Origin of the sequence: Bradyrhizobium genosp. SA-3 (assembly GCF_004212635.1) — a bacterium.
In the GTDB taxonomy this organism is placed as follows: domain Bacteria; phylum Pseudomonadota; class Alphaproteobacteria; order Rhizobiales; family Xanthobacteraceae; genus Bradyrhizobium.
This window is the reverse complement of record NZ_PSRT01000020.1, coordinates 1-56,715: the sequence shown is the minus strand read 5'-3', so window position 1 is coordinate 56,715 and position 56,715 is coordinate 1. Positions and strand designations below refer to the sequence as shown.

Sequence of the window (56,715 nt, the reverse complement as noted above, 5' to 3'; positions counted from 1 at the left end):
CGGCCTGCGCATCGCTGGAGGTGACGAGCTGGAAGGTTTCGGGGCCGGTCTCGAGGTTGCACAGCCCGTTCGGCGGCGGCAGGCGGCGCGGCTCGGAGGTGATCTGATAAGTCGCGACGCGCTTGCCGTTCTTGGCATCGCGCACTTTCATCGCATTCAGTTCGCCGGAGAGCACGTCGCCGGTGTTGATCGGCTTGCCGGGCTTGGACGGCGGCGGCGTCTCGTCGCCCTGCTGCGCGGAGATGGCCGGGCTCACCAGCACCATCATCGTCGCGACCAAAGCCAATCGTGTGGCGAAAAGTTTCGTCATGTCGTCCGTTCCATAAAGTCTGGATGGCTAGAACAGGGTGCGCTGCCGCATCGCAGCCGATAGCGTACCTTCATCGAGATAATCAAGCTCGCCGCCGACAGGCACGCCATGGGCGAGCCGCGTCACCTTCACATTGGCGTCCTGAAGCAGGTCGGTGATGTAATGCGCGGTGGTCTGGCCGTCCACCGTCGCATTCAGCGCCAGGATGATCTCCTGCACCTGCGAATCATGCGCGCGCGCCACCAGCGCGTCGATGGTGAGGTCCTGCGGGCCGACGCCGTCGAGCGGCGACAATGTCGCGCCGAGCACGTGATAGCGCCCCTGGGTGGCATTGGCGCGCTCCAGCGCCCAGAGGTCGGCGACGTCGGCGACGACGACGATGATGGAGGGATCGCGCTTCGGATCGGTGCAGACGGTGCAGGGATTTTGCGTGTCGATGTTGCCGCAGGTCTTGCACACCTCGACCTTGTCGAGCGCGACCTGCAATGCCGAGGACAACGGCATCATCAGCGCCTCGCGCTTCTTGATCAGATGCAGCGCCGCGCGTCGCGCCGAGCGCGGGCCGAGGCCCGGCAGCCGCGCGAGCAGCTGGACCAGCCGCTCGATTTCAGGTCCTGCAACGGCGCCCATCTTACTGGCCGAACAACCCCGGCGGCAGGCCGAGCCCGCCGGTGAGGGCCTGCATCTTCTCCTGCATCGCAGTCTCCGCCTTGCGGCGGGCATCACCGAAGGCGGTGACGAGCAGGTCTTCCAGCACCTCGCGCTCTTCCGCCTTCATCAGCGAGGGATCGATCTTGATGCCCTTTACGTCCATCTTTGCGGTCATGCGCACGGTGACGAGGCCGCCGCCGGAGATGCCTTCGACCTCGACGTTGGCAAGCTGGTCCTGCATCTCCTGCATCTTGGATTGCAGCTGTGCCGCCTGCTTCATCATGCCGAGAAAATCAGCCATAGCTCGCGTGTCCTTGAAAGAGACTAAGGCGCTATGAATCATCATCGCGCCTTAGCATAGTGTTTGCGCATGATCTTATCGGAAAACCGCTTCGCACTTTTCGCTACGCGGCCCTTCGGGTCCGGATCATGCGCTAGAGATCGTCGCCATCGGAACCCTCTAGCGGATCGTCACTACCATAGTCCGAATTAATATTGGTTTCCGGCGTCTCGGGGGCAAGCCTGCGGACCTCGACGACCTTCGCACCGGGGAAACGCGACAGCACCTCCTGCACGCGCGGGTCGGCCTCGGCGGTGCGCGCATGCTCCTGCTTCGCGGCCTGGTTCACCGAGCGCAGCGTCGGCTGGCCCTGCTCGTTGGAGACGATCACGGTCCAGCGGCGCCCGGTCCACAGCTCGAATTTCTTCGCGAGCTCGGAGATCATGGTCTTGGAAGCGTTGGGCTCGAGCGCGACTTCCAGCCGGCCCTCCTCGAAACGGACGAGGCGCATGTCGCCTTCAAGCGCGCCCTTGGTCAGGAGGTCGCGCTTCTGCCCCGCCAGCGCGACGAGCTGGGTGAAGCTGGTGACGCGTAGCAGCGGCGCTGCGCCTTGCGGATCGGGCGCGGGCGCCGCCATCTGCGGCCGGGCAGCGCCACCGCCGAACGAGGACGGCGAGGATGTCGGCATGCGAACCGGGGCCACGGAAGCGACCGGCGCCGAAGGCGCGCTGCGCGCGGCACTGCCGCCGCTCACGACCGGCGAGCCGCCGCCGTTCTGCTCCAGCATCCGGATCGCTTCGTCGGGCGTCGGCAGGTCGGCGACATAGGCGATGCGCACCAGCACCATTTCGGCGGCCGCGGCGGGACGCGTCGCGGCCTGCACCTCGGTGATGCCCTTGAGCAGCATCTGCCACATCCGCGACAGCACGCGCATCGAGATCTTCGAGGCGAAGTCTCGCGCGCGGACCCGCTCGGTCTCGCCATAGGCGACGTTGTCGGCGGTCGCCGGAACGATCTTCACACGGGTGACGAAATTGACGAATTCGGCGAGGTCCGAGAGCACGACGATAGGATCGGCGCCGACGTCGTACTGGTCGCGGAACTCCTTGAAAGCGGCCGCGATGTCGCCGCGCGCCAGCGAATCGAAGAGATCGATGACGCGGGTGCGATCAGCGAGGCCCAGCATCTGCCTGACGGCATCGGCCTTCACCTGCCCCGCCGCATGCGCGATCGCCTGGTCGAGCAGCGACAGCGAATCGCGCACCGAGCCTTCGGCGGCACGCGCGATGATGCCGAGCGCCTCCGGCTCGATCTCGACGCTCTCCTTCGCCGCGATGTTGGCGAGGTGCTTCATCAGCACATCGGCCTCGACCCGGCGCAGGTCAAAGCGCTGGCAGCGCGACAGCACCGTGACTGGAACCTTACGAATCTCCGTCGTGGCGAACACGAACTTGGCGTGCTCCGGCGGCTCCTCCAGCGTCTTCAGGAAGGCGTTGAACGCCGCCGTCGACAGCATGTGGACTTCGTCGATGATGTAGACCTTGTAGCGGGCGCTGGCGGGGGCATAACGCACGCTGTCGTTGATCTGGCGGACGTCGTCGACGCCGGTATGCGACGCCGCGTCCATCTCCAGCACGTCCATGTGCCGGCTTTCCATGATCGCCTGGCAGTGCACCCCCAGCGCCGGCATATGGATGGTCGGGCCCTTCACCGAACCATCCGGCACCTCATAGTTGAGCGCACGTGCTAGGATACGCGCAGTGGTGGTCTTGCCGACCCCGCGGACGCCGGTGAGGATCCAGGCCTGCGGGATGCGCCCGGTCTCGAACGCGTTGGAGACGGTGCGGACCACGGCCTCCTGGCCGATCAGATCATCGAAAGAGGAAGGGCGGTATTTGCGCGCCAGCACCCGGTAGGGCGTGCCCGGCTCGGCGCCGAGTGCGAAGCCAGCCTGGCTGACGCTGTCGGGATTGGGAGGGGCGCCAGCGTCGGTCATCGGTCGATCCGCAATGAAATCTCTCTCGGCCGGCTTTTGCGGAAAGGAGCGCGCCAGCGGCAGGCCCGCCGGCGCAATTCGCTCGGAAAAACAGGTAGGAGACTGACGAGCGACCCGATCCAGACCTCGTTAGGGCTGCTTCCTTCCGGACCTGACCCGGTTGGCGAGTGGCTCGTCCACCGCCAATCTCCCGGTCCCTATTTGGGGCCAAAGGGAGCGGAAAGCAAGCGGGTATCGGCTTGAACCGGTTGAGTTTGCCCAGCATCCGGGCAATCCCCGATCTGCCCAGCCGATAGGCTGTGCTTTCGCTGCTGGGACCACCTTGCTAAGAACGCTTGGCGGAACTCCATCCAACCAGAAAAATCCAACCAGAAAAGCGATTTCCCAATGGTTACACGTCGTGATGTTGCATCGATTGTCGGACTTGGCGCCATTGGTGCAGCGGCCGCGGGGGCACTGGCCTCCCCGGCCGTGGCCCAGGCGGCAGATCCGAACGAATCGACCTTCGCCCGCATCCGCCGGACCAAGAAGATGCGGATCGGCGCGGTCGGCGGCGGCGCGCCCTACTACATGAAGGACCTCGCCTCCGGCCAGTGGAAGGGTTTTTACATCGACATCGCCAAGGGGCTGGCCGACGACATGGAGGCCGAGCTCGAGATCACCGAAACCACCTGGGGCAATTCGGTGCTCGATCTGCAGGCCAACAAGATCGATATCTTTTTCGGCCTCAATCCGACCCCGAAGCGCGCGCTGGTGGTGGACTTCTCGGTGCCGGTCTTCAACAACGCCTTCGCCATCCTCTGCAAGAAGGACTTCAAGCCGAAAAGCTGGGCCGAGCTGAACTCGCCCGACATCAAGATCGCGGTCGACCAGGGCTCCTCGCACGACCAGGTCGTCAGCCGCCTGACGCCGAAGGCGCAGATCACGCGGCTGAAGACCGCGGACGATGCCACCGCCGCACTCCAGACCGGCCGCGTCGACGCGCAGTGCCTGATCACCATGCTGTCGCTGACCGTACTGAAGAAGAACCCCTCGCTCGGCCAGCTCGTGCTGCCGACACCGATCTTCGCCACCACGTCCAATGCCGGCTTCCGCCGCGAGACCGACAAGACCTGGCGCGATTACGTCAACACCTGGATCGACTTCAACAAAGGCCTCGGCTTCATCCGCAACGCGATCATCACCAACATGGAGCTGGTGGGCGTGACCGAGGCGGACATTCCGCCGGGCGTGTCGCTGTAGGGTATGATTGGGCGCCGCTGCATCGGCGATCTCGCTGCCCCCCTCTCCCGCTTGCGGGAGAGGGCTGGGGAGAGGGTGTCTCGGCTGACAGGATTCCCCTAGAGGAAAGAACCCTCACCCGTGCCGCATCTTCGATGCGACACGACCTCTCCCGCAAGCGGGAGAGGTGAAGCAAGAAAGCACGCATGTATCAGTGGGACTTCGGCATCCTCTGGGGCTATCGCTGGCTCTTTCTCAACGGGCTCGGCGTCACCGTCGGCTTCACCGTGGTCATCGTCGTCTGCGGGCTGCTGTTCGGCCTGCTTGGTGCGTTCGGCAGCCTGTCGCGCTTCAGGGCGCTGCGTCTTGCCGCGCTCGCCTTCATCGAGGCGTTCCGCTGCACGCCGATCCTGGTCCAGCTGATCTGGTTCTATTACGCGCTGCCGATCCTCGCCGGCGTCGAGATGACGCCGATCACCGCCTCGGCGCTGGCGCTCTCGCTCTATGGCGGCTCGTTCTATTCGGAGATCATCCGCGGCGGCATCGTCTCGATCGACAGCGGCCAGTCCGAAGCCGGCGCCGCGCTCGGCATGACGCCGATCCAGAGCATGCGCCGCATCGTGCTGCCGCAGGCGATCAAGCGCATGATCCCGGCGCTGATGAACCAGTCGATCATCCAGTTCAAGAACACCTCGCTGGTCTCGGTGCTGGCCGTGCCCGACCTCGTCTATCAGAGCCAGGTCGCCGCCCATGACAGCTACCGGCCGCTGGAAACCTACACCGCCGTCGCGGTCGCCTATGCGGCGATCCTGATTCCCCTGACCATCCTCGTCCGGCGTGGCGAGAAGCGATTGGCGGTGAGTGAATGAGCGAGACGCCCAATAACACCTCAAAAATCGAAATCCGCGGCCTGCGCAAGAGCTTTGGCAGCAACGAGGTCCTGAAGAACATCAATCTCGATGTCGCCAAGGGCGGCGTGGTCGCGCTGATCGGCCCGTCCGGCTCCGGCAAATCGACGCTGCTCCGCTGCATCAATCTCCTGGTCGTGCCCGACGGCGGCAGCGTCCGCGTCGGGGACACTCGCTTTTCATTTGGCGACGGTTCGAAGCTGCCCGACGTGACGACGCTGGCAAGATTCCGCGCCACCACCGGCATGGTGTTCCAGCACTTTAATCTGTTCCCGCACATGACCACGCTCCAGAACGTGATGGAGGGGCCGGTTACGGTGCGGCGGATGGCCAAGGCGGACGCCGAGAAACTCGCGCGTGCGCAGCTCGCCAAGGTCGGGCTTGCAGAGAAGGCCGATCAATATCCGGCGACGCTCTCCGGCGGGCAGAAGCAGCGCGTCGCGATTGCACGTGCGCTCGCGATGGAGCCTGACGTCATGCTGTTCGACGAGGCCACCTCGGCACTCGATCCTGAACTCGTCGGCGAGGTCTTGAGCGTGATGCAGCGGCTGGCATCGGAAGGCATGACCATGGTGATCGTGACCCATGAAATCGCCTTTGCCCGCGAGGTCGCCGACCGCCTCATCTTCATGCGCGACGGCATCGTGGTCGAGGAGGGCCCGGCGCGGCAGGTGATCGACAATCCCAAGGAAAGCGCGACGCGCGCCTTCCTCAGCCATTTCCACCGCACCGGCGCACTGCCGCCGGCCAACGCGACACCATGATGCCTGATATCGAACGCGTCTATCTCGTCACCGGTGCCGCCAGCGGCATCGGCCGCGCCACCGCAAAGCTGCTCGCCGCGCCTGGTGTTGGGCTCGTTCTGCACACACGCGCGAATGCAGAAGGCCTCGACGCCACCGCGGCGGACGCCGAAGCGAAGGGCGCTGTCAACGCAAAGTGTCTCGGCGATCTTGCCGAGGAGGCCGCGGCCACCGATGCCGTCGCCGCCGCGCAAGCCGCCTTTGGCCGGCTCGATGGATTGATCCTGGTCGGTGGCCACGCCCGCCGCGGCAGCGCGATCGGCACGCCCGCGGATCAATTTCGACAGGCGATGGACGAATCCGCGCTGGCGTTCACGCGAATGGTCGAGGCCGCGCTGCCGTTGCTGCGTGCAGGACGAGGCGCACGGATCGTGGCAGTCTCCTCATTCGTCGCGCATGCGATCCGGCCCGAGTTCGCGCCGTTCGCCGCGACCGCCGCAAGCCGCTCGGCGCTGGAAGCGCTGGTGCGGCTGACTGCGATCGAGCTCGCGAAAGATGGCATCACCGTCAACGCGGTGGCGCCGGGCCTCATCGTCAAGGACAAGCCGAGCGAGAGCCGGCTGTCGCCCGAGCAGATCGCTGCGACCGAGGCGCTGATCCCGATGCGCCGCCGCGGGCGGCCGGAGGAAGTCGCCGAGATCATCGCCTTCCTGGCATCACCGAAGGCGTCCTACGTCACCGGCCAGGTCTGGCACGTCAATGGAGGCCTGACATGACCGAAGCGACCATCGAACGTCTCAGGCTGTTCCTGATCGAGAGCCCGATCAAGATGGCGCGCCTGCAGGGCGTCGGCAACGTCAAGGGCACGGTGAAGCGCGTGCTGATCGAGCTCACCTCCAGTGACGGCGTGATCGGCTGGGGCGAGGCAGCGCCGTGGGAGGTGTTTACGGGAACGCCGGAAGCGGCGTACTCGGCGCTCGACATTTACTTAAGGCCGATCGTGCTCGGCAAGCCGGTGCGCCGTATCCGCGCGCTGATGGCGGAGCTCGACCGTGCGCTGGTCGGACATGCCGAGGCCAAGGTCGCCATCGAGATGGCGCTGCTCGACATCGTCGGCAAGTCGTCCGGCTTGTCGGTCGCCGACCTCCTCGGCGGCCGCGTGCGTGACACCATCCCGCTCTCTTTCTCGATCGCCGATCCGGATTTCGCCGCCGATCTCGAACGCATGCGATACATGGTGCCGGACGGCAATTTCATCTACAAGGTCAAGACCGGCGTGAAGCCGCATCGCGAGGACCTCGACCACCTCGCGGCGATCCGGAAAGAATTCGGCGGCAAGGTCGATTTGCGCGTCGACTACAACCAGGCCCTGGCGCCGTTCGGCGCTATCAAGATTTTGCGCGATGTCGAAGAGTTTGCGCCGACCTTCATCGAGCAACCGGTGCCGCGCAAATATCTGGACGTGATGGCACAGCTCACCGCGGCGCTGGAAACGCCGGTGCTGGCCGACGAAAGCTGTTTCGATCGCCGCGACATGATGGAGGTGGTGCGCCGCGAGGCAGCCGACGCCGTGTCGATCAAGCTGATGAAGGCCGGCGGCCTGTTCGAGGCGCAGGCGATCATGGCAATCGCCGACATCGCCGGCCTGCCCGGCTATGGCGGCACGCTGTGGGAGGGCGGCATTGGGCTCGCCGCCGGCACGCAGCTGATCGCGGCGACGCCGGGCATCTCGCTCGGCTGCGAGTTCTACATGCCGCATCACGTGCTGACCGAGGACGTGCTGGAGGAGCGCATCGCCAACCGCGCCGGCCATGTCGTGGTGCCCGACGGCCCCGGCCTTGGGATTCATGTGAGCGAGGCGTCGATCCGCGCCAATGCGCGGGTGATTGCGGAGGCGTAGGAAGACGCCACAAATTCGCTGTCGTCCCGGCGAAGGCCGGGACCCATACCGCGAGATCTATCGATAGGCGCAGTTGGTCGCACCGCGGGACGACTCTTTACTGCCGGCTTTCGCCAAACTTCTTCCTGTGGTTATGGGTCCCGGCCTTCGCCGGGACGACAACGGTGCATGAGGCCCCTGCGGAGCCCCAACCTTTCCCTCGCTAACCGCGTATCGTATGGTCGGCCCCAACACGCCCGCCCCCCGGCTATCCGGAAACACATATGCCCGAACCCGCCTGGTCGCTGCACTCCCGCCTGAAAGAGGACACCATCGACATCGGCGATTTGCCGCTGTCGAAGGTGCTGGTCATCAAGGACGCGCATTATCCCTGGCTACTGCTGGTGCCGCGGCGGCCTGACGCGGTCGAGATCATCGATCTCGACGAGGTGCAGCAGGCGCAGCTGATGACCGAGATCTCCCGCGTCTCGCGCGCGCTGAAGGACATCACCAAATGCGACAAGCTCAACATCGCCGCGCTCGGCAACCTCGTGCCGCAGCTTCACGTTCACGTCATCGCGCGCCGGACCAGTGATGCGGCCTGGCCGCGGCCGGTGTGGGGCGTGATGCCGCCGCTGGCGCACGACGCCACTGAAGTGCAGAATTTCATCAGCGCGCTCCGCCGCAAGATCTGGTTGGGTTGAAAGAATAATAATGTCAGCATTCAACGCGTTTCCGCTGGGACAGCCGGCCTTCGTCACCAACGTCCTCGACCGCGCCGCGCATCTGCGCCGCGACGACGAGAAGCTGTTCGCGATGGAGCAGAAACCGTCATCGCGCGCCTATGTCGTCTATCGCGACTCGCTTCTGGTGAAGCGCGAGGGCGAGAGGGTTCGGGCGCTGCTGGGAATCGACGAGGCGCTGAAATGCGGCGCCAATCCCGGCACGGTCTTCTTGGGGCTGCGCGATGGCGCGGCGATGTTCGGCATGGGAATGTCGCAGGCGGCGGCCGAGAAGCTGGTCGGCCGCGACGACTACACCGTGACCGAGCTGCGCGGCATGGCGATGCAGGGTGCAGTCCCGCCGCAGGAGCTGTCGGCGATCGCGATGGCGAAATCGATGGTGGGCTGGCATCAGCGCCACGGCTATTGCGCCAATTGCGGCGCACGCACCAGCATGAAGGAAGGCGGCTGGAAGCGCGACTGTCCCGCCTGCAAGGCCGAGCATTTTCCGCGCACGGATCCCGTCGTGATCATGCTGGTCGCCTCCGGCGACAAGTGCCTGCTCGGCCGCCAGAAGCAATTTCCGCCCGGCATGTATTCCTGCCTCGCCGGCTTCGTCGAGGCGGCCGAGACCATCGAAGACGCGGTGCGCCGCGAGATCCTGGAAGAGTCCGGGATCCGCTGCACCGACGTGCAGTATTACATGACCCAGCCCTGGCCCTATCCGTCGTCGCTGATGATCGGCTGCAGCGCGCGGGCGCTGAACGAGGACATCGTCGTCGATCGCATGGAGCTGGAAGACGCGCGCTGGTTCACGCGCGAGGAGGCCGCCTTGATGCTGACGCGGACGCATCCGGACGGGCTCGCCGGCCCGCATCCGTTCGCGATCGCCCATCATCTGCTCGGCCGCTGGGTGCACGACAAGAGCGGCGCTTGAGCTGAGAGCGCCGATGACCGCAACGGGACTCGCGCCGCGCATCCTCTGCATCGGCATTCCCGTGCGCGACCTCACCTTTCGCGTCGAGGCCGTGCCCGAACGCGGCAGCAAGGCCAACGCGAGCCACCTTGCGGAGATCTGCGGCGGCAACGCACTCAATGCCGCGATCGCCATCGCCCGCCTCGGCGGCCGCGTCGCGTTCGCCGGACCGATGGGCGATGCCGGCGAGACGTCGAGCAGCTTCATTCTCGAACGGATGGCGCAGGAGGGCATCGAAACCACGCACATCGTACGCATGCCAGGTCTGACAACGCCGGTCTCGGCGATCATGATCGAGCCCTCCGGCGAGCGGACCCTCACCATCTATCGTGATCCGGCCTTATGGACCGTAAAGTTGCCGGACGCGGACGAATTGCTCACCGATTGCCGCGTGGTCCTCGTCGAAAGCCGCAGTGCTTCGTTCGCGACCTCGCTCTGCACTGAGGCGCGCCGGCGCGGCATTCCCGTCATCGTCGGCGTCGACCGCGCGATGTCGTTGCAGGACGGCCTGCTCACGACAGCCTCGCATTTGCTGTTCGCCAGCGAACAGGTGCAGGAGACCGCCGGCATCGCCGACGACGGCGAGGCCTTGAAGCGCCTGGCCGGGCTGACGCCGGCCTTCCTCGCCGCCACCCGCGGTCCCCTCGGCACGATCTGGCTGAACGAAGTGGGCGAGCTGGAGCAGACACCAGCCTTCCCGATCCAGGCGGTCGATACGCTCGGCGCCGGTGACGTCTTCCATGGCGCCTTCACACTTCGCCTCGCCGAGGGCGAAGGGGCGCGGGAGGCGCTGCAATTCGCCGCGGCCGCCGCGGCGCTGAAATGCACTCGCCATGGCGGTGGCCTAGCCGCACCACAACGCGTTGAAGTTGAAGAGTTTTTGAGCGAGCAGGCGGCGGCGATGCCGGGCCGGGCGCCAACATTATAGACTTGCTATAGAATGATTTTCTCTATATCAGGGAAATCTGCCCCTGAAATGGAACAAAGTTCTTCAAATGACCGACCTTGCCGTCCAGATTCCCGAGACCAGCCGCCGCCTCGATGCCATCGACCGCAAGATCCTGATGGTCCTCCAGGAGGATGCCTCCCTCTCCGTCGCCGAGATCGGCGATCGCGTCGGCCTGTCCTCGACCCCCTGCTGGAAGCGCATCCAGCGGCTGGAGGCCGATGGCGTGATCATCAAGCGCGTCGCCCTCGTCGACCAGAACAAGATCGGGCTCGGCATCTCCGTGTTCGTCTCGGTGGAGAGCTCCGACCATTCCGACGCCTGGCTGAAGCGGTTCGCCGAAGCCGTCAGCGCCATGCCGGAGGTGATGGAGTTCTATCGCATGGCCGGCGACGTCGACTACATGCTGCGCGTCGTGGTGGCGGACATGCAGGCCTATGACGTGTTCTACAAGAAGCTGATCAGCGCCGTGCCACTGAAGAACGTCACCTCGCGCTTCGCGATGGAGAAGATCAAGTCGGTCACCGCGCTGCCGATCCCGGCGGTGGTGGCGGCTTAGGTCGCGCCACACAGACGCTGTCATCGCCCGGCTTGACCGGGCGATCCAGTAGTCCAGAGAGAAGGCGATTGGATACGGAGAAGCTGCGGCGTACTGGATGCCCCGGCCAAGCCGGGGCATGACAGCGGAGATTTACGGCGCGTGTTGTGCTCCCCTGACGCCCCTTAGATCTTCTGATTGTACTCGCCGACCTCGGGATGGGTGCGCAGCACGCTGTTCACCATCTCAAACATGTCGTGCATGCGCTGCTCCGAGACCGGGCTCTCGACCACGACGACGAGCTCGGGCTTGTTGGAGGAGGCGCGCATCAGGCCCCAGCTGCCGTCTTCGACCGTGACGCGCACGCCGTTGACGGTGACGAGATCGCGGATCGATTGGCCGCCGATCTTGGCGCCCTTCGCCTGCAAGCCTTCGAAGTGCTTCACCACCTTGTCGATGACGCCGTATTTGACCTCGTCGGCACAGTGCGGCGACATGGTCGGCGACGACCAGGTCTTCGGCAGCGCGTTCTTCAGGTCGGCCATCGACTTGCCGGGCGCGCGGTCGAGCATGTCGCAGATCGCGATCGCCGAGACCAGGCCGTCGTCATAGCCGCGGCCGAACGGCTTGTTGAAGAAGAAGTGACCCGACTTCTCGAAGCCCGCCAGCGCGCCCATCTCGTTGGTGCGGCGCTTCATGTAGGAATGACCGGTCTTCCAATAGGCGACCTTCGCGCCCTGCTTCTGCAGCACGGGATCAGTGACGAACAGGCCGGTCGACTTCACGTCGACGACGAACTGCGCCTCCTTGTGGATCGCCGACATGTCGCGCGCCAGCATCACGCCGACCTTGTCGGCAAAGATCTCCTCGCCGGTGTTGTCGACGACGCCGCAGCGGTCGCCGTCGCCGTCGAAGCCGAGACCGACATCGGCCTTGTGGTGCAGTACCGCGTCGCGGATCGCGTGCAGCATCTCCATGTCCTCGGGGTTCGGATTGTATTTCGGGAAGGTGTGATCGAGCTCGGTATCGAGCGGGATCACCTCGCAGCCGATCGCCTCCAGCACCTGCGGCGCGAACGCGCCGGCGGTGCCGTTGCCGCAGGCAGCGACGACCTTCAGCTTGCGCGTCAGCTTCGGACGAGAGGTGAGGTCGGCGATGTAACGCGCCGGATAATTCTCGTGGAATTGATAGGAGCCGCCGGCCTTATTCTTGAACTCGGCATTGAGCACGATCTCTTTCAGCCGCGTCATCTCGTCGGGACCGAAGGTCAGCGGGCGGTTGGCGCCCATCTTCACGCCGGTCCAGCCATTGTCGTTATGCGAGGCCGTCACCATGGCGACGCAGGGCACGTCGAGATCGAACTGCGCGAAATAGGCCATCGGCGTCACCGCAAGCCCGATGTCGTGCACCTTGCAGCCGCCGGCCATCAGGCCGGAGATCAGCGCGTATTTGATCGAGGCCGAATAGCCGCGGAAATCGTGGCCAGTGACGATCTCCTGCTTGACGCCGAGCTCGGCGATCAACGCGCCCAGCCCCATGCCGAGCGCCTGCACACCCATCAGGTTGATTTCCTTTTGGAACAACCAGCGCGCGTCATACTCGCGAAAGCCCGTCGGCTTCACCATCGGCTCGGATTCGAAAGCATAGGTGTTGGGCAACAATACGGATTTCGGCTTCGGGAACATTGAGACAGTCTCGTGAAAAGGGGGGCAGGATTTGCTGCAGCCTTAGCGAATGCCGGGCCGCAGCGGAAGGCGGGAATGAAGGCTTATGGCCGATAATTGCGGCAGTTTGGTAACGAAGAAACGTTACCGCGCGGGCGGCGAAAGCAAAGATATGTTCTTGAAATGGACGCTCGCGCGATTGCGCGGGCCGCGCCTACTGCTCGAGCACCATCTGGCCGTTGGCGTATTCGAAGCGCTTCAGGCGGGACAGGAAGGAGAGGCCGAGCAGGTTCTCCGACAGCGCGGCGTCCGGCAGCACCATGGCATCGACGTCACGCACGACGAGGCCGCCGACCTCCAGCATGGCGATGCGGGTGCGCGCGGCCTTGATGGTGCCGTTGGCGGTCGAGACGGTGGCGTTGTACTCGCTGCGCGAAGGACGCAGGCCAAAGCGTGCGGCCGAGGTCTCGTTAAGCGCAACGACGGAGGCGCCGGTGTCGACCATGAAGCCGATACGCTGGCCCTCGATCCGGCCCTCGGCCTGGAAATGACCGCGACCGTCGCGGGAAATGGCCAGGCTGCGGCCGCCGGCGGGCGCGGTGGAGGCGACTGCCACCGTCGTGCGCGGCACCGAGGTGGCGGAGGCGGAGCTCATCTTGTCCGCCATCTGGGCCATGAAGGTGCCGAGACCGATCATGACGGCCGCGAAGATCACTATGTTACGCATCACACCACTTCCGAGCCGAAAGCTCGATTTCACCACGCGGCGCGCCTGTCCGCGAGCGAAGGCACGCCGGGGCTCGTGTCATTTTGCCGAAAAGGATGAGCGGACGGTTAATGCGGTCGCTTGAACCTCTCCCCGCAAGAGCGAGGCGAGGGAGTCACGTCCCGCGCGGCTTTGCCCGCCGGGTCGGCAGCGCACTGGCGGGATCGTCCGGCCAGGGATGGCGCGGATAGCGGCCGCGCAGGTCTGAGCGTACCGCGCTGTAGCTGCCGCGCCAGAAGCCGGGGAGATCGCGCGTCACCTGCACCGGGCGCTGCGCCGGCGACAGCAATTCCAGCACCAGCGGCACCTTGCCGGCAGCAATCGACGGATGGGTGTTGAGGCCGAACAATTCCTGCAGCCGCACCGCGATGGTTGGCCCCTGCTCGGCTTCGTAGTCGATCGCCAGCATGGTGCCGGTTGGCGCCTCGAAATGCGTCGGCGCCTCGCGGTCGAGGCGCGCGCGCATCTCCCACGGCAGCAGCGCCATCAGCGCATCGGAGAGATCGCCGGCGGAGATGTCCTTCAGCGCGATCTTGTCGTAGAGCGCGGGCACCAGCCAGTCGTCGCGGCGCGCGATTAGTCCGTCATCGGAGAGATCCGGCCAGCTGTCGCCCTCGGCCTTGCGCAGGAACATCACGCGGTCGCGCCACTGCTTGGCCGCCTTCGACCAGGGCAGCCGGTCGAGGCCCGCGGCGATCAGGCCATCCGCGAAGATGCGCGCCGTTTCCTCCGAGGGCGACACGGCAAGCGTCGCCTCGGAGAGCGTGATCGCATGCAGCGCGCGCTTGCGCCGCGCCCGCAATGCCATGGCACCACGATCGAACGAGATCTCGTCGGCACTCTCGATATGCTCGGCGAAATGCCGCTCGATCTCGTCCTGCGTAATTTGCGCGGCGAGCAGGATGCGTCCGCTCGCCGCCGTTCCCGTCATTTCGCCGATCGCGATGTAGGGCGCGCGGGCGAGCGAGGAGGTCTGCTCGACGGACGCGCCGCGGCCATTGGCCAGCACGAAACTGCCATTGCCGCGGTTGCGCGCGACGCGGTCCGGGAACGCATAGGCGAGCATCAGGCCGGTGGAGAGATCCTCCTGCTGCCCCGCCGTCTCCGAGGCCGCCACCTGCGAGGCCCAGCGCCGCGCCAGGTCGCGCGCGCTCACCGCGCGCGGCGAGCGATCGCGGCGAAACTGGTCGCGCCTGTGCTCGAGATCGACGCTGTCGCCGCCGAGCCCACGCTCGGTGATGATCGCCGCGATCTCGGCCGCGGCCTCGCCGCTGCCTGCACGATGCGAATCCACGATCATGCGCGCCAGCCGCGGCGGCAGCGCCAGCGCGCGCAGGCTTTTGCCCTCCGCGGTGATGCGGCCGTCGCCATCGACGGCGTTGAGCTCGGTGAGCAGGCTCTTGGCTTCCTTCCAGGCCGGCTGCGGCGGCGGATCGAGGAACGACAGCGCCGCGGGATCGGTGACGCCCCATTGCGCGAGATCGAGCACCAGCGACGACAGATCGGCGCTGAGGATTTCCGGCTGGGTGTAAGGCGCGAGTGAGGCCGTCTGTGGCTCGTCCCAGAGCCGGTAGCAGACACCAGGCTCGGTGCGGCCGGCGCGGCCGCGGCGCTGGTCCACCGCCGCGCGCGAGGCGCGCACGGTCTCAAGCCGGGTCAGCCCGATGTCGGGCTCGTAGCGCGGCACGCGGGCAAGACCGGAATCGACGACGATACGCACGCCTTCGATGGTGAGCGAGGTCTCGGCGATCGATGTCGCCAGCACCACCTTGCGTGTGCCCTTGGGCGCCGGCGCGATGGCGCGGTCCTGCACAGCGGCATCGAGCGCGCCGAACAGCGGCACGATCTCGATGGAAGCGTCGTGCACGCGTTCGCCCAGGAAGTTCTCGGTACGGCGGATCTCGGCGGCGCCGGGGAGGAACGCCAGCACCGAGCCGCTATCGGCGCGCAGCGCGGATGCGATGGCGTCGGCCATCTGCCGCTCCACCGGCGCGTCCGCCTTGCGGCCGAGATAGCGCGTCTCGACCGGAAAGGCGCGGCCCTCGCTCTCGACGACGGGCGCCTCGCCGAGCAATCTTGCCACGCGCGCGCCATCGAGCGTGGCCGACATCACGAGGATGCGGAGATCCTCGCGCAGGCCGGTTTGCGCATCGCGCGCCAAAGCGAGTCCAAGATCGGCATCGAGCGAGCGCTCGTGGAATTCGTCGAACAGGATCGCGGCGATGCCGGAGAGTTCGGGATCGTCGAGGATCTGGCGGGTGAAAATGCCCTCGGTCACCACTTCGATGCGCGTCGCGCGCGAGATCTTGGAGCCGAAGCGGACGCGATAGCCGACGGTTTCCCCGGCACGTTCCCCAAGCGATTTTGCCATGCGATCGGCACTGGCGCGCGCCGCGATGCGGCGCGGCTCCAGCACGATGATCTTCTGACCCTTGGCCCAGGGCGCATCCAGCAGCGCCAGCGGCACCCGCGTGGTCTTGCCCGCACCCGGCGGCGCCACCAGCACGGCCGCGTTGTGCGCTTCCAGCGTGCGCGACAAATCGTCGAGCACGGCATCGATCGGAAGGGGCGTGTCGAAGCTGCGGGGCAAGAAATCATCCCGTCGTCATGCCCGGGCTTGTCCCGGGCATCCACGTGGTCTGGCCAGCCTAGAAAACAGACGTGGATGGCCGGGACAAGCCCGGTCATGACGGATTTAGCGGATAACTAGTCCGCGATCAGCCTTGCACCGACGGGCGGCCGATGCTCTCGTAGACGAAGCCGGCGGCTTCCATGTCCTCGGGGCGGTAGATGTTGCGGAGATCGACGACGACGGGCTTTGCCATGGTCGCCTTCAGCCGGCCGAGATCGAGCGCGCGGAACTGAACCCATTCGGTGACGATGACGAGCGCATCGGCACCTTGCGCGCAGCTATAGGCATCCTCGCAATAGGTGATGTTGGGCAGTTCGCCCTTGGCCTGCTCCATGCCGACGGGATCGAACGCCTTCACATTTGCACCCATGTCGATCAGGCCTGTCACCAGCGGGATCGACGGCGCATCGCGCATGTCGTCGGTGTCGGGCTTGAAGGTGAGGCCGAGCACCGCGATGGTCTTGCCGCGCAGCGAGCCGCCGAGCGCCTGGCTCACTTTGCGCGCCATCGCGCGTTTGCGGTTCTCGTTCACGGCCAAGACGGATTCGACGATGCGCAAGGAGACGTCGTAGTCCTGCGCGATCTTGATCAGCGCCTTGGTGTCCTTCGGGAAGCACGAGCCGCCGAAGCCGGGACCCGCATGCAGGAATTTGGTGCCGATGCGGTTGTCGAGGCCAATGCCGCGCGCGACCTCCTGGACGTTGGCGCCGGCTTTTTCGGAGAGATCGGCGATCTCGTTGATGAAGGTGATCTTGGTCGCCAGGAACGCGTTGGCGGCGTATTTGATCATCTCGGCGGTGCGGCGCGCGTGAACATCAGCGGCGCCTGGTTCAGCGACAGCGGACGATAGATGTCGCCCATCACCTTGCGGCCGCGCTCGTCGGAGGTGCCGACCACGACGCGGTCGGGGAATTTGAAGTCGCGGATCGCGGCACCCTCGCGCAGGAATTCGGGGTTGGAGGCGACGACGACGTCGGCTGACGGATTGGTCTCGCGGATGATGCGCTCGACCTCGTCGCCGGTGCCGACCGGCACGGTCGACTTCGTCACCACGACGGTGAAGCCGGTGAGCGATTGCGCGATCTCACGGGCGGCGGCGTAGACATAGGAGAGGTCAGCGTGGCCATCGCCGCGGCGCGACGGCGTGCCGACCGCAATGAAGACGGCATCGGCCTCCGCGACCGGCTTGGACAGGTCGGTGGTGAAATCCAGCCGCTTGGCTTTCACATTGTTCGCCACCAGCTCGTCCAGCCCGGGCTCGTAGATCGGGATTTCGCCGCGATGAAGGCCAGCGATCTTCTTCTCGTCCTTGTCGACGCAGGTGACGTCGTGACCGAAATCCGCAAAGCAGGCCCCGGACACCAGTCCCACATAGCCCGTGCCGATCATCGCGATGCGCATGAAAATCCCTGTTTTAGATTGGTTAATGAAACCCCGACGCGGGGCGGTTTAGCATTTTCCTGAGGGAAGAGAACAGTGGCGCATACAAAAAAGCGGTACGGAAATTGAACCGGTAAAGAAGTCTGAAACCGCAAGGCGCCACACTGCCCCGCTGACGGACAGGGACCGGCGGAACACGCCTCAAAAAGGGACACCATGGCACGATCAGGCACAATCGCTGCGACCGGGCGTTCCAAGGCCGCTTCTGCCGTGCGTGTCGACTGGGTCGACTACGCCAAGGGCATCTGTATCGTCATGGTCGTGATGATGCATTCGGTGCTCGGGGTCGAGTTCGCAGCCGGACAGACCGGCTTCATGCATGTCGCCGTGGCCTTCGCAAAGCCGTTCCGGATGCCGGATTTCTTCCTGATTTCGGGCCTGTTCCTGTCCCTGGTGATCGACCGGGACTGGCGAACCTATCTCGACCGCAAGGTGGTGCATTTCGCCTATTTCTATGTCGTCTGGGTGACAATCCAATTCGGCTTCAAGGCGCCGGCCTTCGCGGCGGAAACGAGCTGGCGCGACGTTGGCCTCTTGTACCTCGAATCCTTCATCGAGCCGTTCGGCACGCTGTGGTTCATCTATCTGCTGCCGATCTTCTTCGTCGTCACAAAACTGACACGCAAAATCCCGCCGCTCGCAATCTGGCTCGTCGCCGCCGCGCTGGAGGCGGCACGCGTCACGACCGGCTGGACCGTCATCGACGAGTTCTGCGCGCGCTTCGTTTATTTCTATTCAGGCTATCTGTTCGCGCCTTACGTGTTCGCCCTGTCGGATCGCGCACGGAAGCATCCGGCCCTTGCGCTTGCAGCACTCGCGACCTGGGCGCTGGTCAATGCCGGGCTGGTCACATTCGGCGCCAGCGAATGGAAGATCGTCTCGCTCGTTCTGGGCTTCGCCGGTGCCTGCGCCATCATCACGATCGGCACGCTGCTCGCGCGCGCGCAATGGCTGAATTTCCTCCGCTTCTGCGGCGAGCATTCGATCGTGATCTACCTCGCCTTCTTCCTGCCGATGGCGGCGACGCGGACGCTGCTGCTGCGCACGGGCATCATTGCCGATATCGGCGCGGTGTCGCTGGTCGTCACGGTTCTCGGCGTGCTCGGGGCGCTGGCGATCTGGCAGATGGCATTGCGGCTCAATGCGCACTTCCTGTTCGAGCGCCCGGACGCGTTCTGGATCGCGCCGAAGAAAACGGGGCCGGTGTTGCAGGCGGCGGAGTAGTGGAGCGACGTTCTCTCCACGCTGTCGTCCCGGCGAAGGCCGGGACCCATACTCCGAGAACCTTGCTGCGGCGGAAGATGGCAACTCCGAGTCTTCGCCAAACCACTTCCTGTGGTTATGGGTCCCGGCCCCCGTGCGCAATTGCGCACTAGGCCGGGACGACGATGAAGTGTGGGAATTGAGCCAAAAATCCGCCTTCCAAGGCTGTCAAAGCCCGCAAAAATTCATACATTGCGGCCATGCCCAAAACCTCCCCGAAGACCACTGTCAAAGCTGAAACCAAGGCTGCCGCGCCCAAGGCGGCCGCCGAGAGCAAATCCGCTGCTGCCAAGGCAGCTGCCAAGCCGGTCGCGGCGAAAGCGGCCGGCAAGGGCGACCATGTCTTCCTGGTCGACGGTTCCTCCTACATCTTCCGCGCCTATCACGCGCTGCCGCCGCTGAACCGCAAGTCAGATGGCCTCCAGGTCAATGCGGTGCTCGGCTTCTGCAATATGTTGTGGAAGCTCCTGCGCGACATGCCCGAGGACAACCGGCCGACGCATCTCGCCATCGTCTTCGACAAGTCGGAGATCACCTTCCGCAACAAGATCTATCCCGAATACAAGGCGCACCGGCCACCGGCGCCTGATGACCTGATCCCGCAATTCGCGCTGATCCGTGAAGCGGTGCGCGCCTTTGACCTGCCCTGCCTGGAACAGGTCGGGTTCGAGGCCGACGATCTGATCGCGACCTATGTGCGGCAGGCCTGCGAGCGCGGCGCGAGCGTGACCATCGTGTCCTCCGACAAGGACCTGATGCAACTCGTCACCGATTGCGTCACCATGTACGACACCATGAAGGACCGCCGCATCGGCATCCCCGAGGTAATCGAGAAATTCGGCGTGCCTCCGGAGAAGGTGGTGGAGGTGCAGGCGCTCGCCGGCGATTCCACTGACAACGTGCCTGGCGTGCCCGGCATCGGCGTCAAAACCGCGGCGCAGCTGATCACCGAATATGGCGACCTCGATCAATTGTTGTTCCGCGCCGGCGAGATCAAACAGCCGAAGCGGCGCGAAGCGTTGCTCGAGAACGCGGAGAAGGCACGGATCTCGCGGCAGCTCGTGCTGCTCGACGACAAGGTCGACCTCGAGGTGCCCCTCGACGACCTCGCCGTCCACGAGCCGGATGCACGCAAGCTGATCGCCTTCCTCAAGGCGATGGAATTCACGACGCTGACGCGGCGCGTCGCCGATTATTCGCAGATCGATCCCGCCAACGTCGATGCCGATCCCGGCTATGCCAAGGGCGCCAGCGTGTTCTCGCCGCTGCCGCCTTCGGACGTCGTGCCCCCGCCGGGCACAGGCGCGCCGGCGCAAGCTGCGCCGGGCCAACCCAACAAATCGGCGAGCAAGGAGGACAAGGCCGCGAGCCCGAAGGGGGCGCCGATCTCGCTCGCCGCCGCGCGCGAAGAGGCGCTGCGCAAGCTTCCAGTCGAGCGCGGCAAGTATCAGGCGATCAAGACGCTCAAAGAGCTCAACGCCTTCATCGCCCGCATCCATGACGTCGGCCACGTCGCGATCGAGACGAGAGCGAACTCAATTAATCCGATGCAGGCCGATCTCTGCGGCATCGCACTGGCGGTGGCGCCGAACGAGGCCTGCTATGTGCCGCTGGCGCACAAGCAATCCGGCGGCGGCGCCGGCCTGTTCGACGCGGGCCTGGCACTCGACCAGGTCAAGCACGACGACGCGATCCAAGCGCTGCGGCCGGTGCTGGAATCATCAGGCATTCTCAAGGTCGGCTTCGACGTCAAGTTCACCGCGGTGATGCTGGCACAGCACGGCATCACCTTGCGCAACATCGACGACGCGCAACTGATCTCCTACGTGCTCGACGCCGGCCGCGGCTCGCATGCGATCGAATCGCTGTCCGAGCGCTGGTTCGGCCATGCCATGCTGAAGGAGAACGAGCTGCTCGGCAGCGGCAAGGGCAGGATCACCTTCGACCAGGTGCCGATCGACAAGGCCGCACCGCTGTCGGCGGAAGGCGCCGACATCGCCCTGCGCGTCTGGCGCGTGCTGAAGCCGCGCCTCGTCGCCGAGCATATGACCACCATCTACGAGACGCTGGAGCGGCCGCTGGTATCCGTGCTCGCGCGCATGGAGCGGCGCGGCATCTCGATCGACCGCCAGGTGCTGTCGCGGTTGTCGGGCGAATTCGCCCAGACCGCAGCGCGGGTCGAGGCCGAGATCCAGGAGATCGCGGGCGAGCCCGTCAATGTCGGCAGCCCCAAGCAGATCGGCGACATCTTGTTCGGCAAGATGGGATTGCCCGGGGGCAGCAAGACAAAAACCGGCGCATGGTCGACCACCGCCCAGGTGCTCGATGAGCTCGCTGAGCAGGGCCACGACTTCCCGAAGAAGATTTTGGAGTGGCGCCAGGTTTCAAAGCTGAAATCGACCTATACCGACGCTCTGCCGACTTACGTCAATCCACAGACCCATCGCGTCCACACCACCTACGCGCTGGCCGCGACCACGACCGGCCGGCTGTCGTCGAACGAGCCGAACTTGCAGAACATCCCGGTGCGCACCGAGGACGGCCGCAAGATCCGCCGGGCCTTCGTTGCGACGCCCGGGCACAAGCTGGTCTCCGCCGACTATTCGCAGATCGAGCTGCGGCTGCTGGCCGAGATCGCCGACATTCCCGTGCTGAAGCAGGCGTTCCGCGACGGGCTCGACATTCACGCCATGACCGCGTCGGAAATGTTCGGCGTGCCGATCAAGGGCATGCCCAGCGAAATCCGCCGCCGCGCCAAAGCGATCAATTTTGGTATCATCTACGGCATCTCGGCGTTCGGCCTCGCCAACCAGCTCGGCATCGCGCGCGAGGAAGCCTCGGCCTACATCAAGAAATACTTCGAGCGCTTCCCCGGCATCCGCGCCTATATGGACGAGACGCGCGACTTCTGCCGCAGCCACGGCTACGTCACCACGCTGTTCGGCCGCAAATGCCACTACCCCGATATCAAGGCCTCCAACGCCTCGGTGCGCGCCTTCAACGAGCGCGCCGCGATCAACGCCCGGCTCCAGGGCACCGCCGCCGACATCATCCGCCGCGCCATGACGCGCGTGGAGGATGCGCTGGCCAAGAAGAAGCTGTCGGCGCAGATGCTGCTCCAGGTGCATGACGAATTGATCTTCGAGGTGCCCGACGCCGAGGTCGAGGCGACGCTGCCGGTCGTGCAGCACGTGATGCAGGACGCCCCGTTCCCGGCCGTGCTGCTGTCGGTGCCGCTGCACGTCGATGCGCGTGCCGCAACGAACTGGGACGAGGCGCATTGACAATGTGTCGTCCCGGCGAAGGCCGGGACCCATACCCCCAGGGAGAAGTTGTGGCGCGAGATGGTGGTTGGCAGCCTTCGCCAAACCTAATTCGGTGGCTATGGGTCCCGGCCCCCCGTGCGCAATTGCGCACTAGGCCGGGACGACCCAAGTGAGATGCAGCGCCGCTTGAATTGTCCTCCGAGCAATTGCGCGATGGCCCCACTTCGCCGCGCATATTAGAACCATCGCGTCCCCGCACCGGTTCGCCCATGCCCCACACATCCGCCCTGCTCGGCTTTGCCCTCGTCTGCCTTGGTCTCGTGCTCACGCCCGGGCCGAACATGATCTACCTGATCTCGCGCTCGATCACGCAGGGCCCAGTGGCGGGCATCGTCTCGCTCGGCGGCGTGGCGCTGGGCTTCGTGTTCTACATGCTGTGCGCGGCGTTCGGCATCACGGCGCTGCTGCTCGCCATTCCCTTCGCCTATGACGCGCTGCGCTTCGCCGGCGCCGGCTATCTGCTGTGGCTCGCCTGGCAGGCGGTGAAGCCGGGCGGGCGCTCGCCGTTCCAGGTCAGGAAGCTCGCGATCGACAGCCCGCGCAAATTGTTCGCGATGGGCTTCGTCACCAATTTGCTCAATCCGAAGATCGCGATGCTGTATCTGGCGCTGCTGCCGCAGTTCATCGATCCCACCGTCGGCAGCGTGCTGACGCAGTCGGTGGTGTTAGGGGCGATTCAGATCGCGATCAGCGTCAGCGTCAATGCGATGATCGCGCTCGCGGCCGGATCGATCGCGCTGTTCCTGGCGAGCCGGCCGAGCTGGATGCTGGTGCAGCGCTGGCTGATGGGCACGGTGCTGGCCGGGCTCGCGGTGCGGATGGCGGTGGAAGCGAAGAAGGTGTGAGCTTTCTTACCCCCTGGAGGGGAGGGTCGGCTCACATTGAGCGCAGCGAAATGTGAGACGGGGTGGGGTGAAGGTCCCTCCCCGTCCAACAGTGTCCGTGCAGAGAGATCACCCCACCCCGCTCGCGCTGCGCGCGATCGACCCTCCCCCTCCAGGGGAGGGTAAGCGAAAGATCAATCCAGCTTCGCTTCCATCCCCCGCTTCACGGCCGGCCGCGCCATCAGGGCGTCGTACCAGCGCTTGACGTTGGGGAAGTCGGCGAGGTCGACCTTGTGGCGCGGGTGGCGCCAGGCCCAGCCCAGGATGGCGAAATCGGCAACCGAGAGCTCGCCGGCGACGAAGTCGCGGCCCTCCAGCCGGCGGTCGAGCACGCCATAGAGCCGGCGCGTCTCCGCCATGAAGCGCTTCAGACCATAAGCGCGGTCCTGCTCGTTCTCGAGCGCGATGAAATGATGCACCTGGCCGGGCATCGGGCCGAAGCCGCCCATCTGCCACATCAGCCATTCATAGACGGGGATGCGCGCGGAAAGCGATTTCGGCAGGAATTTGCCGGTCTTTTCGCCGAGATAGAGCAGGATGGCGCCGGATTCGAAGATGCTGACGGGCTTGCCGTCGGGACCCTCGGGGTCGACGATCGCGGGGATCTTGTTATTGGGGGAAAGCTTGAGGAACTCCGGGGCCATCTGCTCACCCTTGGTGATGTTCACCGGGATCACCTTGTAGGGCAGTCCCATCTCCTCCAGCGCGACCGAGATCTTGCGGCCGTTCGGTGTGTTCCAGGTGTGCAGTTCGGCGGTCATGCCTTGCTTCCTTCCCCCTGACAGGTTCGGCCCTCACCTACTCCAGAAGGTTGCACCCCCACAACCGGCGGGCCGAGATGGCCGATCCCTGTTGACGGGAGACGCCCCCTCTGGAATGTCGCGGCGGTCGCGGATAAATTCCGCCTCCTCCAAAAACGCTGTTCGAGGGACCGCCGTGTCGAAATCAGCCTCCCGCGCCCGCCTGTTCGAAATCATCCGCCGGCGCTCCTTTGGCCGCGGCGAGGTGACGCTCGCGTCGGGCCGCAAGAGCGATTTCTACTTCAACCTGAAGCCGACCATGCTCGACCCCGAGGGCGCGACGCTGCTCGCCGAGCTCACTTACGAGGCGCTGAAGGACGACAAGCTCGATTTCATCGGCGGGCTCGAGATGGGCGCGGTGCCGCTGGCCGGCGCGCTGGCGCAGATCTCCTGGATCAAGGGCCATCCGATCGCGGCGTTCTTCGTGCGCAAGAAGCCGAAGGAACACGGCGCCAAGCTCGCGATCGAGGGCCTGCCCAAGGGCGAGACCTTGGCGGGCAAGCGCGTCGTGATCGTCGAGGACGTCACCACCACAGGCGGCTCGGCGATGAAGGCGGTGGAATCCGTGCGCGAGACCGGCGCCAATGTGGTGCTGGTGCTGACCATGGTCGACCGCGAGGAAGGCGCGACCGACACGTTCGGCGCGGCCGGCCTGCCGTTCCGCTCGCTCTACAAGGCGTCGGAGTTTTTGAAGGCTTGAGGCCGCGAAACAGCCGTGGCCGTCATGCGGGCGTGGCCCGGAAGCAACGATCTGCCGGAAGCTGTGCCCGGCCTCAAAGAGGTCACGGCCTCGACTTGAAACCGCCTCCGCTCAACTGCTCATTTACCATCCCGCTTTATGGTGAATCATGCGCCAAGACCTCGCTGGTCTCGGCCAGGTTCAGTAGCGTCCGTGGAGTGAGCGTTGCGTACAATCTCGTCCCATGCGCGCCGGCGGCGTCGCGCAATGCTTGTGGCCGCCAGCCTTGCAGCACCGCTGATCGCGGCCCCGGCTCCGGTTTCGGCCGAAGGCCTGTTCGACTTCTTCTTCGGTGGCCTGCAGCAGCAGCGCCCGCAGCGCGAGGTGCCGCAGCAGGCGAACTCCTACGCCGATCCCTTCACCGGCCAGCAGAATGCAGCAACCCCGCAATATGCGCCGCCGACCCGTTCGGCGGCGGCCGGCGGCTCCGGCCCGGCCTTCTGCGTGCGCAGCTGCGACGGCAAATATTTCCCGCTGATGCGCGGGCTCGTCGCGCCGGCGCAGATGTGTCAGGCGTTCTGCCCTGCCAGCGCGACGAAGGTCTATTTCGGCTCGTCGATCGAGGGCGCCGCGTCGCAGACCGGCGAGCGCTACGCCGACAGTGAGAATGCGTTCGCCTATCGCAAGGCGCTGCGCGCCGACTGTACCTGCAATGGGCGCGAGCCGGTGGGCCTCGCCCCGGTCGACCTCGCGCTGGATTCATCGCTGAAGGCCGGCGATGTGATTGCGACCGCCGACGGCCTCGTCGCCTATACCGGCATCCGTGTCGGCAACGATCAGGCTGCGGACTTCACCCCGGTTGCCTCCTATCCCGGCCTCACCGCGCAGGTCCGCGCGCGGCTCGGCGAGATGAAGGTGGCACCGGTGCGCGCCGAGACGGTCGCGGCGGATGCGCCGGCCGCGGAAATCGTGCGCGAGGCGCAGCCTGACGTGACGGTGCCGAAGACGCAGAAGCCGGCAAAGCGGGCGGGATTGGATTAGTCGCACCCGCCTACAACAAAGCCGTCATTGCGAGGAGCCCTTGCGACGAAGCAATCCAGAATCCCTCCGCGGAAGGATCCTGGATTGCTTCGCTTCGCTCGCAATGACGGAGGTTGCTGCACTACCGCCCGATGATCACCCCGATCACGTTCGGGGCCGCCAGATATTTCTGCTCGATTGCGGCGCGCGCAGCGGCGCGGTTTTCCGGCGTCAAGAGGCCGCGCTTCTCGGCCAGGATCATCCAGCAAAAGCCCCACCAATCGGTCAGCATGCCCTGGTCATCGACGAGGTCATAACCCTGCTCGGCCGCGAAGATGCGCGCATGCGCTTCGTCCAGCGTGTCGAGGAACAGATGGTCGTCGGTCGAAAACAGCTCGTCGCTGATGTCATCGATGGTGTAGCCCCAGATCGACTGGCACACCGTATTGAACTCGCGGTCGAACTGATCGTCATCGATCCTCTGGCGCCGCGCCGCCTGATGCAGTCGCGACAGCGACCGCGCGAAATCGGCGATCCGGGTGAGGGCAAATTGATCGAAGGCAATGGTGGACATGTAGTCCTCGCGAAGTCTGAACGACGCTAGATATTGTGTCGGCGCGATGCCGAATCACAATGATATATCAAAGACTTGCTAAAGTGTTCTTAATTTGTTCTGATGCCTCCACAATGTCGTCCCGGCGAAGGCCGGGACCCATAACCGCCGCTCTCGGACGTTTTCGGAAATGGGCGCCCAACGATGAACGCACCCGCAGCGTACTATGTCTACATTCTCGCGAGCCGGCGCTACGGCACGCTGTACATCGGCATCTGCAACGACCTCAACAATCGGCTGACATTGCATCGCTCTGGACGCGGTTCGAAGTTCGTCACGAAATATGGCGTGACACGACTTGTCTACGTTGAAACTTACACTTCGCCATCCGAAGCACGCGAGAAGGCACTGAAGGAATGGTGCCGCGACTGGAAGATTCGCTTGATCGAGCAGGAAAATCCGGATTGGCGCGATCTATCGCATCTCATTTGACAACGGTGGTTATGGGTCCCCGCCTTCGCCGGGACGACAACCCAGTGAAAGCCTTCGGCCAAACGAACGCTGTTTCCGCCGTACGACCCCCTCAATTCACCGCCGACATCAGCCTGTCTCCGCACGCGCTCGCATAAAACTTGCCGCCGCATTGGCGCTTGATGGCGGCGCAGCGGGCTGCTGGCGTTGTGTTTTGCGGGAGCGAGACGGCGCAGCTGAGGCCGTCGGCGCTGCGGCCCATTTTGCCGGCGGCGGAGGCGGCGGTGGAGACGCTGATGCAGATAACGAGCAGGGTCGCAGTGGCGATTTCGATCAGCAGTCTCATCAGAGGTCTCATGGGGTCTCCTCCACAGTGATGGCTGAATTGGCCGCCATTGTAGCAGCAAATCCGTGTTTCTCCGTGCTGGTCCGGGTTCCCAAATCGGCCCGTTCCTTGCATAAATTTGCATCAACGCAGTGCACGACCGCGCCAGCGATGGTTCCGGTGCAGGGGCATGACGCGTAGGGTGCGTAGTGTTCGTTCGACTAGGAAGTGACGGCCTTGCAAGATCAATCGTTCCAGCCAAATTTTCCTGCCCCCGGCCAGCCCATCGACGAGCTCGCGCTGGCTGAGATCAAGGGTGCGATCCTGGCGAAGCTGCGCCTTGCCATCGGCAAGGACGCGGGCATGGCGACCAGGCACGATTGGTACCAGGCCGCGGCGCTCGCGCTGCGTGACCGCATCGTGCATCGCTGGCTCACGGCGGAAAAGCGCAGCTACGACGCCGGGCGCAAGCGCGTCTATTATCTCTCGCTCGAATTCCTGATCGGCCGCCTCTTCACCGACGCGCTCAACAACATGGGGCTCCTGAAGATCTTCGAGGTCGCGCTCGGCGATCTCGGCGTGTCGCTGCCCGAGCTCCGCAAATGCGAGCCGGACGCGGCGCTCGGCAATGGCGGCCTGGGGCGGCTCGCCGCCTGCTTCATGGAAAGCATGGCGACGCTGTCGATCCCCGCGATCGGCTATGGCATCCGCTACGATTACGGCCTGTTCCGCCAGATCATCAATCAGGGCTGGCAGCAGGAATATCCGGACGAATGGCTGAGCTTCGGCAACCCCTGGGAGTTGCAGCGGCCGGAGGTGATCTACGACGTCAATTTCGGCGGCGGCGTCGAGCATGTCGACGACAAGGGCCGTGACCGCGCCATCTGGCACCCGGGCGAGACCGTGCAGGCGATCGCCTATGACACGCCGATCGTCGGCTGGCGCGGCCAGCACGTCAATGCGCTCCGCCTGTGGTCGGCGCGCTCGCCCGATCCGCTCAGGCTCGATGCCTTCAACAAGGGCGACTATGTCAGCGCCAGCGCCGAGCAGGCGCGCGCGGAGGCGATCTGCAAATTCCTCTATCCGAACGACGAGAGCCCGGCGGGCCGCGAGCTGCGGCTGCGCCAGGAATATTTCTTCGTCTCCGCCTCGCTCCAGGATCTGGTGAAACGGCATCTCGCCTCCGACGGCCAGCTCCGCAGCCTCGCCGGCAAGGTCGCGGTGCAGCTCAACGACACCCATCCGAGCCTCGCCGTCACCGAGCTGATGCGGATCCTCGTCGACCTCCACAATTTCCGCTGGGACGAGGCCTGGAAGATCACGGTCGCCACGCTCTCCTACACCAATCACACGCTGCTGCCCGAAGCGCTCGAGACCTGGCCGGTCGAGCTGTTCGAGCGGCTGTTGCCGCGGCATCTGGAGATCATCTATCGCATCAACGTGCAGCATCTGGCGCTCGCGGAGGCGCGCTGCCCCGGCGACATCGACTTCCGCGCTTCGGTCTCGCTGATCGACGAGAAGAGCGGCCGCCGCGTGCGCATGGGCCAGCTCGCCTTCGTCGGCTCGCACCGCATCAACGGCGTCTCGGCGATGCATTCCGACCTGATGCGCGAGACCGTGTTCCATGATCTCAACCATCTCTATCCCGGCCGCATCACCAACAAGACCAACGGCATCACCTTCCGCCGCTGGCTGATGCTGGCGAACCCGAAGCTGACCGATCTGTTGCGCGAGACCTGCGGCGATGCCGTGCTCGACGATCCCTCCCAGCTCAGCCTGATCGAAGCCCGCGCCAGCGACGTCGAATTCCAGAAGAAATTCCGCGCCGTCAAGCACGCCAACAAGGCGGCGCTGGCGCGGCTGATCGGCGAGCGGCTCGGCATCAAGGTCGATCCTGGCGCACTGTTCGACGTGCAGATCAAGCGCATCCACGAGTACAAGCGCCAGCTCCTCAACGTCATCGAGACGGTCGCGCTGTACCAGGCGATCAAGGACGATCCCAACGGCAATTGGGTGCCGCGGGTGAAGATCTTTGCCGGCAAGGCGGCGGCGAGCTATCGCTACGCCAAGCTGATCATCAAGCTGATCAACGACGTCGCCGAGGTCGTCAACAACGATCCCGCGATCGGCGGCAAGCTCAAGGTCGCCTTCCTGCCCGACTACAATGTCAGCCTGGCCGAAGTGATCATTCCCGCAGCCGACCTGTCCGAGCAGATCTCGACCGCCGGCATGGAAGCCTCCGGCACCGGCAACATGAAGCTGGCGCTGAACGGCGCCATCACCATCGGCACGCTCGACGGCGCCAATATCGAGATCCGCGACCATGTCGGCGCCGAGAACATCGCGATCTTCGGCCTGGAGGCCGGCGACGTGATGATCCGGCGCAAGCAGGGCCTGGATGCGTCCGACGTCATCCGTAATTCGCCGAAGCTCCAGCGTGCCATCAATGCGATCGGGACCGGCGAATTCTCAAACGGCGATCCCGGCCGCTTCGAATCCATCGCGCATGCGCTGCGCTATCTCGACCATTACATGGTCAGCGCCGATTTCGATTCCTATTACGAGGCGCAGCGCGCGATCGATGCGCGCTGGCAGGTGGCGCCGGCCTGGACGCGCGCGTCCATCCTCAACGTCGCGCGCATGGCGTGGTTCTCGTCCGACCGCACCATCCGCGAATACGCCGAGGAAATCTGGAACGTGCCGGTCAATCCGACCACGCCGCTGCTGCCAGATCTTCGCGACGTCGCAGGCTGATTTTCCGTGGCGTGAAATCGGCGTTACCTGCGAGGTTATTGCATATCGCGCGAAGGATGATGATATGATCATCATCATTTCCCAAACCGGCGCCAATGATACAGACGCCGCAGCCTCAACCGCCGTCATTGCGAGCACAGCGAAGCAATCCAGATTCTTTCCGCGGGGACAGTCTGGATTGCTTCGCTGCGCTCGCAATGAGCGTCGGGGAGATACCGAGGACCACCAATGCACGCCAAGCTCCCGCACCCGTTCGATGACGCCACCCGCGTCAGTGCCGGTGACTCCAGCTGGCAGGGGCACACCAGCGACGATTACTGGGCCTTTGTCGGCCCGTTCGGCGGCGCCACCGCCGCGACCATTTTGCGCGCGCTGATCGATCATCCCGAACGCGCCGGCGATCCGCTCGCGCTCACCGTCAATTACTGCGCACCGATCGCCAAGGGGCCGTTCGATCTCGATTTGCGGCTGGTGAAGGCCAACCGCTCCAGCCAGCATTGGAGCGTCGAGCTCAGCCAAGGCGGCGGCGAGGTCGCAACGCTCGCCACCGCCGTGTTCGCCGAGCGTCGGCCGTCCTGGGAGCACGGGGTGGCGAAGTGCCCAGACGCCAAGCCGTTCGAACAGACGCTGCCATTCCCGAAGATCGCGGCGTCCTGGGCCAACCAGTATGAATTCCGCTTCGTCGAGGGCGAGATGCGGATCGGCCCGCCGCAGACCGAGCCCGCCAGCACCTATTCGAAGATCTGGATCAGCGACCGCACGCCGCGCAAGCTCGACATGCTGTCACTGATGTCGATGTCGGATGCCTTCTTCGGCCGCATCTTCCACGCGCGGCGCGAGCTGGTGCCGTTCGGCACAGTGTCGCTGACGACGTATTTCCACACCGATGCCGAAGAGCTGGCGGCGGAAGACATCACGCGCGTGCTCGCGACCGCGGACGCCAAGATCTTCCACAAGAGCTATGGCGATCAGAACGGCGAGCTGTGGTCACCGAACGGCAGATTGCTCGCGACCACGACGCAGATCGCCTATTTCAAGGCGTAGCTGCTCTCGCAGGCTCGTCATTGCGAGCGCAGCGAAGCAATCCAGACTGTCTCCGCGGAGGGATTCTGGATTGCTTCGCTGCGCTCGCAATGACGGTGGAGAGATATCGCGCAAAGCAATAAGGGCGGCCTCGCGGCCGCCCTTTTGTATTCCGTTTCGAGAGCCAAGTTACTCCGCTGCGAGCTTCACGTCCGGCGCAGCGGCGCGCACCTCGGCGTCGACCTGGGCTTCGAACTTGGCGAAGTTCTTCTGGAACATGCCGACCAGCGCGCGGGCGGTCTTGTCGAACTCGTCCTTGTCCTTCCAGGTGTTGACCGGGTTGAGGATTTCGCTCGGCACGCCCGGCAGGGCGGTCGGGACCGCGAAGCCGAAATATTTGTCGGTGCGGAATTCGACGTTGCGAAGCGAGCCGTCGAGCGCGGCGGTGAGCAGCGCGCGCGTCACCTTGATCGGCATGCGGGAGCCGACACCATACTTGCCGCCGGTCCAGCCGGTGTTGACCAGCCAGCAGTCGACATTGTGCCGGGCGATGAGGTCACGCAGCATGTTGCCGTAGACGCTGGGGTCGAGCGGCAGGAAGGGCGAGCCGAAGCAGGTCGAGAATTCCGGCTGCGGTTCGTTGCCGAGGCCGCGCTCGGTGCCGGCCACCTTGGCGGTGTAGCCGGACAGGAAGTGATACATCGCCTGCGCCGGCGAGAGCTTTGCGATCGGCGGCAGCACGCCGAAGGCGTCGGCGGCGAGCATCACCACGTTCTTCGGCTGCGGCGCACGGCCGGTGCGCGAGGCGTTCGGAATGAAATCGAGCGGGTACGCCGAGCGCGTGTTCTCGGTCTTGGAGCCGTCGTCGAAATCGACGATGCGGGTGTCTTCGTCGAGCACGCAATTCTCGAGCACCGCACCGAAGCGCGTCGATGCAGCAAAGATCTCGGGCTCGGCTTCCTTCGACAGCTTGATGCACTTGGCATAGCAGCCGCCTTCGAAATTGAATACGCCGTTCGGGCCCCAGCCGTGCTCGTCGTCGCCGATCAGGGTGCGGTTGGGATCAGCCGACAGCGTGGTCTTGCCGGTGCCTGATAGCCCGAAGAAGATCGCGGTGTCGTCGTTGGCGCCGACATTGGCCGAACAGTGCATCGGCATCACGCCGCGCTCGGGCAGGTAATAGTTCAGCGTGGTGAAGACCGACTTCTTCATCTCGCCGGCATAATAAGACCCGCCGATCAGGACGATCTTGCGGGCGAAATCGATCGCGACGACGTTCTCCGAGCGGCAGCCGTGACGTTTGGGATCGGCGCGGAAGCTCGGCATGTCGATGATGGTAAGCTCCGGCGTAAAGCTCGACAGCTCGACGGCCTCGGGGCGGATCAGCAGCGTGCGGATGAACAGCGAGTGCCAGGCGAGTTCGGTGAAGACACGTGTCTTGATCCGGTAGGCCGGATCGGCGCCGCCATAGAGGTCCTGCGCGAACAGCGTCTTGCCTTCGGCGTGTTTGAGGAAATCCTGATAGAGCGTCTCGAACTGCTCCGCGGTGATCGATTGGTTGCCGGCCCACCACATCTTCTTGTCGGTGGTGGCGTCACGCACCGTGAACTTGTCCTTCGGGCTGCGGCCGGTGAACTCGCCGGTGTCGGCGCAGAGTGCACCGTCGGCGGACAGCACCGCCTCGCCTGCCGAGAGCGAGTATTGATAGAGTTGTGGCGCACCGAGGTTCCAGTGAACCTGCTTGAGATTCTTTAAGCCGAATTTGTCGGCGCCGAAGGCACCGTTGCGCACGCCCGTCTCTTGCACGAAAAAATCCTCCTAGAACCCGCGACACTTAGCGCGACCAAACCTTGGCGCCCTCGCGGTCACCGTGAATATAGGCCATTTAGCCTCGGTTGGGCGACCTAATACTGATGAACGCCGGCGTTGCCAAGCTGATCCCGTAGGATTTGGTTTATTCAAAGACCGCGCCAAACGTCGCGCATGTCAGCTCTGAGCAGGCGCATTCAAAAAGTTCGAATGATCGCGCAACCAAACGCGCATTTGCGCGTTACTCCCGGTTATTGCGACGCACAATGCCCGACGTGGCTTCCTATCTTACCTCACCTTCGCCGATGAGTGCGAACGGCCCCCACATCGCAGGGTAGGCGTTGCGCGGGGACGAAGCGTCGTTGAGATAAGTTAGCATCGCGCGGCGCAAGGCTTCGGCGCGACCGATCTTCGGTTCGTTCTTGAGCAGCTCGAACGTCGACGTGGTCAAGCGCGTGGCAGCTTCCGAATCCACCGCCCAATGCGAGACCAGGAGAGCACGGGCACCGGCATAAAAGAACGAACGCGCCAATCCCGACAGGGCTTCAGCGCCCGGCTTGTCGCCCGCGATGGTGTTGCAGGCCGACAGCACAACCCAATCCGCATTGAGCTTGAGCTGGGCCACTTCGCTCGCGGTGAGCAGGCCGTCGTCGAGCTCCGATGGCTGATCGGGAATGGAGAGTGCAAGCGAGGGCTCACCCAGTCCCTTGATGTCGCCGGCGACAAGGCCGTGGGTGGCAAAGTAGATGATGCCATATTGAGCAAGCGCTGCACGCTTGAGCGTCGTTTCGCTGGCGTCGCGACCGAGATGGATGTCGGCATCGGTCGCGCCGACATCCCTCGCCACCGCGTTCAGCTCGTCCGCAGTATCCGGCAGTTGCGGCAGCGCCTGCGCCAGCCGCGCACGATCGACGCCGGCACCGCGCCAGAAGTCGGTATAGGCGATGGTCGCGATGCTGCGCGCTGCGACCTTGCCGCTTGCGGCACGACGCTCGGCCGGCCCCTCCAGCGCAGGGTTGAACACGGGATCGCCGAAGCCGGTCATCGGCTTGATGCCTTGATCGCTGCGCGCAAAGGCGCGCAGCGATTTCAGGCTGATCACCGACGGCAGCACCGAGACGGCCTGGCGCCGCAACAGCCAGGCGGCGCTGCGATAGCCTTCGAGCCTGTCCGGGATCGCCGCTCGCGGCTTCTCCGTGACCAGCAGATGAAACGGCAACGCGGTCAGCGCCGCCGACGGCACGACCAACAAATTGCGTTTGTCTTTTGTCAGCGCCTCCACCGGACCAAGCAGCGCGGCATAGAGCTCGTTCGCGAGCGCAAGGTCGAACAATCCGGCTTTGCCGGAGGCATCGTGCGCCTTGCCGACGTCTAATCCCCGACGGAAGGCGGACACTTTCTGCGCCAGCGCATCAGCGCCGAGCGGGATCTCCTTCCAGTCGACGCCGTCGCGGGTGATCGCGATGACGTAGCTCTGCTTGTCGACGATCGAATAAAGCACCATCGCCTCGTCGGCCGACAGCAATGCCTGAATGTCCTTCACCGCCAGCGGCAGCGGGTTGGAGAGCGAAGAATAGTGGGGAAACTCGACCGCGAGGGTCTTCTGCAATCCGCTGCGCTCGCTCGCGATTGCCGCGATCCGCGCGCGGCTGCGCTGTTCGGCCACGCGGTCGCGCTGAGCGGAAGGCTTCGACACCGCAGTGATGATCGCCTTGTCGAGCGCGTCGGACTCGGCCGCGAGATCCTGATCTTTGCGCACGAGCTCGGCGAGCCGGTCGCTGCCGGCGGCCAACCGCACCGCGAGCTTGTTCACGGCGGCGGCGGCAGAGGATTGCGTGCCGCGCTGGATCGCCGCGAGCGCCTCGTCCAGCGCCTTGTCGTCCGGCAGGAGACGCTGCTGCCGCGCGGAAAACAGGATCGGCAATACGACGCGTAACTGCGCACGATTGTTGGCGAGCGTCTTTTCTGCGAGCGGCAAGGCGTCGGCAGTCCGCCCGGACATCTGGAGGAAATAGGCGAAATTGCTGGTCGAGATTGCGGCGTCAGGGTGATCGGCGCCGAATGCGCGCTCACGGATCGCCAGCGCGCGGCAATACAGCGGCTCGGCCTCGACATAGCGCTGCTGGTGCTGATAGAGACCCGCGAGATTGTTCAGCGAGCGGGCGACGTCGGGATGCTCCGGCCCCAGCACTTTCTCGCGGATCGCGAGCGAGCGCTTGATCGGCGCTTCGGCATCAGCATCGCGATTGAGGTCGCGATCGACCTGACCGATGTTGTTCAGGACGGTCGCAACCGCGGGATGCTCGGGCCCGGCTGCTTTCTGGTAGATCGCAAGCGCCCGCTGGAACAGCGGCTCGGCGTCGGCAAAATGCTCCTGCTTGACATAGAGCGTGGCCAGATTGTTGAGGGCCTGGCCGACATCGGGGTGCTCACGCGGCAAGCTCTTTTCGCGCACGGCGAGCGCGCGCTTGAACAGCGGCTCGGCCTCGGCGAAGCGGCCCTGCCGCTGATACAGCGCGGCGAGATTTGTCAGTTCGGCCGCGACCAATGGAGTGTCGAGGCCGAGCGACTTTTCCATCAATGCAATCGCGCGCTTGTAGAGCGGCTCGGCCAGATCGTCTCGGCCCTGGCCGGCATGGACCTGACCGAGATTGTTGAGAGCAGCGGCGAGTTCACGGCCGTTGTCGCTCTTCTCGAGGCTCGCAACCGTCGCCTGCGCGAGCGGGAGCGCTTCCGAATACTTGCCGGCAGCCATGAGCGCGTTGATCCTGGCGCCCTGCGCGGCAAGATTGCCCTTCTGGGCAAGAGCAGCCGTGGGCAGCAATGCGCTCGCCGCGAGCGCGAGGCCTGCGATCAGCGCCACTCGATTCCATCTTGCCATGAACACTCTCGCTGCCGCCGTCGGACCGATCACGGTCTTGGGTCGCAGCGATCAGCGGCGACGTTCAAAATGTTTCGCCCTGGTCCATCTTCTTGCGCGCCTCACCTGCGAGGCGGACCAGCATCTTGCGCAGTGCCGTGCCATCCGTCACCCGCTCCGGGAACTCCAGCCGCAGCGCGGTCTGATCCATCTGCATGTCGAGGCCTTCCGGATCGCAGCCGGTGCAGCGCCAGTCGCCCTCGGCCGCGCCGAGCAGCCTTGTGGCATAGAGGTTCATGGCGTCGCGATGGTCGGCATTCATGTGCTCGACGGCGCCCTGTTCCGCCGCCAGCAGATCCTCGGCACCGGTGAGGTCCGTGAGGAACTGCTCGGGCTTGAGGTCGACGATCCGGCCGAAGCCGGCAACCAGATGGGTTCCCGTGGGTCGGATCCGGAAGAAGGAGAAATCCTTAAACGAAACAAAGCCTTCCGCCGAGGGATGGGCATTGAGATACCGTCGCTGGAGCAACTCCTTGTCGGCATCGGCCTGTTCGGCCCGGCCGGACAGCATGATCCGGGCTCCTTCCAGGGGATCGCCGGCCGCGCGCTCGTCCAGCATCAGCGAGATCCGACTGTCCGCCAAGATGTTCCGGGTATGCACCGCGAGGCGCGAGATCAGCAGGATCGGCGAGCCATCGGGATGGCTCGCCAGATTGACCAGGGAACAATAGGGATCGCCGCTGCCGGCCATCAGGGTTGCCAGCGCCCCCTGCCGCGACCGTCGCAGCAGCGATTTGGCGAGTTTCGCGGGGTCGAAATCCGGGGTCGGTTGCATCGGCTTTCTCGGGGTCAGGTGGTTGCAAGGGAGGCCTTTTTTCGGGTAAACGGGGGCCAGGTTATGGGTCGAGACGCGGCGGATCTGCCGCGTTTCGTGGAACTTGGTCACACTTCAGCCTAGCTTGCATTGCTCGGTGACAAGGTTCGTATGCCGAGTTCGGCACCCATTGTATGCGGCGCATCACTGGATTGCTCGCCGTTTCAAGCCACGACCCAAACGGAAAGCAGAAAGCAGAGGCTCATGCCCACAATCGCTTTGGTCGACGACGACCGCAACATTCTCACATCCGTCTCGATCGCGCTGGAAGCCGAAGGCTACCGCATCATGACCTACACCGACGGTGCCTCCGCGCTTGACGGTTTTCGCACCACCCAGCCCGATCTCGCCATCCTCGACATCAAGATGCCGCGCATGGACGGCATGGAGACGCTGCGGCGTCTGCGGCAGAAATCGGACCTGCCAGTGATCTTCCTGACCTCCAAGGACGAAGAGATCGACGAGTTGTTCGGCCTCAAGATGGGCGCCGACGACTTCATCCGCAAACCGTTCTCGCAGCGCCTTTTGGTCGAGCGCGTCAAGGCGGTGCTGCGCCGCTCGGCGCCCAAGGACCCGACCGTCGCGCCGAAGGAGAACGATGCCAAGGCGCTCGACCGGGGCCTTTTGCGCATGGATCCGGAACGGCATACCTGCACCTGGAAGAACGAGCCGGTGACGCTGACCGTCACCGAATTCCTGATCCTCCAGGCGCTGGCGACCCGGCCCGGCGTGGTGAAGAGCCGCAACGCGCTGATGGATGCGGCCTATGACGACCAGGTCTATGTCGACGACCGCACCATCGACAGCCACATCAAGCGGCTCCGCAAGAAGTTCAAGGTGGTCGACAACGAGTTCGAGATGATCGAGACGCTCTACGGCGTCGGCTACCGCTTCAAGGAAGCCTGAGGCGGCAGGCAGCTTCACCAAAGACGAGAGCATCGCCGGTTCTGATTCCATCGGGACCGGGATCGCTCTAGGATGCGGGGACCTTCTCAACGAGCTGTCCTAACGCGGGCATAAGCATTGCTTGACCGAACGCAGCCTGATCCAAACCAGAGCGCCGAGGATGTCGCATCCCACGGCGTTCCGGAGCACGTTGCCGAAGACAAGCCGCAGGGTTGGCGGCCGCTGAACTGGTTGAAGCGCGCCGGGCAGTTCTTCTTCGCGCTGTCCTTCTCGAGCCTGACCCGCCGCATCGTCTCCCTCAACCTCGCCGGCCTCGTCGCGCTGGTCGCCAGCATCCTGTATCTATCGCAATTCCGCGCCGGCCTGATCGACGCGCGGGCTCAGAGCCTCCTGGTGCAGGCCGAGATCATCGCCGGCGCCATCGCGGCCTCAGCGACCGTGCAGACCAACGCCATCACCATCGACCCCGACCGGCTGCTTGATCTGAAGCCGGGCGAGACCTATGGCGGCTCGGACGAATATTCGCCGCTGGACTTCCCGATCAATCCGGAGCGCGTGGCGCCGGTGCTGCGCACGCTGATCTCGCCGACCAAGACGCGCGCGCGCATCTACGATCCGAACGGCAGCCTGCTGGTCGACAGCCGCAACCTCGAAAACGTGCTGCGCTACAACCTGCCGCCACCGGCCGAGAAGCCCGGCATCGTCGAGCGCGGCATGGTCGCGGTGCGGACCTGGCTGAACCGCGGCGACCTGCCGCTCTACCGCGAGCTCGGGCCCGAGAATGGCAATGGTTATGCGGAGGTGGGCGACGCACTCCAGGGCCAGAAGCGCTCGATGGTGCGGGTCAATGCACGCGGCGAGGTGATCGTCTCGGTCGCGGTCCCCGTGCTGCGCTCGCGTGCCATCCACGGCGCCTTGATGCTGTCGACCCAGGGCGACGACATCGACCAGATGGTCACCGCCGAGCGCCTCGCCATCCTGAAGGTCGGCGGTGTTGCCGCAACGGTCATGATCATGCTGTCGCTGCTGCTTGCCAGCACGATCGCAGGTCCGGTGCGCCGGCTCGCCGACAGCGCCGAGCGCGTCCGCCGCCGCATCAAGGCCCGCATCGAGATCCCCGATTTCACCCGCCGCCGCGACGAGATCGGCCACCTCTCCGGCGCGCTGCGCGACATGACCAGCGCGCTCTACAGCCGCATCGAGGCGATCGAGATGTTCGCCGCCGACGTCGCCCATGAACTGAAGAACCCGCTGACCTCGCTGCGCTCTGCGGTCGAGACGCTGCCGCTGGCGCGCAACGAGACCAGCCGCGCACGCCTGCTCGAGGTGATCGAGCACGACGTCAAGCGGCTCGACCGTCTGATCTCGGACATCTCGGACGCCAGCCGGCTCGATGCCGAATTGCAGCGCCAGGATGCGATCCCGGTCGACTTGCGCCGCCTGCTGACGACGCTGGCGTCCGTCGCCAACGAGACCAAGCTCGGCCACGACGTCGCGGTCGAGACCCGCTTCGAGGGCCGCAGCCCGACCGACACGTTCGCCGTGACTGGCCACGATTCACGGCTCGGACAGGTCGTCTCCAACCTGCTGTCCAACGCGCAATCGTTCTCGCAAGCCGGCAGCAAGGTGCGCCTCACCTGCCGCCGCGCGCGCGGCGAGATCGAGATCGTGATCGACGACGACGGCCCCGGCATCCGCGACGACGCGCTGGAGCGCATCTTCGAGCGCTTCTACACCGACCGTCCGCATCAGGGCTTTGGCCAGAACTCCGGCCTCGGATTGTCGATCTCCAAGCAGATCGTCGATGCCCATGGCGGGCGCATCTGGGCCGAGAACCGCGCAGGCCCGCTCGATGCCGACGGCGCGCCGACGGTCACGGGCGCGCGCTTCGTGGTGAGGCTGCCGGCGCTATGAGCGACGGCGGCCCCAGCGTGCACGCCTCCGCCGTCAAGGTCGGGAATTTTGCCGTGCTGATCCGCGGTCCCTCGGGCTCCGGCAAGTCGCGCCTTGCCTTCGATTTAATCATGGCGGGCCGGTCGGGCCTGATCGAAAGGGCCGTTCTGGTCGGAGATGACCGTGTCCATCTGGCGACAGTCGGCCAGGAAATTGAAGTCCGCCCCGCTCCGGTATTGGCCGGCCTGATCGAGATCCGGGGCTTGGGAATCCGCCGCTGCGACTTCGTGGAGCATGCGACCGTCGGCCTCGTGGTCGATCTGGACGCGGCGGACGCCGAGCGCCTGCCTGCGACAGAATCGCTGAAAACCAGCATTTCTGGTGTCGAAATACCGCGAATCCCTGTTAGCCGCGGCTATTCGCCCCTCCCATTGGTTGTTGCGGCCTTGACCACTACCAAGAGTTCATCTTCCGTTAAGCCCTCAGCCGATTGTTTGAAGGGAAATGGTAACCATATGAACCCCACTATCGCGACCGAATAGACCGGCGCAGCTCCCCTCATCCATCCGTCTAGATTCAGGGAGATACGCAACATCCCCTCTTGCGCAGGGGCTCTGGATGGTCAAAGTGGCGCGTTCGTGCGGCGCACCAAAAGCGCGCGCGAGGAGTTTTCCGATGATTGGTCTAGTACTTGTGACCCACGGGCGCCTTGCCGACGAATTCAAGGCAGCGCTTGAGCATGTCATGGGCCCACAAAAGCAAATCGAAGCGATCACGATCGGTGCCGAAGATGATTCCGATCTCTGCCGAAGCGACATCATCGAGGCGGTTAACCGCGTCGATTCCGGCGACGGGGTTGCGATCCTCACCGACATGTTCGGCGGTACACCGTCGAACCTCGCAATATCCTGCATGAGCCGCCCCAAGGTCGAAGTGCTTGCGGGCATCAACCTGCCCATGCTGGTGAAGCTCGCCAAGGTGCGCGAGGAGCGTCCGCTGCCCGACGCGATCGCGATGGCCCAGGAAGCCGGCCGCAAATACGTCACCATCGCCAGCCGCGTGCTCGCCGGCAAATGAGCGACGACGCGCCGCAAGCCGCAACGGGCGTGCCCGCGGGGGCGATCTCCAAAGAGCTTCTGATCATCAACAAGCGCGGCCTGCACGCCCGCGCCTCGGCGAAATTCGTCCAGGCGGTCGAGCGCTTCAACGCGCAAGTATGGGTGACGCGCGGCGGCGAGACCGTCGGCGGCACCTCGATCATGGGCCTGATGATGCTGGCTGCGGGTCCCGGCACGACCATCACGGTCGCGGCTGCCGGCGACGAAGCCGAAGCGGCGCTCACGGCAATCACCGAGCTGGTCGAGAGCAAGTTCAATGAGGAAGGGGTTTAGGCTGCTTCGTCAATGAAGCTGCCGTAGGGTGGGCAAAGCGAAGCGTGCCCACCACGCCTGTCACGCTCGCCGAAAGATGGTGGGCACGGCGCTTCGCGCCTTTGCCCACCCTACGGCACCGCTACGAGATCCTACTATTTCCCCGGCGGCACGATGTAGATGTTCCAGCTCATTGCCGGACCGGCCTTGCCGTGGGTGAAGCGGCGCGTGGTCATCACCATGCGCTCGGCGTCCGGCGCGACTTCCGAGACCCACTTCTCGAACTTGGGCAGACGCTCGTCGGTCGGATCGAACACGCCGATGAAGCCGTAGGTCCTGACGTCCTCGAGCGAGGTCAGCCCGGACGCCCAGGCTTCGTTCGGCGTGAACGGGCTGGGGTGATCGGGGCTGTAGAACACCATCGGCTGAATCGTCTCCATCGTCCCGGCGACGACCGCCCAGCGCGAGGCAAAGCGCGCGTGCCAGGCCTGCGTCAGCTCGCGCGCCAGCTCCGAGCGCGCGCCATAGGTCGCCGTGTTGCCGGCATTAGCCGCCATCTCGCGTGCGGCGATCCAGGGCGAGGCGGCGAGCGTGGCGGCGCTGAGCACGAGCCAGATCGCGGCGATGTTGAACAGCACCGAGCCCTGCACCCGCAATGCAGGGATCGCGACCAGCGCCAAGGGCACCAGGAAGAACAGCGAGATGCCCCAATCGGTCTTCATGTAGATGCTGAACACCAGCGCGCCGAGCGGCGGGCCGAACGCGACGATGATCTGGATGATCCAGACGTTCAGCGCCTGCGAGAGGTTGACGCCCGGATTGATCCCGCGCGCCCAGGCTCGCGTGACGATGCGCAAGGGGGCGCGCATGAGCAGCGTGAGCCACGGCGGCACCAGCGCCATCGCCAGCGCGGCAAGCGCGACCGGCAGGGCCAACAGCGCGAAATTATGCAGGAAGTAGCCGGCGACGAGCTGATGCACCTGGCTGCTGTCCTGGAGGCTGTAGGTGTCGCCGGCATAGGTCAGCGGCACGAAATGCGCATCCGCCAGCCAGACGATGTGCGGGATCATCGCCACCACCATCGTCGCGATCCCAACCCATGGCGCCGGCGACGACAGGAAGCGCAACCGCTCGGGATGGATCAGCGCGGCAAGGCCAATGGCGCCGATCATGGTCAGCACCCAATATTTGGTCATCAGCGCCAGCGCGCCGGCCAGCCCGAGCAAGACGCCGGATTGCCAGCTCCGCTTCGCAAAGGCGTTGAGATAAGCGAGCACGAGCAGCGGCAGCGTGACGAGCTGGAGCAGATCCGGGTTGTACTTGAAACCCTTGAAATTGAAGATCGGGTAGAGCGCGACCATCACCACAACAAGGAACGCGCGCCGCGCATCGACCACGCGCAAGGCAACCAGCCAGCAGATCACCATGCCGACACCGACGGTCGCCATCGCAAGCGCATAAGTCGCCCAGTCCGCCGCCGGGAACAGCTTGAACCAGAGACCGGCGATCCAGCCCGACAGCGGCGGATGCTTGCCATAACCCCAGAGGAATTTCTGGCCCCAGCCATAGGCTTCTGCGACGTCCATGTGAACGTCCTGCGCCGCCTTGAGATTGATCAGGATGAAGGTCCAGAGCACCGCATGCAGGATAGCGAGCTGGATCACCAGCCAGAGGCGGGCCTCGGGACGGATCGCGCAGGCAACCAGCCAGGCCCGAAAGCGGTTGTAACTGAGCCGGGTCTTGGTGCGCGCTCTGGCGGAGGGAAGTGACGTGGTCGACATGGAGCGTTGCGTAGCGCGTTTTGCGCTGGAGTGAAATCAGCTTGGCGTGAATGAAGGACGCGGGGACCCCGAGCACGAAAAATCCGCAATCACCGGGCCAGCAGTTCCGGGCGATATTCAAAGTGCATCGTGTCGTAGTGATACCATTTGCCGCCCCAGATGAACCCGTGGCGTTCGAAGATGTCGACGATCTCCTGCGGCATCCTGTTCTTGTACGGGATGGACTTCCCCCGGCCCGCCCACAGCCAATAGTTGGAATATCCCAAATTCAGATCGATCGCGGCTGCATAGCCATGCATGCTCATCTTTCCGGTATCGGCGACCGGCCGGCACGACAGCACACCGGCAATTGGAAAAGCAGCGGCCTTCAGCGCCGGCGCGAGCTTGTCGATTTCCGCCGACACCTCCTTGAGCCGGTCCGCTACGCCATTGATCCGGGTCACCTGGATCGCCTTCCCCCATGTTCGAGGCAGCCAGGTGATGGTGACGAGATTCCGCTGAACCGCTCCACTGTGACAGTCGCCATACATCTTCCTGAAGAATGCTTCGTTTCGAAATCTTCCTGGATCGGCGTTCAATGCGGGCGGCGCGGAAACGCCGACGGGATAGGGCAAACGGAGCTGGTCCACGATCGAGGCGTCGCGCAGGCGCTGATCAAACGACTTGTCGTCGATGCCGTCGTCGACTGGCATCGCCGTGCCATCGCGCCAGACAATTTCGTTGCCGTCGTGACCGGACAGAGCTTCGGGATAGGCGCGAACCAGCCGATCGAGAAGCTCGGTTCTGGTCTGGGCCGTCGCCGGGGCAGAGGCAAGAAGAACGAGGAGGACGTGTGCTGCCCGCAGCGCCAGCATCATCGACGCTTGCCGGCCTGATCGAGCAGCGCGACATTCGCCTCCTCGATCGAATTGAGCTTTGGATTCCATGTATTGGGCAAATACCACGAGAAGCGCTCAAAGCGGGCCTTGAGATCTGCCGCTTCAAAGTAGCGCCCTCGCCGTGCAAAGATCTCGTTGCGCGCGATACGGAGTTCGTCGTTCGAAAGCCCACGCAGATCAGCGGACGTGAGCAGGCGTCGATCGGAATCGGGAAAGATGAAGCCGCTCTGAGCCGGGCCGCCGGATTCATAGCGTTCGATCAGGGCGATATTTTCCTTCTCGACGGCGCTGAGCTGAGGGTCCCAGGTCCGGGGTACGTACCAGGCGAACTTGCTGAACCTCGCCGTCAGATCGGGCGCGTTGAAGTAGCGCCCTCGCCGTGCAAAGATCTCGTTGCGCGCAAGGCGCAGTTCATCCTTGCCCAGCGCCCTCAGATCGGCATCGGCAAGCAGCCGGCTATCGGAATCCGGAAACAGGAAATCCGACTGCGTCCTCGTCACCGGCGCGGAAGACGGAAGGTTTGAGGTAGGCGCCGTGACCGTCGTCGGCACGTCGACTGCCGCCACCTGCCCTGCCGCTGCGCCCGAAAAGTAGAATGAGCCGTCGATCGGCGAGGTGGAAACCCAGGGCTGCTGGGCGCTGCCGGTCGCACGCTTGACGATGAGTCCCACCTGATTGAATGTCTGCAGCACGTCGAGCCCGGGTCGCTGCATCGTTTCGACCAGCGCCCGCGTGTAGGGACTATGCCCGTCGGCGCCGTCGAGCGCGACGTTTCCAGGCTGGGTGGCGTAGGAGAGCAGCGTTCCCTCCGGGGCCCGGATTTGCGCCAGGCCGCCGTCGGAGCCACGGAGGCCACGCCCGCCAAACGGATTGTTCCTGCAAGCATCGAGAATGACGATGTTCAGCTTGGTTCCTGCTCCATCCATCTGCCGAAGCACCAGTGCGGCATCGACCATCTGGAAGTCCACGTCGGTCTCGCGCGTCGGATTCGCCGTGATCGGCACGAGATAGTTCGTCCCGCGAACCTGGATGCCGTGCCCGGCGTAGTAAAACAAGGCGACGTCGGCGCCGATCAATTGGTTGCCGAAGCGCTGGACCGCGTTGTCGAAGCCCGCCTTGTCCAGCTCGACCTGGGCACCCCCGCCGACCAGCGTGAAGCCGAGCCGCTGCAACGTATCGGCCACCAGCTGCGCGTCGTTCGCGGGGTTCTCCAGCCGCGGTACGCTCCGGTAAGCGGAATTGCCGATGACGAGTGCGACGCGCTTTTCAGCGGCGGCCGGGAAGGCGAAACATGCGGTAAACAACAAGGCAGAAAGAATCTTCCAATGCATGGCCCGTTTCCATGACCGAAAGGTGGGAAAATAGCAGAGGCCGCCACTGAAATCGACGGCGGGAGCCCCATGCCGGCGCAGGAGGGTAAGGGAATGGTTGCCGCACCGCGGCGTGAGTGGTATCCCGCGCCCATGACGACCGTCCCCATTTCCAACATCCGCAATTTCTCCATCGTCGCCCATATCGACCATGGCAAATCGACGCTGGCCGACCGCCTGATCCAGATGACCGGCGGCCTCTCCGACCGCGAGATGGCGGGCAAGGAGCAGGTGCTCGATTCCATGGACATCGAGCGCGAGCGCGGCATCACCATCAAGGCGCAGACGGTGCGCCTCGCCTACCGCGCCAAGGACGGCAAGGATTACATCTTCAACCTGATGGACACGCCCGGCCATGTCGACTTCGCCTACGAGGTCTCGCGGTCGCTGGCGGCCTGTGAGGGTTCCCTGCTGGTGGTCGACGCCAGCCAGGGCGTCGAAGCGCAGACGCTCGCCAACGTCTACCAGGCGCTCGACAACAATCACGAGATCGTCCCGGTCCTGAACAAAGTCGATCTGCCCGCCGCCGAGCCCGAGAAGATCAAGCAGCAGATCGAGGACGTGATCGGCATCGACGCCTCCGACGCGGTGATGATCTCGGCCAAGACCGGCCTCGGCGTCCCCGACGTGCTGGAGGCGATCGTGACCCGCCTGCCGCCGCCGAAGGGCGATCGCGACGCGACGTTGAAGGCGCTGCTGGTCGACAGCTGGTATGACGTCTATCTCGGCGTCGTGGTGCTGGTGCGCATCGTTGACGGCACGATGAAGAAGGGCCAGCGCGTCCGCATGATGGGCACGGGCGCGGCCTACGACGTCGAGCGCGTCGGCTTCTTCACGCCGAAGATGCAGCAGGTCGACGAGCTCGGCCCCGGCGAGATCGGCTTCATCACCGCCGCGATCAAGGAGGTCGCCGACACCCGCGTCGGCGACACCATCACCGATGACAGGAAGCCGGTGGCGGACATGCTGCCCGGCTTCAAGCCGGCGATCCCGGTGGTGTTCTGCGGCCTGTTCCCGGTCGATGCCGACGACTTCGAGACGCTGCGCGCCGCGATGGGCAAGCTGCGGCTGAACGATGCCAGCTTCTCCTTCGAGATGGAGACCTCGGCCGCACTCGGCTTCGGCTTCCGCTGCGGCTTCCTCGGCCTGTTGCACCTCGAGATCATCCAGGAGCGGCTGTCGCGCGAATTCGATCTCAATTTGATCGCGACCGCGCCGAGCGTCATCTACAAGATGAAGCTGACCGACGGCACCGAGCTCGAGATTCACAATCCCGTCGACATGCCCGACGTGGTCAAGATCGCCGAGATCGACGAGCCCTGGATCGAGGCGACGATCCTCACCCCGGACGAATATCTCGGCAGCGTGCTGAAGCTGTGCCAGGACCGCCGCGGCGCGCAGAAGGAGCTCACTTACGTCGGCTCCCGCGCCATGGTGAAATACGATCTGCCGCTCAACGAGGTCGTGTTCGATTTCTACGACCGCTTGAAGTCGGTCTCCAAGGGCTACGCCTCGTTCGACTATCATCTCACCGACTACAAGCCGGCCGATCTGGTCAAGATGCAGATCCTGGTCAATGCCGAGCCGGTCGATGCGCTCTCGATGCTGGTGCATCGCACCCGCGCCGAAGGGCGCGGCCGTGCCATGGTCGAGAAGATGAAGGAGCTGATCCCGCCGCACATGTTCCAGATCCCGATCCAGGCGGCGATCGGCGGCAAGGTGATCGCGCGCGAAACCGTGCGCGCGCTGCGCAAGGACGTCACCGCAAAGTGCTACGGCGGCGACATCACCCGTAAGCGCAAACTTCTGGAGAAGCAGAAGGAAGGCAAGAAGAAGATGCGGCAGTTCGGCAAGGTCGACATCCCGCAGGAAGCGTTCATTGCCGCGCTGAAGGTGGATAGCTGAGGCGGGCTTAGGCCCGTTTCAAGCTTAGCGAGAGTGGTCGGTCCGGGACGTTTGGGGCCCGAAAACAAAATTATCGAAAAACAACCCCATGCACAGTAGCCGGGGTCTTGTTTGCACTGCGCTTTTTCGATTTTACGAAATTCCTTTGACCCGTCGGGCAAAACAGGGGTATGGTGGCATCATCGCAACGGGCGTGAGGCTGGCGCCCATCCGCACGCAACATCTCGACCGCCGACCGATTAGCCTTCGATCTCGGCATCCGAGCGCCACATCGGTGATGGCTTCCGTTGGCTTCCGGCCCGTAAACCTTCCTGCCAAGCCGTTCTGTCCGAGGTCAAGTTCTGAACTTAGCTACGGCATGCACTCATTAAGCGGCTGGCCGATTGACGTCCGGTCATTCCCAGCAGCGGCCGAAGAGCGGACATTCCCCGAGGTCGCGGAGGCCAGAAGCGGCAATTAATTCGTCCAAGCTGCTCTGACTCTAAGGCATTCCGACTACCATTTACGGAACTTTAGTGCCTTGCGACCCACAACCAGGGGATGTTGGTGTGCGGCAGTTCATACCGGCTATTACTCACCGTCAGTCGTTGGAAAGACGATGGCTCAACATCGCGCGAAATGGCTGGTGGTCCTCTGCCTCTTGAGCAGCACTTTAACGGGGTGCGGCAACTCGCTAAGCGAGACAATCCGGTACAGATTGACGTTCAACGTGGTCGTGGATGGCAAACCCGTCAGCGGGTCTGGGATCATTCAGGTCAAACAGTCTGACACGAGAGCCCTCTTTGGATCTATGGGAGGTTTCGGCAACGAGGTGACTGGGGAAGCTGTTACAGTCGATCTCGGCTCCCACGGCGAGTTCTTCGCTCTACTACGCGGTCCGAGAGTTGGCCTTGGCAGGCTCGGCGATCCCGCGTGGTTGCTGTTTCACGCATTTGGTGACCTACTCAAATCGGAGACCGATCCCCTTCCACAAGTGCGACTTTTGAAGGAGCAGCGGCCGCGTCGAGTTTTGCATAGCGATGAAACCCCGATGTTGGTCCGCTTTCGTGATCTTGATGAGCCGAAGTCGGTCGAGCAGATTGATCCGGCAAATCTAGCCGCAACTTTCGGCACTGGAATTGTACTTCGTGAAGCCGTCATTGAGGTGACAGAAGACCCAGTGACGGCCGGTATTGAAGCGAAGCTGCCGTGGCTCAAGACCATGAAAACTCAGCTTGACGGCGATCGACTGCATTCGGGAGCTACGCTTGCCAACGAGCTGAATGCCTACGATTTTTATCGAAGATAGCGAATATGGCTGGCGTCCCGCTCGCAATTGAAATCTTGTGGTTAGCCCTTGCGCTCTTGGAAGCATGGTCGGCATTTCATTCAGCGCGACGTGATCCACGCTCCACCGCATTCATGAAAATCGCCTTGGCGGGCCTTCTACTGGCCGCGACTTGCACAGTGCCTTTCTGGCTACGGAGCGATGTAATTGGAGAGGGGGTATTCGCGCACTTTTTGCTCATCGCGTTCTGGACGATGATCGCTATTGGCGTGCCTATATGCTCTGGGTTGATGGTCGGCACATTGCTGGCTATGTACAAGAAGCGGTAACCTCCGCTACGGGTCTTGGCCGTGTAGCGTTTTCACACAGGTCGCAAGCGGCGGTTGGAGCATTTCCGCCGGGCAACACGCCTCGCGGACATGGGCCCCATGCACGGCAAGCGATTGCCTGGCCGCCGTTGCGGCTTTTGATTTTACGAAATCTGGTTGACGAGTCGGGCAAAACAGGGGCAGGATGGCATCGTGGGGCGGCGGCGCAGACGTCCATCAACACTTGCCGCCTCACAAGTCTTGGTGATGCGGTGCCGGCATGTGACGCGGAGGGCAAGAGAGCTCTATGCCTAAGGGCTTTTCGATTCTGGTGACGCTGCTAACAAGCTTGCTGATCGTTCATGGCTCTCTTTGGATCAGAGGCATCAAGCCATCGCCTCGAACGAGCTTCTGGGAACACCTAACCTGGGAAACTTTTCCAAGAGACGATCAACAACGGCAATATCTGAAGCAAAGTTTTTTAACGGGGATCGTGGTGCTTCCAATAGTAGCATTCCTCGTCCACGCACTGTTTGAACAGCTGGCCGGATAGGATGGGTTGAGCTCTTGCCAAACCATCGCTCAAATTGGCGGACGCAGAATCTAGATGAGCTCGATCCGATTTGTGAGGATGAAGCTTGATGGGTTTCGCTTCGCTCTACCCATCCTACGAGCTGTATCTATTCCGGACCTCTTTGCGCGATTCTCGCTCCATCGGTGATCCGGTCGCTCGGGTGCAGCACGACGCGGTCCCCGGCGGTCAGGCCTAGTCGAATCTCGGCCATGCGGCTGTTGCGGTGGCCGATCTGAACGAGAGTCGTTTTTGCACGACCGTTCTCGTCGGCAAAAACGGCCCACTGATCGCCTTTCCGGAACAAGGCGCTCACCGGCACGGTCAAAGCGTCCTGAGCACTCCAGGTGGTGACGTGGACGATGACCCGATAGTCATGTCCGAGTGAGGCCCACGCCTCAGGCGGGTCGCTGAAATCGATGGTCAGTCGAACCCGCTGCTCCTCGATGCCCAGCGCCGAGACCTTCAGGAAGCCGGCTGGGTCTACCCGGACCACCTTGCCCTTAATCGGCTTCCCGCCCCAGCCGTCGATCCGGACCGGCGCGCCGACCTTGACCTGGACGGCATCGGTCGAGAGCAGATCTGCCACGACCTCCAGATCGACGGGGTTGCCGATATCGACCAGCGGCGTCCCGGGCAGGACCGTGGCCTCGCTGTCCTGGACGATCTTTAGCACCCGTCCGCTGGTGGGCGCGAGCACCCGAACACAGCACGTCGGCGCGGCCGACGGCGCGGCGTTGGCAGGATCCATCAACCGCGCCGCCAGGCTGGTCCGCACCGCGCGGCGCATGTCGACCTGAGCCTTCGCGCTCGCCAAGGCGGCCTCGTTGGTGGCGACCTCGAACTTCGCCTTGTCGAAGGCCTGGGCAGAGATGGTCTGGGTGCGCGACAGTGCCTGAGCCCGCTGAAATTCAGTCCTTGAGAAATCCAACGCGGCTTCGATCCGCTTCACTTCCGCCTCCTGCTGCTGGATCGCCGCATCCGCGGCCAGGACCTCGGCCTGGAGCTGATCGCGCGAACGCGCGTCGATGAACCCCGGCAGCGTCGGCTGCATCAGGGCGATGACGGTCTGATTGGCAACGACCTCGTCGCCGACGTGAAGCGAAGGTCCCTGCTCGCCAAGCGGATGCGAGATCCTCAAGACCTTGCCCGCGATGGGCGCCGAGACCGTGTAGACATGGCGGACATGGGTTTTTCCGTCGTCATCCGCCGTGACTTCGATCGGCCCTTTCGAGACGGTCGCAAGATCCACCAGAACCGGGCGTGGCCAGGCAAACCAGGCCAGGCCTCCCGCGATCGCGACCAGGGCCGCAGCACCGATGATACGTTTGGTCCACTTTGCCGGCATGGCTAGTCTCGCGTCTTGAGGACCGCGACGAGGTCCAGTTTGTCGATGCGTTCGCGGATAACGACTGCGGAGGCGGCAGCCGCCAGCACCACGACGGAGGTGGCGATGACGTACGTCGAATGTTCGACGACGAGGCGGACGCGCATCAATTCGCCGGCCAGGTTCGTCTTCATGACCCATGCAAGCCCGTAGCCCATCAGCCAGCCGGGCGGCTGGGCGATCAGGGTGAGGATGGCGAGCTCCAGCAGCAGGATGCGCAGCACCTCGCCGCGCGTGAAACCGAGCACGCGCAGACTCGCCAGCTCTCGCGCCCGTTCGGACAGCGAGATGCGGGCGTTGTTGTAGACGACGCCGAACGCGATCACGGCGGCGAGCCCGGTGTAGATGCTCGCCATCGTGGTGACGAGCAGCGCGACGGTCTTGCGGAAGTTCGCCAGCGAGACGCGCTGCAGCGCCACGCCGCCGACCGTCGGCATGGACTTCACGGCGGCGTAGAAGTCCTCCGTCCGGTTCTCGTCGAGGCTGAGATTGACGCTGGTCACGACGGGCGCCTCGCGCATCAGCTTGCGCAGTGCCTCGATCTCCATCATGCCCCTGATGCCGAAATAGTCCTCGACGGTGGCGACGACCGGCACCGTGACGGTTCGCCGGGCTCCCTCCATCAGATCGATCTCGACGCTGTCGCCGGGCCCGACGCCGAGGATGTAGGCGAGCATGCCGGAGATGGCGAGGCCCGTCTCCGGGAGCACGACTGGCCGAAGCTCGGCGTCGATGATGCGCCGGAGGTCGGCGTCGGCCGGCCGGCCGCTGATGACGATGCGGCGTTCGACGTTGCCGTGGCGAATCCGGACCGGCACCTCGCGGAACGGCTCGGCGGCAAGAACGCCCGGTAGCCGGTTCACCTGCTCCACGACATTCGCGATCCGCTTCTCGGCAAAGCCGACGGCTGCGTCCTGCCGGTCGGCGAGGAAGTAGGTCACGTCGGTCAGGTGCTCCATGCTGTCCCTCGTGAACAGCGAGACCACAAGGATCGCAGTCGCGAGCGCCATGCCGAGCGCGGTGAAGAAGGCCCGCACCGGATGCCGGGCGATGTTGCGGATCATCATCAGCGTCGGCTGTGACACGATCTGGTCGAGCTGGATGCGGGCCGGCAGCAGCCGCCGATAGACCGGCGGGGCCGGCGGTTGCATGGCGACGGCAGGCGGCAGCTTCACCACCCCGCGCAGCGCCCGGAACGCGCCGATCGCAGCGGCAGCCGCGCTGAGCGCGCCCGCAGTGACGTAGAGGTCCGGCGCCTTCGCGAACACCAGGAACGGGAAGTGGAAGAAGTCGCCGAACAGCGCGGTGACGCGCAAGCCGAGCCAGGTGCCGGCGACGCCGCCCAGGAGGATTCCGATCACGACGATCAGCGCCACGAACTTGAAATAGTGCAGCACGATGCTGCTGTCGGCGTAGCCGAGCGCCTTCAGCAGGCCGATCTGCTCGCGCTCGAGCGCGACCAGCCGGGTCAAAGTGAGATTGACCAGGAACGCGGCGACCAGCAGGAAGATCGGCGGCAGCGTGCGGCTCATGTTGTTGAGCATGTCGAGCTCATGATCGAGCCAGGCGTGCGAGGTCTGGTCCTTGCGGCCATGACCCGCCTGCCCGCCATAGGGGTCGAGCAAGGTGTCGAGCCGCCAGATCACCTCGCGCTCCGAGGTGCCGGGTTGCAGCTTGACCGAGACCACCGAAAAGGCGCCATCGAGATCGTAGACGCCGGCGAGCGCCTTCTCCGACATCCAGACGATGGCGTAGTGGCAGTCGTCCGGCATCAGGTCGCCGGGCCCGACGGTGTAGACGAACTCGGGCGACAGCGCCGTGCCGACGATGACGAGCTCGCGCTTCTTGCCGTTCAGGATGGCCGAGAACCGCGCGCCTTCCGAGAAGCCGTGAGCCCGGGCGAACGGTTCGTTGACGACAACCTCTTCGGTCCGTCCGGCCTCCGGAAGACGTCCGGAACGCATGTAGAGTCGATTGAGGTGCGGCTCGCCGTTATCGGGCAGCGAGACGAATTGGGCGCTGGCAGGCGCGGAGAAGCCGGGAATATCCAGCAGCGCCAGCTTGGCGATGCGGGTGTCGACGACGGCGACACCCGGGATCTCGCCGATCCTGTCGGCGAGCGCCTTGGGCGCGCGCTTCGCTTGCGCGAACACGTCGGCGAAGCCATAGCGTTCGTAATAGGCGATCCGGGTCTCTTCCAGGGAACGATGGGAGCCGACCGCAAGCACCAGCGTCGCAACGCCGCCTCCGACGACCAAGGCGACGGCGAGCACCTGAGCCCAGAGCCGCCTGACGTCGCGAAACAATTTGATGTCGAGCGCTGTCATGTCGTCACCAGGTGAGCTCGGCGGCTTGCCGCCGGCTCGCGTTCTTCTGGATCCGGGAGATCCGGCCGTCGGCGAAGAACATCACCCGGTCGGCGACCTCCTGGATGCTGGCATTGTGGGTGATGATGACCGTGGTGGTGCCGAGCTGCCGGTTCACCCCGAGCAGCGCTTCGATGACGCGGTTGCCGGTCTTCGAGTCCAGCGCCCCGGTCGGCTCGTCGCACAGCAGCACCGCCGGTCGCTTCGCGATCGCGCGGGCGATGGCGACGCGTTGCTGCTCGCCGCCGGAGAGCTGGGCGGGAAAGTGATGCATGCGCTCCTCGAGCCCGACCAGCGCGAGCGCGTCGGCGGGCCGCATCGGGTTCCTCGCAACCTCGGTGACCAGCGCAACGTTTTCATACGCGGTGAGGCTCGGCACCAGATTGTAAAACTGGAAGACGAAGCCGACATGGTCGCGGCGATACTTCGTCAGCTCGCGATCCTCGAGACCGGTCAGATCCAGATCGCGGAAGAACAGCCGGCCGCCGGTCGGCCGGTCGAGGCCGCCCATGATGTTGAGCAAAGTCGTCTTGCCGCTTCCGGAGGGGCCGAGCAGCACGACCACTTCCTTCTCGGCGATTTCGAGATCCACGTCGTTGAGGGCATGCACCATCACCTCGCCCGAGACGTAGGTCTTGGTCAGCGCTTTCGCGGTGAAGACTGGCACGCCCATCGACGTCCTTTCAAGCCAGTGCCGTTCGCGGGCATCTCCTCGCGCGAGGGTCAGCCGTGACGATAGCCGCCGGAAGAGCCCTGACCGGATTGCCGGTTGAGATAGGGAAAGAACGCCGGCACCTGCGCAGCGTACCGCGCATAGGTCTCGCCGAACTCGGCCCGGGCCTCGCGCTCCTCGTCTCTGGCAAGCTTCACATACATGACGGTCAGCACCGGAAACATCGCCAGCGTCAGAATCGTTGGCCACTGCAACAGGAAGCCGAACATCACCAGCACGAAGCCGACATATTGCGGGTGCCGGACATAGCTGTAGGGGCCGATGGTGGCTAAGCTGCGGGTCTGCTGCGCCTCGTACAGCACCCTCCAGGCGACAGAGATCAGGATGAAGCCGGCGGCGATGAAGATGTAGCTGAGAACGTGGAACGGTCCGGCATGCGGATTGGTCTTCCAGCCGAACATCATCTCGAGCAGGTGGCCGGCGTCGTGGGAGAACCAGTCGACGTTCGGGTAACGCGACTGCAGCCAGCCCGACAGGAAGTAGATGGTGAGCGGGAAGCCGTACATCTCCACGAACAGCGCCACCAGAAACGCGCTTAAGGCGCCGAAGGAGCGCCAGCCGCGGGAGGTCTGCGGCTTGAAGAAGCTGTAGGCGAACAGGATGAACACCGCCGAGTTGACGATGACGAGGCCCCAGAGGCCGTAGGCGGGCGCGGCATCGTGCATCAGGCGCTCCTCGAATCGTCCGGCCGGCCGCTGCCGTGATGGTGAGCGTGTCCGCCGTGCATGAAGAGGTGCATCAGAGGACAGGCGAGGAGCGGGAGCCAGATCAGGAGCCCGAGCACGTGAGCCCTGTGCTCGGTAAACAGAAGTGCGCCGGCGATGACCAGGAATCCGATCAGGACCAGACCGGCCTTGGCTTTGACGGACATGCCCTCCTGCGGGGGCTCTCGATACCCGGAATGGTCCTGTACCGACATCGGCACGCTCCTATGTCCCTCGGAGCATAGGAGCAGCGCTGCGATCATTGTTGACGCAGATCAACGGCTCTCAAACTGCGGCGCTAGAGCTACGAAGCTCATTCCTTGACCTTGCTCAAAGCCGATGTGCCGCGGCAGGCCTACCATGAAAGCTCCCGCAATCCGGAGAACCGAACATGATCACCAAGAAATTCGTCGCCGCCATTGGCATCGTTTCCCTGCTGGCCGTTCCTGCGATGGCTCAAACCACGGACAAAGAGAAGAATGGCCATCACTACAGCGGCGGGCCGAAGACCGAAGTCCCGCATCACATGGGCAGCAAGAACGAGACCACCGGCGCCTCGTCGAAGTCCTCATCGGGCGGTCATCATTACACCGGCGGACCCAGCACCTCGACGCCTCACCACATGGGCGACAAGAACAAGTAATACCGTCATTCCGCGCGCCCGGTCCTCCGCCTTGCTTGCCGCACGATGGATTCCGGGCTCGCGCTGCGTGCGGCCCGGGATGACAGGCGCGGGGCTGCCTTGATCCTTCCCCCCAAATAGACCACCTTTGCGCCTCTCACCGCCCACAACGAGAATGAGCGAGGAAACGCCGATGTCGGCTGGCGCCCATCAGCAGCGACCTCTCGACCGCCGACCGATTAGCCTCTGATCTCAGCATCGGAGCGCCACATCGGTGATGGCTTCTGTCGGCTTCGGGCCCGTAAAACGACCTGCCAAGCCCTATCCCGAATACCGTTTTCTGACCCGGCCTGACAACGGTTCTGTCCGAGGTCAAGTTCTGACCTGAGCTAGGCATGCACTCATTATGCGGCTGGCCGATTGACGTCCGGTCACCTCCCGACAGCGGCCGAAGACCGGACATTCTCCGAGGTCACAGATGGGCCAGGAGCCGACTTCGATCAGCCGAAAACTTCGACTAAACCGACGAAAATGACCCCAAACGGACCTCAACTATCATCCATCAGGCTCCCGTTTAGGTATCCAGAGCGCGCGAACGATTGCCGGGACCCCTGCACGGCAACGTAAGAATTGTGAGGAACGGATCGACCTCATCCGACTTTGTCGTCACGTACCCCTTCCGTGGTAGCGCCCTCGGAGCGTTGATTTACCCCCTGCGGACCGGCCCGACCGATCGGGCGATAGGTGCGCAAGTGGATGATCCTCTTCGCAACAAGCTCTTAGCCCTTCTTCCCCGACGGGACCTCGAATCTGTAAGGGAGAGGTCGTCGGTCGTCGGATATGCCCAAGGCGATGTTGTTCAACAGGAGGGGCAGGAAGTCACGGCCGTTCACTTCCCGCTATCGGGCATGTTCTCGCTTTTGGTCGTGCTGAAAGATGGTCGGATGGCCGAAACCTCCGTCGTCGGCCGGGAAGGCATGATCGGAGCCCGTGCGGGCCTTGGGGCGCCGCGCACGTCCCTCATTCGCGTCGTCGCCCAGCTACCGGTTCAAGCCTTGAAGATTTCAGCGAAGGAGTTTCGGAACATGGTGACGGACAGCGCGCCTATGGCGGAGCTGTGTCTCAGGAGTGCTGACATATTGCTCGACCAAACCACGATGACAGCTGCCTGCAATTCGCTGCATGGCGTCGAACAACGCTTCTGCCGGTGGTTGCTCCACACGGCGGACCGCGCGGAAAGTGATCACTTCGTACTTAAACAGGAGCTACTGTCTGAGATGCTGGGCGTGCACCGCACATACGTCACGGATGTCGCAAACAGGCTGCAAAAACGAGGAGCCATTGCCTATTCGCGGGGAAAAATCCAGATCCTGGATCGCAGCGTCGTGCGAGGTTTATCGTGCGAGTGCTATGGCCTTCTCAAGCGGAACAGTTCCTAACTTTCTTCGCCTTCGTGAATATTTACGTCGACAACTAGACATAACGGGTATCTAATTATGCGATCACCGCACCGTCCTTAGGCAGTCATCGGTGATGAGAACGCCGGTTGCGCTCCCGCCCCAACTTAAATGGAGCAGCGCCGATGCGACGCCGTTTCAAACAAACCAGCACCCTCGAACAGCGGCTGCTCGAACAGGCAGAACGTCTGCGCCAGCAGGCCCAAGCCACTCCGCCCGGCGTCGAACGCGAAGGACTTTTGCGTCGTGCGCGCCAAGCCGAGACCGCTTCCGACGTCAACGACTGGCTGTCGTCCAAGGAACTGCGGCCGCCAACCTAGCGCGGAGCAATTCAATATGGTCGGATACTGAGCATTTATTATCGGCGAGGATGGTCACATCTGCGATGCGCGGGTGTTTGAGGCGGCCAGTGATGAAGCCGCTGTGAAGGCCGCACGGCGCTTGATCAATCGCCACGGCGTCGAGATATGGCAACTTGATCGCAAGGTCGCGATCCTTGACGCCGATGCAGCGCAAAGCGCTGCCGCCACGCTCCCGCCTGTATGATAGCGAAGCAACGCGATGCTCATTCTAATCGACAACCCGGAGCGCCGCGCCGAGCTGATCTCGCGAGTTCGGGCCCGTATCGATTGCGAAATTGAAGAGGTGAGCGAAGCGCTGTGCGAAGGTCGCCCAGCGACCCGCTCCTTACGCTTGCTTGAGACGCTCACGAAAATCCTGGCAGAGCTGGAGGTGCAAAAGTAAGCCGCCTCGGTTGGCGGCCTTTTTCATTTCGAACGTCACCTGCTGGCCCTTCGCGACATTGCACTGCCGCGCGATCCCGGTCACTAACGGAGCATAGCGGAAGTTGGCAGGCAGCCCTCTTTTGCAGAACACGACGCTCG

51 protein-coding genes, 1 other RNA gene and 1 pseudogene (1 of these 53 only partly in view) are annotated in these 56,715 nt (G+C 64.2%); 29 read left to right on the top strand and 24 right to left on the bottom strand.

Annotated features, from left to right (window positions below):
- The 5 genes from CWO91_RS09230 to ffs all read right to left on the bottom strand — a co-directional run.
- Positions 1 to 310, bottom strand: the 5' portion of a protein-coding gene (locus CWO91_RS09230; RefSeq protein ID WP_130213189.1) for a hypothetical protein. It extends 125 nt beyond the left edge of the window; only the first 310 of its 435 coding nucleotides appear in the window; its start codon is at positions 308 to 310; its stop codon lies beyond the left edge, outside the window.
- A gap of 27 nt (positions 311 to 337) precedes the next feature.
- Complete coding sequence (gene recR, locus CWO91_RS09225; RefSeq protein ID WP_091887285.1) at positions 338 to 940, bottom strand: recombination mediator RecR; 603 nt, start codon at positions 938 to 940, stop codon at positions 338 to 340.
- Between the two features lies 1 nt (position 941).
- Positions 942 to 1,262, bottom strand: coding sequence for a YbaB/EbfC family nucleoid-associated protein (locus CWO91_RS09220; RefSeq protein ID WP_130213188.1), 321 nt, complete (start codon positions 1,260 to 1,262; stop codon positions 942 to 944).
- A 133-nt stretch (positions 1,263 to 1,395) separates the two neighbouring features.
- Complete coding sequence (locus CWO91_RS09215; RefSeq protein WP_130213187.1) at positions 1,396 to 3,237, bottom strand: DNA polymerase III subunit gamma/tau; 1,842 nt, start codon at positions 3,235 to 3,237, stop codon at positions 1,396 to 1,398.
- Between the two features lie 94 nt (positions 3,238 to 3,331).
- Positions 3,332 to 3,428, bottom strand: an RNA gene (gene ffs / locus CWO91_RS09210) — signal recognition particle sRNA small type.
- A gap of 196 nt (positions 3,429 to 3,624) precedes the next feature.
- Here ffs and CWO91_RS09205 point away from each other — a divergent pair.
- From CWO91_RS09205 to CWO91_RS09165, 9 genes are all read left to right on the top strand, one after another.
- Entirely contained in the window at positions 3,625 to 4,479 is an 855-nt protein-coding gene (locus CWO91_RS09205; protein WP_130213186.1) for a transporter substrate-binding domain-containing protein, read from the top strand.
- 185 nt (positions 4,480 to 4,664) lie between these two features.
- Entirely contained in the window at positions 4,665 to 5,327 is a 663-nt protein-coding gene (locus tag CWO91_RS09200; protein WP_130213185.1) for an amino acid ABC transporter permease, read from the top strand.
- Positions 5,324 to 6,130 (top strand): amino acid ABC transporter ATP-binding protein, encoded by an 807-nt coding sequence (locus CWO91_RS09195; protein ID WP_130213184.1) that lies wholly within the window; start codon positions 5,324 to 5,326, stop codon positions 6,128 to 6,130. The genes CWO91_RS09200 and CWO91_RS09195 overlap by 4 nt, the downstream gene beginning before the upstream one ends.
- Positions 6,130 to 6,885, top strand: a complete 756-nt coding sequence (locus tag CWO91_RS09190; RefSeq protein WP_130213183.1) for an SDR family NAD(P)-dependent oxidoreductase — start codon at positions 6,130 to 6,132, stop codon at positions 6,883 to 6,885. Before CWO91_RS09195 ends, CWO91_RS09190 begins: the two co-directional genes overlap by 1 nt.
- Positions 6,882 to 8,009, top strand: coding sequence for a muconate cycloisomerase family protein (locus CWO91_RS09185; RefSeq protein WP_130213182.1), 1,128 nt, complete (start codon positions 6,882 to 6,884; stop codon positions 8,007 to 8,009). Before CWO91_RS09190 ends, CWO91_RS09185 begins: the two co-directional genes overlap by 4 nt.
- 263 nt (positions 8,010 to 8,272) lie before the next feature.
- Positions 8,273 to 8,692 carry an HIT domain-containing protein gene (locus CWO91_RS09180; RefSeq protein WP_130213181.1) on the top strand — a complete coding sequence of 140 codons (420 nt, stop codon included), beginning with the start codon at positions 8,273 to 8,275 and terminating at the stop codon, positions 8,690 to 8,692.
- Between the two features lie 10 nt (positions 8,693 to 8,702).
- Positions 8,703 to 9,647: an NAD(+) diphosphatase gene (nudC, locus tag CWO91_RS09175; protein WP_130213180.1), complete on the top strand. Its 945-nt coding sequence runs from the start codon at positions 8,703 to 8,705 to the stop codon at positions 9,645 to 9,647.
- 13 nt (positions 9,648 to 9,660) lie between these two features.
- Positions 9,661 to 10,614, top strand: a complete 954-nt coding sequence (locus tag CWO91_RS09170; RefSeq protein ID WP_130213179.1) for a sugar kinase — start codon at positions 9,661 to 9,663, stop codon at positions 10,612 to 10,614.
- A 67-nt stretch (positions 10,615 to 10,681) separates the two neighbouring features.
- Positions 10,682 to 11,191, top strand: coding sequence for an Lrp/AsnC family transcriptional regulator (locus CWO91_RS09165; RefSeq protein ID WP_008542650.1), 510 nt, complete (start codon positions 10,682 to 10,684; stop codon positions 11,189 to 11,191).
- A 164-nt stretch (positions 11,192 to 11,355) separates the two neighbouring features.
- Here CWO91_RS09165 and CWO91_RS09160 read toward each other — a convergent pair whose 3' ends face one another.
- The 4 genes and pseudogenes from CWO91_RS09160 to CWO91_RS09145 all read right to left on the bottom strand — a co-directional run bounded on the left by CWO91_RS09160 (position 11,356) and on the right by CWO91_RS09145 (position 17,633).
- Positions 11,356 to 12,855: a phosphomannomutase/phosphoglucomutase gene (locus CWO91_RS09160; RefSeq protein WP_130213178.1), complete on the bottom strand. Its 1,500-nt coding sequence runs from the start codon at positions 12,853 to 12,855 to the stop codon at positions 11,356 to 11,358.
- Positions 12,856 to 13,048: 193 nt separating this feature from the next.
- Positions 13,049 to 13,561 (bottom strand): TIGR02281 family clan AA aspartic protease, encoded by a 513-nt coding sequence (locus CWO91_RS09155; protein ID WP_165405322.1) that lies wholly within the window; start codon positions 13,559 to 13,561, stop codon positions 13,049 to 13,051.
- Positions 13,562 to 13,715: 154 nt separating this feature from the next.
- Positions 13,716 to 16,190, bottom strand: coding sequence for an ATP-dependent helicase HrpB (gene hrpB, locus CWO91_RS09150; RefSeq protein WP_165405321.1), 2,475 nt, complete (start codon positions 16,188 to 16,190; stop codon positions 13,716 to 13,718).
- 127 nt (positions 16,191 to 16,317) lie between these two features.
- Positions 16,318 to 17,633 (bottom strand): annotated as a pseudogene (locus tag CWO91_RS09145) (UDP-glucose dehydrogenase family protein).
- A 195-nt stretch (positions 17,634 to 17,828) separates the two neighbouring features.
- Between CWO91_RS09145 and CWO91_RS09140 the strand changes: the two are divergent.
- The 3 genes from CWO91_RS09140 to CWO91_RS09130 all read left to right on the top strand — a co-directional run bounded on the left by CWO91_RS09140 (position 17,829) and on the right by CWO91_RS09130 (position 23,106).
- Entirely contained in the window at positions 17,829 to 18,896 is a 1,068-nt protein-coding gene (locus CWO91_RS09140; RefSeq protein WP_130213175.1) for an acyltransferase family protein, read from the top strand.
- 239 nt (positions 18,897 to 19,135) lie between these two features.
- Positions 19,136 to 22,219, top strand: a complete 3,084-nt coding sequence (gene polA, locus CWO91_RS09135) for a DNA polymerase I (protein ID WP_130213174.1) — start codon at positions 19,136 to 19,138, stop codon at positions 22,217 to 22,219.
- A gap of 251 nt (positions 22,220 to 22,470) precedes the next feature.
- Positions 22,471 to 23,106: a LysE family translocator gene (locus tag CWO91_RS09130; protein ID WP_130213173.1), complete on the top strand. Its 636-nt coding sequence runs from the start codon at positions 22,471 to 22,473 to the stop codon at positions 23,104 to 23,106.
- Between the two features lie 173 nt (positions 23,107 to 23,279).
- On the opposite strand, the gene CWO91_RS09125 is transcribed toward CWO91_RS09130, so the two are convergent.
- Positions 23,280 to 23,906: a glutathione S-transferase family protein gene (locus CWO91_RS09125; protein ID WP_130213172.1), complete on the bottom strand. Its 627-nt coding sequence runs from the start codon at positions 23,904 to 23,906 to the stop codon at positions 23,280 to 23,282.
- A 175-nt stretch (positions 23,907 to 24,081) separates the two neighbouring features.
- Between CWO91_RS09125 and pyrE the strand changes: the two genes are divergently transcribed.
- Both pyrE and CWO91_RS09115 read left to right on the top strand, forming a co-directional pair.
- A complete protein-coding gene (gene pyrE, locus CWO91_RS09120) occupies positions 24,082 to 24,645 on the top strand; it encodes an orotate phosphoribosyltransferase (protein ID WP_091885388.1) in 564 nt (187 codons plus the stop codon).
- Between the two features lie 246 nt (positions 24,646 to 24,891).
- A complete protein-coding gene (locus CWO91_RS09115; RefSeq protein ID WP_130213171.1) occupies positions 24,892 to 25,665 on the top strand; it encodes a DUF2865 domain-containing protein in 774 nt (257 codons plus the stop codon).
- 121 nt (positions 25,666 to 25,786) lie between these two features.
- On the opposite strand, the gene CWO91_RS09110 is transcribed toward CWO91_RS09115, so the two are convergent.
- Positions 25,787 to 26,218, bottom strand: coding sequence for a hypothetical protein (locus CWO91_RS09110; protein ID WP_130213170.1), 432 nt, complete (start codon positions 26,216 to 26,218; stop codon positions 25,787 to 25,789).
- Between the two features lie 183 nt (positions 26,219 to 26,401).
- Between CWO91_RS09110 and CWO91_RS09105 the strand changes: the two genes are divergently transcribed.
- Complete coding sequence (locus tag CWO91_RS09105; protein ID WP_130213169.1) at positions 26,402 to 26,689, top strand: GIY-YIG nuclease family protein; 288 nt, start codon at positions 26,402 to 26,404, stop codon at positions 26,687 to 26,689.
- A 91-nt stretch (positions 26,690 to 26,780) separates the two neighbouring features.
- Here CWO91_RS09105 and CWO91_RS09100 read toward each other — a convergent pair whose 3' ends face one another.
- Positions 26,781 to 27,014: a hypothetical protein gene (locus CWO91_RS09100; RefSeq protein ID WP_130213168.1), complete on the bottom strand. Its 234-nt coding sequence runs from the start codon at positions 27,012 to 27,014 to the stop codon at positions 26,781 to 26,783.
- Positions 27,015 to 27,230: 216 nt separating this feature from the next.
- Here CWO91_RS09100 and CWO91_RS09095 point away from each other — a divergent pair, with 216 nt between their 5' ends.
- A complete protein-coding gene (locus CWO91_RS09095) occupies positions 27,231 to 29,747 on the top strand; it encodes a glycogen/starch/alpha-glucan phosphorylase (RefSeq protein WP_165405319.1) in 2,517 nt (838 codons plus the stop codon).
- 228 nt (positions 29,748 to 29,975) lie between these two features.
- Positions 29,976 to 30,791 carry an acyl-CoA thioesterase gene (locus CWO91_RS09090; protein ID WP_130213166.1) on the top strand — a complete coding sequence of 272 codons (816 nt, stop codon included), beginning with the start codon at positions 29,976 to 29,978 and terminating at the stop codon, positions 30,789 to 30,791.
- 168 nt (positions 30,792 to 30,959) lie between these two features.
- Here the strand turns inward: CWO91_RS09090 and CWO91_RS09085 are convergent, their stop codons facing one another.
- From CWO91_RS09085 to CWO91_RS09075, 3 genes are all read right to left on the bottom strand, one after another.
- On the bottom strand, positions 30,960 to 32,576 hold the full coding sequence (locus tag CWO91_RS09085; RefSeq protein ID WP_130213165.1) for a phosphoenolpyruvate carboxykinase: 1,617 nt from the start codon (positions 32,574 to 32,576) through the stop codon (positions 30,960 to 30,962).
- A gap of 286 nt (positions 32,577 to 32,862) precedes the next feature.
- Entirely contained in the window at positions 32,863 to 35,460 is a 2,598-nt protein-coding gene (locus tag CWO91_RS09080; protein WP_130213164.1) for a CHAT domain-containing tetratricopeptide repeat protein, read from the bottom strand.
- 64 nt (positions 35,461 to 35,524) lie between these two features.
- Entirely contained in the window at positions 35,525 to 36,274 is a 750-nt protein-coding gene (locus tag CWO91_RS09075; RefSeq protein ID WP_130213163.1) for a HugZ family protein, read from the bottom strand.
- Positions 36,275 to 36,517: 243 nt separating this feature from the next.
- On the opposite strand from CWO91_RS09075, the gene CWO91_RS09070 reads away from it, so the two are divergent.
- The 5 genes from CWO91_RS09070 (at position 36,518) to CWO91_RS09050 (ending at position 40,503) form a co-directional block, all read left to right on the top strand.
- Positions 36,518 to 37,219 carry a response regulator transcription factor gene (locus CWO91_RS09070; RefSeq protein ID WP_008542552.1) on the top strand — a complete coding sequence of 234 codons (702 nt, stop codon included), beginning with the start codon at positions 36,518 to 36,520 and terminating at the stop codon, positions 37,217 to 37,219.
- Positions 37,220 to 37,336: 117 nt separating this feature from the next.
- On the top strand, positions 37,337 to 39,133 hold the full coding sequence (locus CWO91_RS09065; protein WP_130213162.1) for a sensor histidine kinase: 1,797 nt from the start codon (positions 37,337 to 37,339) through the stop codon (positions 39,131 to 39,133).
- A complete protein-coding gene (locus CWO91_RS09060) occupies positions 39,130 to 39,654 on the top strand; it encodes an HPr kinase/phosphorylase (protein WP_130213161.1) in 525 nt (174 codons plus the stop codon). The genes CWO91_RS09065 and CWO91_RS09060 overlap by 4 nt, the downstream gene beginning before the upstream one ends.
- Before the next feature lie 133 nt (positions 39,655 to 39,787).
- Positions 39,788 to 40,189 (top strand): PTS sugar transporter subunit IIA, encoded by a 402-nt coding sequence (locus tag CWO91_RS09055; RefSeq protein ID WP_007597752.1) that lies wholly within the window; start codon positions 39,788 to 39,790, stop codon positions 40,187 to 40,189.
- Positions 40,186 to 40,503, top strand: a complete 318-nt coding sequence (locus CWO91_RS09050; RefSeq protein WP_091884753.1) for an HPr family phosphocarrier protein — start codon at positions 40,186 to 40,188, stop codon at positions 40,501 to 40,503. The genes CWO91_RS09055 and CWO91_RS09050 overlap by 4 nt, the downstream gene beginning before the upstream one ends.
- Before the next feature lie 134 nt (positions 40,504 to 40,637).
- Here CWO91_RS09050 and CWO91_RS09045 read toward each other — a convergent pair whose 3' ends face one another.
- The 3 genes from CWO91_RS09045 to CWO91_RS09035 form a co-directional block, all read right to left on the bottom strand.
- Positions 40,638 to 42,263: a glycosyltransferase family 39 protein gene (locus CWO91_RS09045; protein ID WP_130213160.1), complete on the bottom strand. Its 1,626-nt coding sequence runs from the start codon at positions 42,261 to 42,263 to the stop codon at positions 40,638 to 40,640.
- Positions 42,264 to 42,352: 89 nt separating this feature from the next.
- Complete coding sequence (locus CWO91_RS09040; protein ID WP_130213159.1) at positions 42,353 to 43,120, bottom strand: M15 family metallopeptidase; 768 nt, start codon at positions 43,118 to 43,120, stop codon at positions 42,353 to 42,355.
- Positions 43,117 to 44,472 (bottom strand): YARHG domain-containing protein, encoded by a 1,356-nt coding sequence (locus CWO91_RS09035; protein WP_130213210.1) that lies wholly within the window; start codon positions 44,470 to 44,472, stop codon positions 43,117 to 43,119. The genes CWO91_RS09040 and CWO91_RS09035 overlap by 4 nt, the downstream gene beginning before the upstream one ends.
- A 132-nt stretch (positions 44,473 to 44,604) precedes the next feature.
- On the opposite strand from CWO91_RS09035, the gene lepA reads away from it, so the two are divergent.
- The 3 genes from lepA to CWO91_RS09020 all read left to right on the top strand — a co-directional run bounded on the left by lepA (position 44,605) and on the right by CWO91_RS09020 (position 48,544).
- Entirely contained in the window at positions 44,605 to 46,416 is a 1,812-nt protein-coding gene (gene lepA / locus CWO91_RS09030; protein WP_130213158.1) for a translation elongation factor 4, read from the top strand.
- Between the two features lie 598 nt (positions 46,417 to 47,014).
- Positions 47,015 to 47,704: a hypothetical protein gene (locus CWO91_RS09025; protein WP_130213157.1), complete on the top strand. Its 690-nt coding sequence runs from the start codon at positions 47,015 to 47,017 to the stop codon at positions 47,702 to 47,704.
- Between the two features lie 594 nt (positions 47,705 to 48,298).
- On the top strand, positions 48,299 to 48,544 hold the full coding sequence (locus tag CWO91_RS09020) for a hypothetical protein (RefSeq protein ID WP_130213156.1): 246 nt from the start codon (positions 48,299 to 48,301) through the stop codon (positions 48,542 to 48,544).
- A gap of 127 nt (positions 48,545 to 48,671) precedes the next feature.
- Here CWO91_RS09020 and CWO91_RS09015 read toward each other — a convergent pair whose 3' ends face one another.
- From CWO91_RS09015 to CWO91_RS08995, 5 genes are read right to left on the bottom strand one after another with little or no spacing between them, the layout of a single operon-like run.
- Positions 48,672 to 49,910 (bottom strand): efflux RND transporter periplasmic adaptor subunit, encoded by a 1,239-nt coding sequence (locus CWO91_RS09015; protein WP_130213155.1) that lies wholly within the window; start codon positions 49,908 to 49,910, stop codon positions 48,672 to 48,674.
- Between the two features lie 2 nt (positions 49,911 to 49,912).
- Positions 49,913 to 52,276 (bottom strand): ABC transporter permease, encoded by a 2,364-nt coding sequence (locus CWO91_RS09010; RefSeq protein WP_130213154.1) that lies wholly within the window; start codon positions 52,274 to 52,276, stop codon positions 49,913 to 49,915.
- A gap of 4 nt (positions 52,277 to 52,280) precedes the next feature.
- Positions 52,281 to 52,988: an ABC transporter ATP-binding protein gene (locus CWO91_RS09005; RefSeq protein ID WP_130213153.1), complete on the bottom strand. Its 708-nt coding sequence runs from the start codon at positions 52,986 to 52,988 to the stop codon at positions 52,281 to 52,283.
- 50 nt (positions 52,989 to 53,038) lie between these two features.
- Positions 53,039 to 53,713, bottom strand: a complete 675-nt coding sequence (locus CWO91_RS09000) for a methyltransferase family protein (RefSeq protein WP_165405318.1) — start codon at positions 53,711 to 53,713, stop codon at positions 53,039 to 53,041.
- On the bottom strand, positions 53,713 to 53,967 hold the full coding sequence (locus tag CWO91_RS08995) for a DUF2933 domain-containing protein (protein ID WP_165405317.1): 255 nt from the start codon (positions 53,965 to 53,967) through the stop codon (positions 53,713 to 53,715). Before CWO91_RS08995 ends, CWO91_RS09000 begins: the two co-directional genes overlap by 1 nt.
- Positions 53,968 to 54,143: 176 nt before the next feature.
- On the opposite strand from CWO91_RS08995, the gene CWO91_RS08990 reads away from it, so the two are divergent.
- The 4 genes from CWO91_RS08990 (at position 54,144) to CWO91_RS42815 (ending at position 56,377) form a co-directional block, all read left to right on the top strand.
- Positions 54,144 to 54,395: a hypothetical protein gene (locus tag CWO91_RS08990; RefSeq protein WP_130213150.1), complete on the top strand. Its 252-nt coding sequence runs from the start codon at positions 54,144 to 54,146 to the stop codon at positions 54,393 to 54,395.
- A gap of 731 nt (positions 54,396 to 55,126) precedes the next feature.
- Positions 55,127 to 55,813, top strand: coding sequence for a Crp/Fnr family transcriptional regulator (locus tag CWO91_RS08985; protein ID WP_165405316.1), 687 nt, complete (start codon positions 55,127 to 55,129; stop codon positions 55,811 to 55,813).
- 143 nt (positions 55,814 to 55,956) lie between these two features.
- On the top strand, positions 55,957 to 56,151 hold the full coding sequence (locus CWO91_RS08980) for a hypothetical protein (protein WP_130213148.1): 195 nt from the start codon (positions 55,957 to 55,959) through the stop codon (positions 56,149 to 56,151).
- Positions 56,152 to 56,224: 73 nt separating this feature from the next.
- Entirely contained in the window at positions 56,225 to 56,377 is a 153-nt protein-coding gene (locus CWO91_RS42815) for a hypothetical protein (RefSeq protein ID WP_165405315.1), read from the top strand.
- 141 nt (positions 56,378 to 56,518) lie between these two features.
- Here the strand turns inward: CWO91_RS42815 and CWO91_RS43690 are convergent.
- The coding region (locus CWO91_RS43690) for a hypothetical protein (RefSeq protein ID WP_208753002.1) at positions 56,519 to 56,715 on the bottom strand (197 nt) is incomplete at its 5' end.

Excerpts from the sequence above, each read along its gene's own strand:
- recR (WP_091887285.1), bottom strand. The coding sequence starts at position 940 with ATGGGCGCCGTTGCAGGACCTGAAATCGAGCGGCTGGTCCAGCTGCTC.
- CWO91_RS09220 (WP_130213188.1), bottom strand. The coding sequence starts at position 1,262 with ATGGCTGATTTTCTCGGCATGATGAAGCAGGCGGCACAGCTGCAATCC.
- CWO91_RS09215 (WP_130213187.1), bottom strand. The coding sequence starts at position 3,237 with ATGACCGACGCTGGCGCCCCTCCCAATCCCGACAGCGTCAGCCAGGCT.
- CWO91_RS09205 (WP_130213186.1), top strand. The coding sequence starts at position 3,625 with ATGGTTACACGTCGTGATGTTGCATCGATTGTCGGACTTGGCGCCATT.
- CWO91_RS09200 (WP_130213185.1), top strand. The coding sequence starts at position 4,665 with ATGTATCAGTGGGACTTCGGCATCCTCTGGGGCTATCGCTGGCTCTTT.
- CWO91_RS09195 (WP_130213184.1), top strand. The coding sequence starts at position 5,324 with ATGAGCGAGACGCCCAATAACACCTCAAAAATCGAAATCCGCGGCCTG.
- CWO91_RS09190 (WP_130213183.1), top strand. The coding sequence starts at position 6,130 with ATGCCTGATATCGAACGCGTCTATCTCGTCACCGGTGCCGCCAGCGGC.
- CWO91_RS09185 (WP_130213182.1), top strand. The coding sequence starts at position 6,882 with ATGACCGAAGCGACCATCGAACGTCTCAGGCTGTTCCTGATCGAGAGC.
- CWO91_RS09180 (WP_130213181.1), top strand. The coding sequence starts at position 8,273 with ATGCCCGAACCCGCCTGGTCGCTGCACTCCCGCCTGAAAGAGGACACC.
- nudC (WP_130213180.1), top strand. The coding sequence starts at position 8,703 with ATGTCAGCATTCAACGCGTTTCCGCTGGGACAGCCGGCCTTCGTCACC.
- CWO91_RS09170 (WP_130213179.1), top strand. The coding sequence starts at position 9,661 with ATGACCGCAACGGGACTCGCGCCGCGCATCCTCTGCATCGGCATTCCC.
- CWO91_RS09165 (WP_008542650.1), top strand. The coding sequence starts at position 10,682 with ATGACCGACCTTGCCGTCCAGATTCCCGAGACCAGCCGCCGCCTCGAT.
- CWO91_RS09160 (WP_130213178.1), bottom strand. The coding sequence starts at position 12,855 with ATGTTCCCGAAGCCGAAATCCGTATTGTTGCCCAACACCTATGCTTTC.
- CWO91_RS09155 (WP_165405322.1), bottom strand. The coding sequence starts at position 13,561 with ATGCGTAACATAGTGATCTTCGCGGCCGTCATGATCGGTCTCGGCACC.
- CWO91_RS09140 (WP_130213175.1), top strand. The coding sequence starts at position 17,829 with ATGGCACGATCAGGCACAATCGCTGCGACCGGGCGTTCCAAGGCCGCT.
- polA (WP_130213174.1), top strand. The coding sequence starts at position 19,136 with ATGCCCAAAACCTCCCCGAAGACCACTGTCAAAGCTGAAACCAAGGCT.
- CWO91_RS09130 (WP_130213173.1), top strand. The coding sequence starts at position 22,471 with ATGCCCCACACATCCGCCCTGCTCGGCTTTGCCCTCGTCTGCCTTGGT.
- CWO91_RS09125 (WP_130213172.1), bottom strand. The coding sequence starts at position 23,906 with ATGACCGCCGAACTGCACACCTGGAACACACCGAACGGCCGCAAGATC.
- CWO91_RS09115 (WP_130213171.1), top strand. The coding sequence starts at position 24,892 with ATGCTTGTGGCCGCCAGCCTTGCAGCACCGCTGATCGCGGCCCCGGCT.
- CWO91_RS09110 (WP_130213170.1), bottom strand. The coding sequence starts at position 26,218 with ATGTCCACCATTGCCTTCGATCAATTTGCCCTCACCCGGATCGCCGAT.
- CWO91_RS09105 (WP_130213169.1), top strand. The coding sequence starts at position 26,402 with ATGAACGCACCCGCAGCGTACTATGTCTACATTCTCGCGAGCCGGCGC.
- CWO91_RS09100 (WP_130213168.1), bottom strand. The coding sequence starts at position 27,014 with ATGAGACTGCTGATCGAAATCGCCACTGCGACCCTGCTCGTTATCTGC.
- CWO91_RS09090 (WP_130213166.1), top strand. The coding sequence starts at position 29,976 with ATGCACGCCAAGCTCCCGCACCCGTTCGATGACGCCACCCGCGTCAGT.
- CWO91_RS09080 (WP_130213164.1), bottom strand. The coding sequence starts at position 35,460 with ATGGCAAGATGGAATCGAGTGGCGCTGATCGCAGGCCTCGCGCTCGCG.
- CWO91_RS09075 (WP_130213163.1), bottom strand. The coding sequence starts at position 36,274 with ATGCAACCGACCCCGGATTTCGACCCCGCGAAACTCGCCAAATCGCTG.
- CWO91_RS09070 (WP_008542552.1), top strand. The coding sequence starts at position 36,518 with ATGCCCACAATCGCTTTGGTCGACGACGACCGCAACATTCTCACATCC.
- CWO91_RS09060 (WP_130213161.1), top strand. The coding sequence starts at position 39,130 with ATGAGCGACGGCGGCCCCAGCGTGCACGCCTCCGCCGTCAAGGTCGGG.
- CWO91_RS09055 (WP_007597752.1), top strand. The coding sequence starts at position 39,788 with ATGATTGGTCTAGTACTTGTGACCCACGGGCGCCTTGCCGACGAATTC.
- CWO91_RS09050 (WP_091884753.1), top strand. The coding sequence starts at position 40,186 with ATGAGCGACGACGCGCCGCAAGCCGCAACGGGCGTGCCCGCGGGGGCG.
- CWO91_RS09045 (WP_130213160.1), bottom strand. The coding sequence starts at position 42,263 with ATGTCGACCACGTCACTTCCCTCCGCCAGAGCGCGCACCAAGACCCGG.
- CWO91_RS09040 (WP_130213159.1), bottom strand. The coding sequence starts at position 43,120 with ATGATGCTGGCGCTGCGGGCAGCACACGTCCTCCTCGTTCTTCTTGCC.
- CWO91_RS09035 (WP_130213210.1), bottom strand. The coding sequence starts at position 44,472 with ATGCATTGGAAGATTCTTTCTGCCTTGTTGTTTACCGCATGTTTCGCC.
- lepA (WP_130213158.1), top strand. The coding sequence starts at position 44,605 with ATGACGACCGTCCCCATTTCCAACATCCGCAATTTCTCCATCGTCGCC.
- CWO91_RS09025 (WP_130213157.1), top strand. The coding sequence starts at position 47,015 with ATGGCTCAACATCGCGCGAAATGGCTGGTGGTCCTCTGCCTCTTGAGC.
- CWO91_RS09020 (WP_130213156.1), top strand. The coding sequence starts at position 48,299 with ATGCCTAAGGGCTTTTCGATTCTGGTGACGCTGCTAACAAGCTTGCTG.
- CWO91_RS09015 (WP_130213155.1), bottom strand. The coding sequence starts at position 49,910 with ATGCCGGCAAAGTGGACCAAACGTATCATCGGTGCTGCGGCCCTGGTC.
- CWO91_RS09010 (WP_130213154.1), bottom strand. The coding sequence starts at position 52,276 with ATGACAGCGCTCGACATCAAATTGTTTCGCGACGTCAGGCGGCTCTGG.
- CWO91_RS09005 (WP_130213153.1), bottom strand. The coding sequence starts at position 52,988 with ATGGGCGTGCCAGTCTTCACCGCGAAAGCGCTGACCAAGACCTACGTC.
- CWO91_RS09000 (WP_165405318.1), bottom strand. The coding sequence starts at position 53,713 with ATGCACGATGCCGCGCCCGCCTACGGCCTCTGGGGCCTCGTCATCGTC.
- CWO91_RS08995 (WP_165405317.1), bottom strand. The coding sequence starts at position 53,967 with ATGTCGGTACAGGACCATTCCGGGTATCGAGAGCCCCCGCAGGAGGGC.
- CWO91_RS08990 (WP_130213150.1), top strand. The coding sequence starts at position 54,144 with ATGATCACCAAGAAATTCGTCGCCGCCATTGGCATCGTTTCCCTGCTG.
- CWO91_RS08980 (WP_130213148.1), top strand. The coding sequence starts at position 55,957 with ATGCGACGCCGTTTCAAACAAACCAGCACCCTCGAACAGCGGCTGCTC.